This window comes from Massilia violaceinigra (assembly GCF_002752675.1).
Lineage (GTDB): Bacteria > Pseudomonadota > Gammaproteobacteria > Burkholderiales > Burkholderiaceae_D > Telluria_A > Telluria_A violaceinigra.
On sequence record NZ_CP024608.1, the window covers coordinates 5,344,454 to 5,400,213 of the forward strand.

58 protein-coding genes and 1 pseudogene (2 of these 59 running past the window's edge) are annotated in these 55,760 nt (G+C 63.1%); 27 read left to right on the forward strand and 32 right to left on the reverse strand.

Annotated features, from left to right (window positions below):
* Window positions 1-1,802: the 5' portion of a bifunctional diguanylate cyclase/phosphodiesterase gene (locus CR152_RS23045; protein ID WP_099878874.1), read on the reverse strand. It extends 1,096 nt beyond the left edge of the window; only the first 1,802 of its 2,898 coding nucleotides appear in the window; it begins with the start codon at window positions 1,800-1,802; its stop codon lies beyond the left edge, outside the window.
* A gap of 169 nt (window positions 1,803-1,971) precedes the next feature.
* On the opposite strand from CR152_RS23045, the gene CR152_RS23050 reads away from it, so the two are divergent.
* Both CR152_RS23050 and CR152_RS23055 read left to right on the forward strand, forming a co-directional pair.
* On the forward strand, window positions 1,972-4,422 hold the full coding sequence (locus CR152_RS23050) for a response regulator (protein WP_099878876.1): 2,451 nt from the start codon (window positions 1,972-1,974) through the stop codon (window positions 4,420-4,422).
* Window positions 4,423-4,549: 127 nt separating this feature from the next.
* Entirely contained in the window at window positions 4,550-4,978 is a 429-nt protein-coding gene (locus CR152_RS23055; protein ID WP_157778679.1) for an NUDIX hydrolase, read from the forward strand.
* Window positions 4,979-4,988: 10 nt separating this feature from the next.
* On the opposite strand, the gene CR152_RS23060 is transcribed toward CR152_RS23055, so the two are convergent.
* The 8 genes from CR152_RS23060 to CR152_RS23095 form a co-directional block, all read right to left on the reverse strand.
* The gene (locus tag CR152_RS23060; RefSeq protein WP_099878879.1) at window positions 4,989-7,325 is read right to left on the reverse strand and encodes an ATP-binding protein; all 2,337 of its coding nucleotides are present in this window, start codon (window positions 7,323-7,325) and stop codon (window positions 4,989-4,991) included.
* 282 nt (window positions 7,326-7,607) lie between these two features.
* Window positions 7,608-8,357 (reverse strand): YybH family protein, encoded by a 750-nt coding sequence (locus CR152_RS23065; RefSeq protein ID WP_208640181.1) that lies wholly within the window; start codon window positions 8,355-8,357, stop codon window positions 7,608-7,610.
* Between the two features lie 81 nt (window positions 8,358-8,438).
* A complete protein-coding gene (locus CR152_RS23070; RefSeq protein WP_099878883.1) occupies window positions 8,439-8,750 on the reverse strand; it encodes a hypothetical protein in 312 nt (103 codons plus the stop codon).
* A 72-nt stretch (window positions 8,751-8,822) separates the two neighbouring features.
* Window positions 8,823-9,092 carry a DUF5985 family protein gene (locus tag CR152_RS23075; protein WP_099878885.1) on the reverse strand — a complete coding sequence of 90 codons (270 nt, stop codon included), beginning with the start codon at window positions 9,090-9,092 and terminating at the stop codon, window positions 8,823-8,825.
* Window positions 9,093-9,095: 3 nt separating this feature from the next.
* Window positions 9,096-9,353 carry a DUF5985 family protein gene (locus CR152_RS23080; protein ID WP_099878887.1) on the reverse strand — a complete coding sequence of 86 codons (258 nt, stop codon included), beginning with the start codon at window positions 9,351-9,353 and terminating at the stop codon, window positions 9,096-9,098.
* Complete coding sequence (locus tag CR152_RS23085; protein ID WP_099878889.1) at window positions 9,353-9,748, reverse strand: hypothetical protein; 396 nt, start codon at window positions 9,746-9,748, stop codon at window positions 9,353-9,355. Before CR152_RS23085 ends, CR152_RS23080 begins: the two co-directional genes overlap by 1 nt.
* A gap of 72 nt (window positions 9,749-9,820) precedes the next feature.
* The gene (locus CR152_RS23090) at window positions 9,821-10,513 is read right to left on the reverse strand and encodes a LysE family translocator (protein ID WP_099878891.1); all 693 of its coding nucleotides are present in this window, start codon (window positions 10,511-10,513) and stop codon (window positions 9,821-9,823) included.
* Complete coding sequence (locus tag CR152_RS23095; protein WP_099878893.1) at window positions 10,510-11,223, reverse strand: hypothetical protein; 714 nt, start codon at window positions 11,221-11,223, stop codon at window positions 10,510-10,512. The genes CR152_RS23090 and CR152_RS23095 overlap by 4 nt, the downstream gene beginning before the upstream one ends.
* 96 nt (window positions 11,224-11,319) lie before the next feature.
* Here CR152_RS23095 and CR152_RS23100 point away from each other — a divergent pair, with 96 nt between their 5' ends.
* The 4 genes from CR152_RS23100 to CR152_RS23115 are packed head-to-tail and all read left to right on the forward strand — an operon-like array spanning window position 11,320 to window position 13,844.
* Window positions 11,320-12,276 (forward strand): helix-turn-helix transcriptional regulator, encoded by a 957-nt coding sequence (locus CR152_RS23100; RefSeq protein WP_099878895.1) that lies wholly within the window; start codon window positions 11,320-11,322, stop codon window positions 12,274-12,276.
* 32 nt (window positions 12,277-12,308) lie between these two features.
* Complete coding sequence (locus tag CR152_RS23105) at window positions 12,309-13,094, forward strand: DNA/RNA non-specific endonuclease (RefSeq protein ID WP_099882680.1); 786 nt, start codon at window positions 12,309-12,311, stop codon at window positions 13,092-13,094.
* Between the two features lie 17 nt (window positions 13,095-13,111).
* A complete protein-coding gene (locus CR152_RS23110; RefSeq protein WP_099878897.1) occupies window positions 13,112-13,372 on the forward strand; it encodes a hypothetical protein in 261 nt (86 codons plus the stop codon).
* A gap of 4 nt (window positions 13,373-13,376) precedes the next feature.
* The gene (locus tag CR152_RS23115; protein WP_099878899.1) at window positions 13,377-13,844 is read left to right on the forward strand and encodes a hypothetical protein; all 468 of its coding nucleotides are present in this window, start codon (window positions 13,377-13,379) and stop codon (window positions 13,842-13,844) included.
* On the opposite strand, the gene CR152_RS23120 is transcribed toward CR152_RS23115, so the two are convergent.
* From CR152_RS23120 to CR152_RS23135, 6 genes and pseudogenes are all read right to left on the reverse strand, one after another.
* On the reverse strand, window positions 13,787-15,031 hold the full coding sequence (locus CR152_RS23120) for a glycoside hydrolase family 19 protein (protein WP_167399943.1): 1,245 nt from the start codon (window positions 15,029-15,031) through the stop codon (window positions 13,787-13,789). The two genes, CR152_RS23115 and CR152_RS23120, sit on opposite strands and share 58 nt — an antisense overlap.
* A 569-nt stretch (window positions 15,032-15,600) precedes the next feature.
* Window positions 15,601-15,696 (reverse strand): annotated as a pseudogene (locus CR152_RS35075) (energy transducer TonB); the annotation flags it as partial.
* 167 nt (window positions 15,697-15,863) lie between these two features.
* Window positions 15,864-16,085, reverse strand: coding sequence for a nuclear transport factor 2 family protein (locus CR152_RS34330; RefSeq protein ID WP_229413530.1), 222 nt, complete (start codon window positions 16,083-16,085; stop codon window positions 15,864-15,866).
* Window positions 16,082-16,258, reverse strand: coding sequence for a nuclear transport factor 2 family protein (locus CR152_RS34335; protein WP_229413531.1), 177 nt, complete (start codon window positions 16,256-16,258; stop codon window positions 16,082-16,084). The genes CR152_RS34330 and CR152_RS34335 overlap by 4 nt, the downstream gene beginning before the upstream one ends.
* A gap of 101 nt (window positions 16,259-16,359) precedes the next feature.
* Window positions 16,360-16,803 (reverse strand): YybH family protein, encoded by a 444-nt coding sequence (locus tag CR152_RS23130; protein ID WP_099878903.1) that lies wholly within the window; start codon window positions 16,801-16,803, stop codon window positions 16,360-16,362.
* 437 nt (window positions 16,804-17,240) lie between these two features.
* The gene (locus CR152_RS23135) at window positions 17,241-17,786 is read right to left on the reverse strand and encodes a cysteine hydrolase family protein (RefSeq protein ID WP_099878906.1); all 546 of its coding nucleotides are present in this window, start codon (window positions 17,784-17,786) and stop codon (window positions 17,241-17,243) included.
* Window positions 17,787-18,360: 574 nt separating this feature from the next.
* Here CR152_RS23135 and CR152_RS23145 point away from each other — a divergent pair.
* Window positions 18,361-19,281 (forward strand): helix-turn-helix domain-containing protein, encoded by a 921-nt coding sequence (locus CR152_RS23145; RefSeq protein WP_099882682.1) that lies wholly within the window; start codon window positions 18,361-18,363, stop codon window positions 19,279-19,281.
* A gap of 154 nt (window positions 19,282-19,435) precedes the next feature.
* Window positions 19,436-20,785, forward strand: a complete 1,350-nt coding sequence (locus CR152_RS23150; protein WP_099878909.1) for a glycosyltransferase family 32 protein — start codon at window positions 19,436-19,438, stop codon at window positions 20,783-20,785.
* Window positions 20,786-20,799: 14 nt separating this feature from the next.
* On the opposite strand, the gene CR152_RS34715 is transcribed toward CR152_RS23150, so the two are convergent.
* Window positions 20,800-20,934, reverse strand: a complete 135-nt coding sequence (locus CR152_RS34715; RefSeq protein ID WP_267876248.1) for a hypothetical protein — start codon at window positions 20,932-20,934, stop codon at window positions 20,800-20,802.
* 153 nt (window positions 20,935-21,087) lie between these two features.
* On the opposite strand from CR152_RS34715, the gene CR152_RS23155 reads away from it, so the two are divergent.
* Both CR152_RS23155 and CR152_RS23160 read left to right on the forward strand, forming a co-directional pair.
* Complete coding sequence (locus CR152_RS23155) at window positions 21,088-21,537, forward strand: YsnF/AvaK domain-containing protein (protein ID WP_229413532.1); 450 nt, start codon at window positions 21,088-21,090, stop codon at window positions 21,535-21,537.
* Between the two features lie 5 nt (window positions 21,538-21,542).
* Window positions 21,543-22,640, forward strand: a complete 1,098-nt coding sequence (locus CR152_RS23160; RefSeq protein ID WP_099878911.1) for a YsnF/AvaK domain-containing protein — start codon at window positions 21,543-21,545, stop codon at window positions 22,638-22,640.
* Window positions 22,641-22,706: 66 nt separating this feature from the next.
* On the opposite strand, the gene CR152_RS23165 is transcribed toward CR152_RS23160, so the two are convergent.
* Entirely contained in the window at window positions 22,707-25,559 is a 2,853-nt protein-coding gene (locus CR152_RS23165) for a M16 family metallopeptidase (RefSeq protein WP_208640182.1), read from the reverse strand.
* 381 nt (window positions 25,560-25,940) lie between these two features.
* On the opposite strand from CR152_RS23165, the gene CR152_RS23170 reads away from it, so the two are divergent.
* Window positions 25,941-26,978 carry a DUF4034 domain-containing protein gene (locus CR152_RS23170; protein WP_157778681.1) on the forward strand — a complete coding sequence of 346 codons (1,038 nt, stop codon included), beginning with the start codon at window positions 25,941-25,943 and terminating at the stop codon, window positions 26,976-26,978.
* 46 nt (window positions 26,979-27,024) lie between these two features.
* Here the strand turns inward: CR152_RS23170 and CR152_RS23175 are convergent, their stop codons facing one another.
* Window positions 27,025-27,912, reverse strand: a complete 888-nt coding sequence (locus CR152_RS23175) for a LysR substrate-binding domain-containing protein (protein ID WP_099878915.1) — start codon at window positions 27,910-27,912, stop codon at window positions 27,025-27,027.
* 137 nt (window positions 27,913-28,049) lie between these two features.
* Here CR152_RS23175 and CR152_RS23180 point away from each other — a divergent pair, with 137 nt between their 5' ends.
* The 3 genes from CR152_RS23180 (at window position 28,050) to tnpA (ending at window position 30,099) form a co-directional block, all read left to right on the forward strand.
* On the forward strand, window positions 28,050-28,445 hold the full coding sequence (locus CR152_RS23180; protein WP_099878917.1) for a RidA family protein: 396 nt from the start codon (window positions 28,050-28,052) through the stop codon (window positions 28,443-28,445).
* 1 nt (window position 28,446) lies between these two features.
* Window positions 28,447-29,586: an NADH:flavin oxidoreductase gene (locus tag CR152_RS23185; protein WP_099878919.1), complete on the forward strand. Its 1,140-nt coding sequence runs from the start codon at window positions 28,447-28,449 to the stop codon at window positions 29,584-29,586.
* 162 nt (window positions 29,587-29,748) lie between these two features.
* Window positions 29,749-30,099: an IS66 family insertion sequence element accessory protein TnpA gene (gene tnpA, locus CR152_RS23190; RefSeq protein ID WP_099878921.1), complete on the forward strand. Its 351-nt coding sequence runs from the start codon at window positions 29,749-29,751 to the stop codon at window positions 30,097-30,099.
* Window positions 30,100-30,374: 275 nt separating this feature from the next.
* Here tnpA and CR152_RS23195 read toward each other — a convergent pair whose 3' ends face one another.
* The 7 genes from CR152_RS23195 to CR152_RS23225 form a co-directional block, all read right to left on the reverse strand.
* On the reverse strand, window positions 30,375-31,358 hold the full coding sequence (locus CR152_RS23195; RefSeq protein ID WP_099874165.1) for an IS5 family transposase: 984 nt from the start codon (window positions 31,356-31,358) through the stop codon (window positions 30,375-30,377).
* Window positions 31,359-31,876: 518 nt separating this feature from the next.
* On the reverse strand, window positions 31,877-33,109 hold the full coding sequence (locus tag CR152_RS23200) for a hypothetical protein (protein ID WP_229413535.1): 1,233 nt from the start codon (window positions 33,107-33,109) through the stop codon (window positions 31,877-31,879).
* Window positions 33,106-34,326, reverse strand: coding sequence for a response regulator (locus tag CR152_RS23205; protein WP_099878923.1), 1,221 nt, complete (start codon window positions 34,324-34,326; stop codon window positions 33,106-33,108). The genes CR152_RS23200 and CR152_RS23205 overlap by 4 nt, the downstream gene beginning before the upstream one ends.
* On the reverse strand, window positions 34,323-36,500 hold the full coding sequence (locus tag CR152_RS23210; RefSeq protein ID WP_099878925.1) for a response regulator: 2,178 nt from the start codon (window positions 36,498-36,500) through the stop codon (window positions 34,323-34,325). Before CR152_RS23210 ends, CR152_RS23205 begins: the two co-directional genes overlap by 4 nt.
* Window positions 36,501-36,527: 27 nt before the next feature.
* Window positions 36,528-37,307, reverse strand: coding sequence for a substrate-binding periplasmic protein (locus CR152_RS23215; protein WP_099878927.1), 780 nt, complete (start codon window positions 37,305-37,307; stop codon window positions 36,528-36,530).
* Window positions 37,308-37,802: 495 nt separating this feature from the next.
* Complete coding sequence (locus CR152_RS23220) at window positions 37,803-38,843, reverse strand: sensor domain-containing diguanylate cyclase (protein WP_229413835.1); 1,041 nt, start codon at window positions 38,841-38,843, stop codon at window positions 37,803-37,805.
* Between the two features lie 120 nt (window positions 38,844-38,963).
* Entirely contained in the window at window positions 38,964-39,806 is an 843-nt protein-coding gene (locus tag CR152_RS23225) for a sensor histidine kinase (protein WP_099878929.1), read from the reverse strand.
* A gap of 206 nt (window positions 39,807-40,012) precedes the next feature.
* On the opposite strand from CR152_RS23225, the gene queE reads away from it, so the two are divergent.
* From queE to CR152_RS23260, 8 genes are all read left to right on the forward strand, one after another.
* Window positions 40,013-40,648 (forward strand): 7-carboxy-7-deazaguanine synthase, encoded by a 636-nt coding sequence (queE, locus tag CR152_RS23230; protein ID WP_099878931.1) that lies wholly within the window; start codon window positions 40,013-40,015, stop codon window positions 40,646-40,648.
* Between the two features lie 8 nt (window positions 40,649-40,656).
* A complete protein-coding gene (queD, locus tag CR152_RS23235; protein ID WP_099878933.1) occupies window positions 40,657-41,103 on the forward strand; it encodes a 6-carboxytetrahydropterin synthase QueD in 447 nt (148 codons plus the stop codon).
* Window positions 41,096-41,608 (forward strand): tRNA adenosine(34) deaminase TadA, encoded by a 513-nt coding sequence (gene tadA, locus CR152_RS23240; protein ID WP_099878935.1) that lies wholly within the window; start codon window positions 41,096-41,098, stop codon window positions 41,606-41,608. Before queD ends, tadA begins: the two co-directional genes overlap by 8 nt.
* A gap of 194 nt (window positions 41,609-41,802) precedes the next feature.
* Window positions 41,803-42,582, forward strand: a complete 780-nt coding sequence (locus CR152_RS23245) for an alpha/beta fold hydrolase (protein WP_307718590.1) — start codon at window positions 41,803-41,805, stop codon at window positions 42,580-42,582.
* On the forward strand, window positions 42,546-42,728 hold the full coding sequence (locus CR152_RS34875) for a hypothetical protein (RefSeq protein ID WP_307718591.1): 183 nt from the start codon (window positions 42,546-42,548) through the stop codon (window positions 42,726-42,728). The genes CR152_RS23245 and CR152_RS34875 overlap by 37 nt, the downstream gene beginning before the upstream one ends.
* Window positions 42,725-43,642, forward strand: a complete 918-nt coding sequence (gene ldcA, locus CR152_RS23250) for a muramoyltetrapeptide carboxypeptidase (RefSeq protein WP_099878937.1) — start codon at window positions 42,725-42,727, stop codon at window positions 43,640-43,642. Before CR152_RS34875 ends, ldcA begins: the two co-directional genes overlap by 4 nt.
* Window positions 43,635-44,912: an NAD(P)/FAD-dependent oxidoreductase gene (locus tag CR152_RS23255; RefSeq protein WP_099878939.1), complete on the forward strand. Its 1,278-nt coding sequence runs from the start codon at window positions 43,635-43,637 to the stop codon at window positions 44,910-44,912. The genes ldcA and CR152_RS23255 overlap by 8 nt, the downstream gene beginning before the upstream one ends.
* Window positions 44,909-46,096 carry a DUF418 domain-containing protein gene (locus tag CR152_RS23260; protein WP_099878941.1) on the forward strand — a complete coding sequence of 396 codons (1,188 nt, stop codon included), beginning with the start codon at window positions 44,909-44,911 and terminating at the stop codon, window positions 46,094-46,096. Before CR152_RS23255 ends, CR152_RS23260 begins: the two co-directional genes overlap by 4 nt.
* An 8-nt stretch (window positions 46,097-46,104) precedes the next feature.
* On the opposite strand, the gene CR152_RS23265 is transcribed toward CR152_RS23260, so the two are convergent.
* Both CR152_RS23265 and CR152_RS23270 read right to left on the reverse strand, forming a co-directional pair.
* Entirely contained in the window at window positions 46,105-46,485 is a 381-nt protein-coding gene (locus tag CR152_RS23265; protein WP_099878943.1) for a nuclear transport factor 2 family protein, read from the reverse strand.
* 51 nt (window positions 46,486-46,536) lie between these two features.
* Window positions 46,537-47,064: a porin family protein gene (locus CR152_RS23270; RefSeq protein ID WP_099878945.1), complete on the reverse strand. Its 528-nt coding sequence runs from the start codon at window positions 47,062-47,064 to the stop codon at window positions 46,537-46,539.
* Window positions 47,065-47,306: 242 nt separating this feature from the next.
* Between CR152_RS23270 and CR152_RS23275 the strand changes: the two genes are divergently transcribed.
* The 5 genes from CR152_RS23275 (at window position 47,307) to nadC (ending at window position 52,825) form a co-directional block, all read left to right on the forward strand.
* Entirely contained in the window at window positions 47,307-47,903 is a 597-nt protein-coding gene (locus CR152_RS23275; protein WP_099878947.1) for a hypothetical protein, read from the forward strand.
* Between the two features lie 121 nt (window positions 47,904-48,024).
* Window positions 48,025-48,603: a hypothetical protein gene (locus CR152_RS23280; RefSeq protein WP_157778682.1), complete on the forward strand. Its 579-nt coding sequence runs from the start codon at window positions 48,025-48,027 to the stop codon at window positions 48,601-48,603.
* A gap of 503 nt (window positions 48,604-49,106) precedes the next feature.
* The gene (locus CR152_RS23290) at window positions 49,107-50,705 is read left to right on the forward strand and encodes an ABC-F family ATPase (protein ID WP_054264505.1); all 1,599 of its coding nucleotides are present in this window, start codon (window positions 49,107-49,109) and stop codon (window positions 50,703-50,705) included.
* A gap of 123 nt (window positions 50,706-50,828) precedes the next feature.
* Complete coding sequence (nadA, locus tag CR152_RS23295) at window positions 50,829-51,962, forward strand: quinolinate synthase NadA (protein WP_099878953.1); 1,134 nt, start codon at window positions 50,829-50,831, stop codon at window positions 51,960-51,962.
* Window positions 51,959-52,825, forward strand: a complete 867-nt coding sequence (gene nadC / locus CR152_RS23300; RefSeq protein ID WP_099878956.1) for a carboxylating nicotinate-nucleotide diphosphorylase — start codon at window positions 51,959-51,961, stop codon at window positions 52,823-52,825. The genes nadA and nadC overlap by 4 nt, the downstream gene beginning before the upstream one ends.
* Here nadC and CR152_RS23305 read toward each other — a convergent pair.
* The 5 genes in view from CR152_RS23305 to CR152_RS23325 are tightly spaced (at most 12 nt apart) and all read right to left on the reverse strand, a layout consistent with a single transcriptional unit that may run on beyond the window.
* The gene (locus CR152_RS23305; protein WP_441295163.1) at window positions 52,815-53,396 is read right to left on the reverse strand and encodes a lipocalin family protein; all 582 of its coding nucleotides are present in this window, start codon (window positions 53,394-53,396) and stop codon (window positions 52,815-52,817) included. The genes nadC and CR152_RS23305 overlap by 11 nt on opposite strands.
* 12 nt (window positions 53,397-53,408) lie before the next feature.
* Complete coding sequence (locus CR152_RS23310) at window positions 53,409-53,765, reverse strand: DUF3325 domain-containing protein (protein WP_099878960.1); 357 nt, start codon at window positions 53,763-53,765, stop codon at window positions 53,409-53,411.
* Window positions 53,762-55,378, reverse strand: coding sequence for a PepSY-associated TM helix domain-containing protein (locus CR152_RS23315; RefSeq protein ID WP_099878962.1), 1,617 nt, complete (start codon window positions 55,376-55,378; stop codon window positions 53,762-53,764). Before CR152_RS23315 ends, CR152_RS23310 begins: the two co-directional genes overlap by 4 nt.
* A complete protein-coding gene (locus CR152_RS23320; protein ID WP_099878964.1) occupies window positions 55,375-55,680 on the reverse strand; it encodes a DUF3649 domain-containing protein in 306 nt (101 codons plus the stop codon). The genes CR152_RS23315 and CR152_RS23320 overlap by 4 nt, the downstream gene beginning before the upstream one ends.
* Window position 55,681: 1 nt before the next feature.
* Window positions 55,682-55,760, reverse strand: the final stretch of a protein-coding gene (locus tag CR152_RS23325) for a DUF4198 domain-containing protein (RefSeq protein ID WP_099878966.1). 650 nt of this gene lie beyond the right edge of the window; 79 of the gene's 729 nt are visible here — the last part of the coding sequence; its start codon lies beyond the right edge, outside the window — the gene reads right to left on this strand; it ends in the stop codon at window positions 55,682-55,684.

The following is a 55,760-nucleotide window of genomic DNA, read 5'->3' on the forward strand; positions in this document are numbered from 1 at the left end:
TCGTCCCCGGCCTGGTGCCCGCAGGTATCGTTGACCACCTTGAACTGGTCCAGGTCCATGTAGAGCAGGGCGGCACAGGCCCCGCCCGGGTGTTGCGCGCGTTCGATGGCGCGTTCGAGGCGCAGCTCGAACTCGCGCCGGTTGACCAGGCCGGTGAGCGCGTCATGGCTGGCTTCGAAGCCAAGCCGGCGCAGCAGGCGCTTCGATTCGGTGACATCGTGGATGATCAGTACCGTGCCGATCAGCTCGCCGTCATCGAGGATCACCGGCGCCACGGCGTTCTCGACCGCGAAACGCTGGCCGTCCCGGCTGATCAGGGTGGCATGCGGCAGGGTGTCGGTAGTCAGGTGCTCGCCCAGGCAGCGCTCGATCGCGGCAAAGGTGGCGTCGCTGGCGGCGACTTCCTCGATCTGCAGCACGTCGCGAAAGCGCAAGCCGCGCGCGGCCGCTTCCGCGATGCCGATCATGCGCTCGGCGGCGGGGTTGACCGACATGATGACGCCGTTACGGTCGGCCGTGATCACGCCGTCGGTGATCGCGGCCAGGGTCACCAGGGCGCGTTCCTTCTCGGCGGCCGCCGTCAGTTCCGTGTGTTTCAGCTTGCTGACGTCGTGCAACACGGCGATGGCCACCCGCGCCACGCCGTCGCTGTCGACGATGGCGGCGGTGGTAACGTCCAGGTGCAGGCGTTCGCCGTCATCGCGCTCATACATCAGGTTCTGGATGCGCGGACTGTCCTGTCCGGTTACGGCGCGCGTCAGCGGCAAGTCTTCGGCCCGGATGCGGGCGCCGCTGGCGTCGACGAAGGCATAGTTGTCATAGTCATGGAAACTGTTGATGCCGGAAAAATCGCGCCCCAACATGCCGGCCGCGGCCCGGTTCTGGTAGGTCAGCCGGCCGGACGGGACGTCAGCCAGCACAATGCCCGATGGCATTTGTTCCAGGATGTCGGCGAAGCGCGAGCGTTCCTGGCGCAGTTGCGACAGCAGACCCTCTTTCTCCTCTTCGGCCAGCTTGAGGTTGTCGATGCCCACGCAGGCGCCGAGGAACTGCATCGGGCCATCTTCGATGCCGCGGTGCCAGTTGGCGCGCAGAAAGAACCACTGGCAGGCGCCATCGTGGCGCAGGAAGCGCAGCTCGGTTTCGATGGGGGCAAGGCAGGGATCAAGCCGGGTGTTTTCCAGCAAGGTGCGAAAGCGGGCGCGGTCGTCGGGGTGCACGAACTCCAGGCAGGCATCGAAGTCGAGCTCGCGCGCTTCGCCCTCGTAGCCGAGCAGTTCGAGCAGGTGGCGCGATACCTCGACCTGGCCGCTGTCGACCTTCCACTTCCAGGTGCCGGCCTGGGCCGCGCGCAGGATCAGGTCGATCTCCTGTTTTTCCTTTTCGCACTGTTCCAGCAGCCGGTGGCGGGTCAAGTCCATGGTGATCTTGGAAAAGCCCAGCAGTTGCCCGTCATCGCCGCGCAGCGCGGTGAGGGCGATGTGGGCCCAGAACAGGCTGCCGTCCTTGCGCTTGCGCCAGGTTTCCTCGCTATAAAACCCCAGCTCGGCCGCCTTGGCCAGGTTATGCTGGGGCCAGCCGTGTTCGCGGTCCTGGTCTGTATACAAGAGCGACAAATGGCTGCCGATGGCGTCGTCGGCCGTGTAGCCCTTCATATCTTGAGCACCTCGGTTCCATACGGTAATATATCCGTGCGGATCCATCAGGAATACCGCCACGTCGCGGATCCCGACCACCATCAGGCGGTAGAGCTCGGCGGCTTCATGCTGCGGCAATGCGGATGCCAGGAATCGTTCGGACATGCGATACCCCCACCTTTAAAAGGTGCAAAAAAGCTTAGATAGATGTGGCCGCCACAAGTTCCCGGGTTTTGAAAATTTTTTATATGCTACACAATTGACTTTTATTCATCGTCGGCCTACATTGCCAGCTTGACCCTGGGCGACCGCCACGAGGCACATCGGACACCCCATGATCGACCAGAACAGCCAGCCAGAGAGCAAGCCCGAGGCCAAGCCGAAGGACAAGATCAGCATCCTGCTGGTGGACGACCAGCGCGCCAACCTGACCGTGCTCGAAGCCGTGCTGGCCGATCTGGACGAGGTGCTGGTGAGCGTCACCTCGGGCGAACTGGCCCTGCGTGAACTGCTCAGCCGCGAGTTTGCCGTGGTGCTCATGGATGTGCACATGCCGACCATGAGCGGGTTCGAGGCGGCCGCCCTGATCCGCAGCCATCCGCGCGCGCGCACGCTGCCGATCATCTTCCTCACTGCCGCCGGCGACGATCCGTGCCACGTCGAACAGGCATACGCGCTGGGCGCGGTCGACTACCTGACCAAGCCGGTCAGCCCGGTGATCCTGCGCGCCAAGGTGGCGGTGTTCATCGACCTGTACCGCAAGACCGCCGAAATCGCCCTGCATGCCCAGGCCAGCCATCTGGAAGCGCTGCGCACGCGCGACGAGCGCATCCGCATGATTCTCGATAACACCCGCGATTATGCCTTCATCGGCACCGATACCGATGGCATCGTCACCGAATGGGAGGGCGGCGCCGAAACCATCACGGGCTGGTTCGCGGCCAAGGCGTGCGGCGAGCCGAGCGCCGTCATTTTCACGCCCGAAGACCGCGCCGCCGGCGTGCCGGAACACGAAATGCGCATGGCGCGCGAGACCGGCCGCGCCGACGACAAGCGCTGGCACGTGCGGCGCGACGGCACGCGTTTTTTCGCCGATGGCGTGATGGTGCCGCTGCGCGACGAGTCCGAACGCCTGCGCGGCTACGCCAAGATCTTCCGCGACGCCACCGCCGAACGCCTGGCCGCCGAGCAGCTCGAAGCATCCGAACAGCAGCTGGGCGAGTCGCGCCAGCGCTCCCAGCGCGCCGAGGAAGGCATGCGGCGCCTGGCGGCGGTGGCGGCGCAGTCGTCCGACTTCATCGGCATTGCCGGCTCGGACGCGCGCACCAGCTACGTCAATCCGGCCGGGCGCCGCCTGGCCGGCCTGGCGCCCGATGCCTCGGTCGGCGAATACGGCATCAGCGACTTTTTCGCTGCCGAGTGCCGCGCCTTCGTCGAACAGGTGGTGCTGCCGGCCGTGCGCGGCCCGGCGGGGCGCTGGGAAGGCGAGTTGCGCATGCGTAATTTTGAAAACGACGCCACCCTGCCGGTGTACTACAAGGGTTTCGCCGTGTGCGACGACGAGGGCCACAATATCGCCCTGGCCTCGATCACGCGCGACATCACGGCCCAGAAACAGGCCGAAAACGACCTGCGCCTGGTGGCGGCCGACCTGGCCGAGGCCGACCGGCGCAAATCCGAGTTCCTGGCCACCCTGGCGCACGAGCTGCGCAATCCGCTGGCGCCGATCCGCACCGGCCTGGACCTGATCCGCATGTCGTCGGCCCCGCCCCAGAGCATGAACAAGGTGCACGAGATGATGGACCGCCAGCTGGGCCATCTGATTCATCTGGTCAACGATCTGCTGGACGTGGCGCGCATCACGCGCGGCAAGATCGAGCTCAAGCGCGAGGCCAGCGACGTCGCCACCCTGGTGGCGATGGCGATCGAAACCAGCATGGCGGCCCTGAACGCGGGCGGCCACACCTTGAGCGTCGAGGTGGCCGACGAAGCCTTGCCGCTGGACGTGGACGTCACCCGCATCGTGCAGGTGCTGAGCAACCTGCTCAACAACGCCGCCAAATACACGCCGGCCGGCGGGCGCATCGTGCTGCGCGCCGTGCGCGAGTGCGACGACGCCATCCTGTCGGTGCACGACAGCGGCGTCGGCATTTCGCAGGAAGACATGGGTACCCTGTTCGACATGTTCACCCAGGTCGGGCGCAATCTCGACCGTTCGCAGGGCGGATTGGGCATCGGCCTGTCGCTGGTGCGCCGCCTGGTTGAACTGCACGGAGGCAGCGTCAGCGCCGCCAGCAACGGTCGCGACCTGGGCAGCACCTTCACGGTGCGCCTGCCGCTGCGCAGCGGCGTGCTGCCGCCGGCCCCCGTGCCCTGCGCCGGCGCCGCGCCGGCCGCCCTGCGCGTGCTGGTGGTGGACGATAACGTCGATGCCGGCAACAGCCTGGCGGCCCTGCTGCAGGCGCTCGGCCACAGCACCGACGTGGCCGCCGACGGCGAACAGGGGCTGGTGCTGGCGTCGCGCTGCAAGCCGCACCTGGCCTTCCTCGACATCGGCCTGCCCGGCATGAGCGGGCACCAGCTGGCGCGCGCGATCCGCGCCACGCCGGCGCTGGACGGCATGCTGCTGGTGGCGCTGACCGGCTGGGGGGCGCGCGCCGATGTCATCATGTCGCAGCAGGCCGGCTTCGACCGCCATCTGACCAAGCCGGTCGATATCGCCGCGCTCAACAGCGTGCTGGCCGCGGCCACGATCGCCACGGCCGCAGCGCCCGTACCAATTTGACAATTCGCATGCCAAAGGTGCATCATGCCCGCGCTACGACGTCGACGAAAGGAATTCCAGTGAACATGCGCGTGCCCATCATTCATCCCGCGCACGCATTGCCCGGCGCGCCGGCGCGGCGGCGGTCGTGACACGCGTGCAGACCGTCTCGTGCGGCACACTGGTGGTCAACCCGGCCGGGCAGCTGCTGCTGTGCCACGTCACCAATACCGCGAGCTGGGACATTCCGAAAGGCATGCAAGACCCGGGAGAAACCGAGCTTGAAGCCGCCATCCGCGAACTGCAGGAAGAAGCCGGCATCGCTTTCGCACCGGAGCGGTTTGAAGACCTGGGCGGGTTCGCCTACCGCAGCGACAAGCGGCTGCACCTGTTTCGCGTGCGCGCGGGGGCGGAGCTGACCAGCCTGACGCACCTGGCGTGCACCAGTTTCTTTCCGCATCCGGTCAGCGGCGAGCCGACCCCGGAAACGGACGCCTTCCGCTGGGCCGACCGGCGCGACGTTGCGCGCCTGTGCTGGCCGCGCATGGGCAAGCTGCTGCTCACGCTCGACTGGTAACGGTAACGGCTCAGGCCGTGTCGTGGCGGCGCGCGTGGTTCGACAGCAAGTCGGCCACCGAGGCCAGGTCCACCGGCTTGGTCAGATGCAGGTCGAAGCCGGCGGCGCGGGTGCGCTCGCGGTCGGCGCTGCTGCCCCAGCCGGTCAGCGCCACCAGCAGCGCGTCGTCGTGACGGTCGTCGGCGCGCAGGGCGCGCGCCAGTTCGAACCCATCCATCCCGGGCATGCCGATATCGAGGAACATCACCTGCGGACGGCGCGCGGCCGCCAAGGCCAGCGCACCGGCCCCGTCATTGGCGACCTCGGCCGCGTGCCCGATCAGCGTCAGCAGTTCGGCCAGGGTGGAGGCCGCGTCCACATTATCGTCCACCACCAGGATGCGAAGGGGCGCGCCGTTCGCCATGGCGGGCCCGGTCTCTTTCAGGTGATCCGGCAGCGGGGGCGCCGCGCCAGGGGGCGCCAGCGGCAGGCGCACGCTGAACACGCTGCCCTGACCGAGCCCGCCACTGGCCGCGGCGACACTGCCGCCGTGCTGCTCGGCCAGGCTGCGCACCAGCGACAGGCCGATGCCGAGCCCGCCGCACTGAGGGTCGGCGCGCCCGATCTGGCTGAACAGGTCGAACACGCCCGCCAGATCATCGGGCGCGATGCCGATGCCGTTGTCGGTCACCGAGATCAGCACGTCGGCGCCGGCCTGGCGCGCCGCCAGCGTGATGCGTCCTCCCTGCGCGGTGTACTTGGCCGCATTGTTGAGCAGGTTGCTGAGGATCTGGCGGATCCGGGTCGGATCGGCATACAGCGCCAGCGGCTGCTCCGGCACCAGCACCTGCAAGTGGTGCGCCTTGCCATCGATCAATGGGCGGCTGGTTTCGATGGCGCCGGCGACCAGTTGCTGCACGCTGGTCCATTCTGGCTTGAGGTCGATCCGGCCGCGCGTGATGCGCGCCACGTCGAGCAGGTCGTCCACCAGCGCCACCATGTGGCCGAGCTGGCGGTCCATGATGTCCTGCATGCGCGCGGCCACGGCAGCGTCGCCGCCGCTGCGGCGCATCACCTGCAGCCCGCTGCGGATGGGCGCGAGGGGATTGCGCAATTCGTGCGCCAGGGTGGCCAGGAACTCGGTCTTGCGGCGGTCGGCCTCGGACAGGTCGGCCGCCAGCCGGCGCAGCTCGGCGTCGGCCGCGACGCGCGCGCTGATATCGGTAAACATGACCGCGACCTGGCGGCTGCCGGGACCGCCGACGCGCGTGGCGTACACGTCGAACCAGCGCCGCATGGCGCGCGCCTCGTTGATAAAGCGCACTGGCGTGCCGCTCGTGGCGACCTGGCCGTAGATCGAAAACCAGTGGCGGTCGTGCCCAGGCACCATCTCGAGCATCGTCTTGCCGACCGCATCGGTCAGGCCGGTATGTCCGACGAAGGCCGGATTGGTCTCCATGAAGCGGTAGTCGACCGGGCTGTCGCCCTCGAACAGCATCTCGATGATGCATACGCCGGTGTCGATCGAATCGAACAGGGTGCGGTAGCGCTCTTCGCTGGCGCCGAGCTGTTGCTCGGCCCGTTTCTGGCGCGTGATGTCGATGACCACGCCGCGCAGGTGCTGGCCGGCACCCATGCCTGGCACGATCTGTCCGCGCGCAATCACGTTGTGATACTGGCCGTCGGCGCCGCGCACGCGGTATTCGACATCGTACGGTTCGCCGCTGGCGAGGGCGGCGTTGATGTGGGCCGTGGTGTGGGCCAGGTCATCGGGGTGGAGCGCGTTCAGGTAGTGCTGCACCGGCCCGCCGGCGGCCACCTCGGGCGACAGGTTGAACAGGCGCGCCATGGCGGCGTCGGCGGTCACGCGGTTGGCCGAGACGTCCCAGGTCCAGGTGGCCAGCTCGGCGGCGGCCAGGGTGATGTCGAGGCGGGCGCGGGTGTCGCGCAGGTCGGTTTCGCTGTGGCGTTGCTTTGCCGCCGTGTGATGCGCGTCGATGAAAAAGCGCAGTTTCGCCTTGAGGGCCACGCTCGGCACGGGGCAGGGCAGGACATCGATGGCCCCGGCCGCATACGTCTCGGCGACGGAAAAGGCCGGATCGTTTTCCGGCGCCAGGACCATCACGGGCAGTGCGGCCAGGCCGGACGCGGCGCGGAGCTGGCGTGTGAGCGCGGCGGCGCCGGCGCCATCCGCGCTGGCGTCGACGAGGATCAGCGCGAGCGCGGGAGTGGGGCGATGATCGGGCACGTCCGACGGGCCGATGCGCAGGACAGTTTCGCCGAGCTCGCTAATAAGATGATCGATTGCGGAATTGACAGCATGTTGCTGAGCAATCAGCAGGATGCTGGCGTCATTGCCCGCTCTCATCGGAGAGCCCGTCCCTTGAGGATGTACTGTGGGGGAACGGGTGATGTTGGCATTGCTGGCGTTGTGGACGTGATGAACAATTGGACAATGTAGGGCGTTGTACAACGAAAGTCAATCGAACGCTGCCTTCTGTGGCGAGACGGCATCGTCCGATGGCGTTCGCTATTGCAAAAGCCAAGAGCCAGCCATCAGATTGACCGGCACTGACGCGCTCGGCATGGGAAAGACGGACTTGCCTGAACGCGCCCCCACGCGGCGATGAGTCCAGGCAACAGAACAGGCTTATTTGATGCCGGCCGATGGCGGTGGTTCCGGATTGAGCTTCATCGACCAGATCACCGAGGCGATCTTCCAGCCGTCATCGGTGCGCACCAGGTGCCAAGCCTCCTTGCCCCAGTTCTCGCGGTAGTTGCCTGCCTTGAAACTGTAGTCGAACCAGACCTGGGCCACGTCGGTGTCGGCGTCGATGCGCACATTGTCGAAGGTTTCCTCGAGCGGACCTGCTGACTTGGCAATGTCTTCGATGAATTCACGCGGCGAGCCGCCGAAGATCTTCTTCGGTCGCGGCAGCGACTTGTCGGTCCGGCGCGCCATGATCCGTTCCAGGCTGGCGTCGTCGAAAGAAGCGACCCAGGTGATATCCTCGCGCAGGAACAGCTTCATGAAGCTGTCCTTGTCTTTGTTGACGACCGCCACACGGAACTTCTCGACGATGCGTTCGATCTGCTGCCGGCTTTCCGCAGGGGCGTTGGCGTGCGCGGGCAGCGCGGTAGACAGGACCATGGCAATGGCAAAGCCGCTTGCGGCCGGGAAAAATTTCATTGGATCGCTCGCCTCAAAACTGATGAGTATATGAAAAGATGAAGCGCTCAGGCTCACCAATTGTAACGAGGCGATCGCCAGGGCAAGCGCGGTCCGCCGCGGGTTGGCGGCAGACCTTCCACGACATCTGCAAGCGGCCGTTCTGCGTCGAAAGAGCCAATGGATATCGACCGGCACCCAAGCGTTCGCCTTGATCGTGCGAATGATCACGAAGTGGCGGCCAGCCCACCGGGGCTGCGCATGCCGGCGCAGTCACGGCCGGGTGACGCCGCCGCCGGCAGGGCGTGCTGCTCACGACCCGCTACCGGCCTTTGCCGCGGGTGCTTGCTCATCGGCCGGCGCCAGCGTTCCGGCCACGGCACCAGCCACATCGGTCCCGGGCGCCGGATCCGGCGGCGAGGCGCCGATCTGGCGCGCGCTGTCCGATTGCTGGTCGAGGCTGACTTCTTCGGCGACCGCGAAGCGGCCATCGGGATCGTCGCCATTCGTCGGCAGCAGCGAGGGGGAACGTGGCGGGGCGGCAGCCTCGTTCGCACCGGCCGGGTCAGGGGCAGCGGACGGCGCCGCCGTCGTTTGCTGGCCGGTTGGGTTGGCTGGCATCATGCCTCCTTTGTAAGCGATCTTCCGATTGGATGATCGCCACCGCCGAAAGTTCAATCCGCCGCCGGCATCGCCTTATTTGCCGGGCTCGGAACGCCGCCAGTTCTTGGCAACGATCGCCCACAGGATCAGGCAGTAGGAAAGCAGCCGCAGCAGGAAGTGGAAGGGCGAGTCTTCGCTCATCCCCGGCGTGAGGCTGGCGTAGATGCGGTGGCCGCCTTCGATCAGGAAAGAAAGCGCGAAATACAGGAAAAAACGGTCGCCCGAACTGCGCCAGAAACGCAGGAAAAACAGGCCGATCACGATCGAGCCCATGGCACCGGCCCCGGCCAGCATCAAATCCATCGCTTACTCCTTTTCGTATATCAGGCCGTACAGCAGCAGGGACACCGAGATCAGCGCCGTGACCAGGCGCAGCGTGAGCAAATCCATGTGAGGGAGAACCAGCTTGTCGAGGATCAGAATCAGGTTGTTGAGGGTCATGCCGCTGAAACACAGGCCGCTCCAGAACAGCAGGCGGTGACCGGTGCGCGCGTAGCTGGCCAGCAGCAGCCAGGCGCAGGCGAGCGAGGTACACATGCAAAGACCGTAGATTGCCGCAGCCATTACGATTCCTTTCGCCATGTAAACGCATCGGCAAACTGCTGTGCCTTGCGATCGAGTTTGGAGTGAATCAGATGGGTGACGTCGACCAGGCGGCGCGCGTACAGGTCCGCCAGCGCGTCGATGACCTGGCCCAGCGCCGCCGTGGCGGGCTGGTAGCGGAATACCGGCTCGCTGCCGGCGCGACGCAAGGTGACGGTCATGCCGGCGCGCGACAGGTCCGCGAGCAGTGCGGCGGCCAGTTTGTCGCCAATGTAGAGCCGCTCGGCCACCACCTGTGTGGTCCAGTCCTGCTGCGCGCCGGAGCGCAATAGCAGCAGCGCCTCCAGGTGGGGCACGGAGGCAATGCTGGTCAGTACGAAGCGACGCAGCTCTTCGGGAATCGGTTGGGGCACCATGATGTGAAAGAATCCATTGCGCCAAGCTGAGCCAACGCGGTCCAAAATGCGTATTCTAGTCGATTTTGCTTATCAAGTAAGCATCATTTTTGTTGCAATTTTGCCTCCCATGCCACCGGTCTCGGCTGGCGGCAGCTTGCGCACCAGCTGGAACGCGGTCAATGCGGCAACACCAATCAGCAGCAGGCCCATGGTGCGCGCCAGCAGCAGGGCGGCGGCGGGCCGCCGTTCCAGCCAGCCGCCGGCACCGCCGCTGAGCAAGGCGAGGGCGCCATACACCCCCGCTTGGGTCAGCGCCGTGATCGCGCCCAGCACCGCCGACTGGGCCCACAGCGGTTGCGGGCCGGGATGGAGGAACTGGGGAAAGATGGCCAGCATGAACAGGTAGGCTTTCGGGTTAAGCAGGCTGGTGCCGAGTGCGCGGCGGAAGGTTGCGCCGGTGGTGCAGGCCGCGCCCGGCAGGCGCGCGGTCCCCTGCGCGCTGCTGCGCAGGAAGCTCAGGCCGATCCATGCCGTGTACAGCGCGCCCACGCCCAGCATCGCGTTGAACAGGGCAGGCCACAGCGCCAGCACCGCGGCCGCCCCCAGCGCGCCCATGGCCAGATGGCAAAAGCCGCCGCTGACGATGCCGGCCACGGCGGCCAGCCCGGCGCGCCGTCCGCCCAGCAGCGCGCTGCCCATGACAAACGCCATGTCCAGGCCGGGCAGGGCGATGATGCCGAACACCACCACGAAGTACAGCCAGAGGTTGGTGGCCTCGTTCATGCCGCCGCCATCGTGGCGGACCGGGCGGGCGCGGTGACGCTGGCGGCGCTGACCCAGCGCAGGCGCGAGCGGCGGCCGGGGTCGAGCACCAGCAGCTCCGGCGGCGCGGCCAGCAGGCCGGCCCTGGCGAGTTCGCCGGCGGCGGCGTCGAACGCGGGGCGCAGGGCGGCCAGCGCGTCGTCGTCGCTCAGGATGCCGAGCCAGACCAGGGCCGCTCCCGCGGCGCGCTCGCCGATTGTGGTCAGGATGCCCGCTTCGATCACGCCGCGGCCATGGTAAGCGGCGAAACAGCGCTCGGCGGCGCGTTCGCAGGCATCCATCCGCCCTGGCGCCACATGGAAAAGCTGGGCGACGACGATGCCTTGCGCGTCGCCGCCCATGGGCAATGGCGCGATGCCGGTATCCGGGTGGAGCGGCTTGAGCAACAGGACTCCGGCGTGGATGAACACGTTGGCGGGGTGCGCCTGCTCGTCGAAGGCGCGGCCGATCCTGGCGCACGCCTCCCGCGTGCGAAAGCCGCGCAGCCAGGCGAAACCGTCCGGCCGGCCGCGTTCGCAAAAATGGCCGAACGCCATGCCGCCCAGGTGCTGGAAGGCGTGCGCCAGCGTGTCGTCGAAATGGCGCGCGACGTCGGCGCGCGCGCCCGGCGCCATCGTGTAGCGGCGCAGTTCAATCACGGGGAAATGGTCGTTCTGGTGTGGGCTCGTCATGTTGTGCTCTCTTTCTTGTTGATGAAACATCGACAAGCGACAGCGTAAATTCAAAACAGGACAGAATTCGCCCTATTAATCTGATATCGTTGCACCATGTACCATCCCACCACCCGCGTGCTGGCAGTGCTCGAACTGCTGCAAACCCATGGCCGCCTGAGCGGCGCCGAGATGTCGGCGCGCCTGGCCGTCGATACGCGCACCTTGCGCCGCTACATCGTCACCCTGGAAGAGATGGGCATCCCCATCACCACCGAGCGCGGGCGCCACGGCGGCTATGCGCTGATGGCCGGCTTCAAGCTGCCGCCGATGATGTTCACCAACGACGAAGCGCTGGCCCTGGCGATCGGCCTGCTGGCCGCGCGCAGCCTGGGCTTTGCCGAGGCCGCGCCGGCAGTCTCCAGCGCCCAGGCCAAGCTCGAACGCATCATGCCGGCCAACCTCAAGCAGCGCGTGCGCGCCATCGATGAAACCGTGCGCCTGGACATGATGCGCACCGTGGTCCCGACCGACAACGACGCCCTCGTCACGCTCAGTTCGGCCGCGCTGGCGCAGCAGCGCGTGCACCTGCGCTACCGCGCGCCCGACGGCAGCGAGACCGAGCGCGGCTTCGATGCCTACGGGCTGGCGTTTCGCGCCGGCTGCTGGTACGTGATCGGCATGTGCCACCTGCGCGCCGAGATGCGCTCGTTCCGGCTCGACCGCATCGTGAAGGCCGAGCCGCGTCCGGCCTCGTTCGCGCGCCCGTCCGGTTTCGACGCGCTCGGCTACCTGGCCCGCTCGATGGCAACGATGCCGCGCGCGCATGCGGTCGAGGTGCTGCTGCGCACCGACCTGAAAACAGCCAGCGCGCATTTCTTCGACGCCCTCGGCGTGTTCGAGCAGATCGACGAAGGCGTGCTCCTGCGCTGCAGCACCGACCATCCCGACTGGTTCGCCGGGCACCTGGCGGGGATGCCGTTCGAGTTCGAGGTGCGCACGCCGGACATCCTGCGTGACAGCGTGGCCAGATTAGGTGAACGACTGCTTCGCATGGCGGGCGCGCTCCGCTAGAATGCGTCGCTCATCATTTCAATTTGGAAAACATGATTCAGAAAACACTGGCCGGTCTCGTCCTCGGATGGACGATGCTGGCAGCCGGCAGCGCATTTGCCGGCGGCTGTCCCGCACATTACGTCGACGGGCGCCTGCCCGAAATCCGCAATCCCAAACTGGCGAAAGCGACCACCGAACTTTGCTACGGCGTGTTCGGCGTCATGCATTCCGGGATCACGCGCACGCCGCTGTGGTCGGCCGAACGCTTGCGTCCGGAAAACCTGAAACTGGCCAAGAAGCTCTCGCGCGACGATTCCTTCCACGCCGAGGAACGCCTGGCGCCGTCGCAGCGGGCCGAATTGTCCGACTACGCCCGCAGCGGCTTCGACCGCGGCCATATGGCACCCAACGGCAACATGCCGGACCGGCGCACCCAGCACGAGAGTTTCACGCTGGCGAACATGGTGCCGCAAGATGCCGACAACAACCGCCATCTGTGGGCCGGACTCGAAGGCCGGGTGCGCGACATGGTCAGGAAGGAAGGCACCCTGTATGTGATCACCGGCCCGGCCTTCATCGGCGGGCGTTTGAAAAAGGTGGGCAACGTGCTTGTGCCGAGCCATTTGTACAAGGCCGTGTATAGTCCGAGCCAGAAGGCGGGCGCGGCGTGGCTGGTGGAAAACCGTTCGACGGACGAGCTGGACGTGATGACCATCGCCGAGCTGGAAGAAAAGATCGGCATCAATTTGCTGCCGTCGCTGAGCGGCCGGCAAAAGTCCGCGATGCTGGACTTGCCGCAACCGAAACAAAAGAAATCGCGCCGCTGGCCGTTTTGAACTTCAAGGGAGACGCAATGAGCAGCAAGAAGCAGAGTTTTGTACCGTACGCCAACGAAGCCGATGTGGTGTCAGTCGGCAAGCTGATGATCGAAAACCGGCTCGACCGGATTACGCTCAGCGGCGATGTGGATCTGACCGCCGATAAAATCGGGCTGGCGCACGCGCGCCGGCTGCAGGAAGTGCTGGGCGAGATCGTCGCCAAGCTTGAAGCGATGACCTTGCCCGCCGAGCTGCCGCCACCTGCCGTGGGCGAGGTGGACAACCCGTTCAACTGAGCGCATGACGGTTGCACTCGTCGTCACGCGGCCCGATACCGAGCCATGGTGGCAGTGGTTCACCGTCGCTATCGCCGTGGAAGAGGTGTATCGGCGCGACTGGATGCCCGGAGCGGACGCGACAGCGGCGGTCTGGCTGCCGCTTTTCCAGGCCGGATGCCCGGTCGAGGGCAAAGACTTTCCCGCGGTGACGATGGAATTGCTGACCTTGCGTGCGTGGGCATTGACGCAGCCGTTCGATGAAGCCCGGCGCGAGGCAATCATTGGCAGAATCGATTCGCTGATCGATGCTTTGGGCGAACTGCTGGCCGGCACGGGCGGCGAGGTCGAGGTGTTCATTGGCCAGGAAAAAGGCGGTATCAGGATATCGATGCCGCCTTTTACGTTTCAGGCCCGAGCTTCAGCCCGTGCCTATCAGCAAGTCAGATTGGGACCGGTGGGTACGCCCAAGTTCTGGGAGAAGGTCGTGTAGTAATTCACCCGGGTCTGCATCTGTGCCGGCCCCTGGTACTCGGTGCCGCCTGCGCATTCGCGATTGCCGTTGATGGCATTGATGGTCTGGCCGAAACCGTATCCGCCCACCATCGAGTCATGCGCCGACCTGCCGGCGCGGCCCGGTTGGGTCATCCAGTACCAGACCGCACTTCTCCAGGCGATGGTGGCGTTGGTGGCCAACAGTTCCGGATTGTTCACCAGTTGCTCGCCCAGGCCCATGGCGTTGCCCAGACTGCGGTAGTTCGAGGTCCAGCTGATCTGGATCGGGCCGCGACCGAAGTACTGGTCGACCATGTTGGTGCTCTTGCAGGTGACGCGTACCCAGTTCACGTCGCAGTACGAGGGCCAGTTGGCGGTGTTGTATTCCCTGACTGCCTTCAGGTTGTCCGACTCGTGCTGCAGGTTGGCGAAGAAGGCGGCCACTTCCTGCTTGTTCAGGGTAGCGTTGCCCGACTTGGCAAAGCTTGGATAGTAGGCTGCTGCAGCGACGAAGTCGGCGTATTGGTAGAACGAATTGCGGCTGGGGAACCATGCTTCGAACTGAGCTTTTGACAGGCCGGCAAAACTACCTCCCGGGTCGGGAGTCGGCGTCGGAGTTGGCGTCGTGCTGTCACAATTAGTTTGCTGCCAATACCAGGTGCTAATGGTGGGATCAGTACCGTCGGAGCCGTTGGTGCCGCTATTGACGACCTTGTAGAAATTGCCGTTAGCCGGGTACTTCACGACGGTGCCCACGCTGTAGTTCACTCCTGCGCTCCAGGTCTGGGATGAACAGGCCGGTGTCGGGGTGGGTGTCGGCGTCGGTGTCGGGGTCGGCGTGGGTGTCGGCGTTGGCGTCGGGGTCGGAGTCGGCGTGGTGCCGCACGAGCCACTCACCGTCCATGGCTTGCCACTTCCAGCGGCCCCGCTGTTGGTCGATGGATTGTCGCCCTGCGTCCAATACGCGGCCGTGTAGTTGATCCCCCCGTAGCTGGCCGATTTGCCGCCATCATAGACGGTGGCGCTGTTCCACGCTGCGTTACAGACGCTCGTTGCCGCCAACATCTTGCTTTGGGATGACTGGGTGCCAGTGGACGTATTGCCGTCGCCGCCGCCGCCGCCGCACGCGGCCAGCGACCCGCCCAGTACGCTGATGATCAGGCTGTTGATGATTGTTCTGTTCAATTGAGGCTCCATATCAAATTGTCGGGGCACTTGCGTGCCGGAGATAAACCAGGTCGATCCGTGTGCCGCGCGTCCCTCCGTGCCCGCGCGGTGATGGCGGAATTGGTTTACGCGACAATTCCGATGTTTTATGTGCAAGATCGGTATACCAATATAACACCAATAATCGGATATATGCATACCAAGCTGGAGGAAATTAATACCAAATTGGGCCACTGAGGAAATCAGAGAGACCGTCATGCTTAGCATTTTGAAGGGTAGGGCGCCCAGGTCAATTACCGTAAGGTTGGCGCCCGCCGCGTTACAACGATGAGGTGGTCGTACTGGGAAAAATGCAACGTCCGGACGCCGCAACGTTTTGCGTAACGTGCCTTAACGAACATCACTTGCGCTGTTGCCTGGCGTTGATATGGGGCTTGCTGCGCGAGACAACTGCGTTATCGAAATGCGCAGCTGCGCTGCGGCGCCAGGATTCGCCGGCGGGTCGAGTACCCACGCGTACTGCAAGGTGATCCATCCAGGCTGTGCTTGCCCATTCCGTCGTGCCGGTGAATAGTCGCAACTAAGGATTAGGCCGATGAGCGGTCAATCAGGCGAATGCCGCTCGACTTCATGATTTTGGTGTCCGACATCCTGCCATCGGCTCGCACCAGAGCGTCGATGCGGACCGTACCGTCAGCCTATTCGCTCGAAACATTTGCGGGCTGCAATGGCTTTACGCAGCCGATCAATTGCGCCTCAACGTCCGCTTCCTGTGCCACCGCATGTCCGGCGCTGCAGCACATCGCTCTCGGGCACCGGGCCGAGTCCGACCTCCAGCATCGCCTTTCGGTCATCGCCCCCAGAACGCGTCTTCTTGTGCTTGATCGCTGGAAAACAGACGGACTTCGACGATCTTGCCGTCGTCAATGCGGATGAGGTCTACGCCAGGTTGCCTGAGCTTGATGCCGTTGGCCTCGCCAGCGAACTCCACGGTGATGGCGACCCAATCCCCGCTGGCCATGTAGTGCTCGGCACGGGTGATCGCGAACGTGCCGTTCGAGACCTCCATCATGGTTCCCAGCCCGGACCAACATTCGCCATGCCCCGATGCGTACCGGAAAACCGGTTCTTGCCTGGCTGGTGCCAGATCACGTCGGGCGAAATGATGCTGCCCAGTGTTGCTTGGTCGCCAGTTTGTACTGCCTTGATATAGGTCTTGGCGATGTTGATGTTGACTTCGTTCATGGTGCGCTCCTGTAGTGCGGCGGTGGTGGAAGGTGATTGCGCCAATGCCGGGGCGGTGCCCCCGGCAAGGCTCTGCGGGTACTGGGTTTCGTCGGGAGAACTCAGGACGACATGGCGTGCAAGGCGGCCAGGTTGTGCGTGAACGACCAGTTCACATGTACCACGCGCCACTGGCCGTCGATGAGGCGATAGACCTGGGTGGAGTTCCAGGGCGTGCCCTGCTTCTCGCCACCTTGTCCGTCAGGAACGATGTTGATCAAGTTGTAGTGCAGCACCGCAAGGTCACCGCCATCGCTGACGATCACCTGTGGATTAGGGAACTCGTTGCGCAAGATGTTGAGCTTGCCCTCGAAGAACTGACGAAAGTACGTCTCCACCGTCTTGCGGCCGTCCAGCCGCCTCTCGGTGACAGGGTCGAAATAAGTCACGTCCTCGCTGTACATTTCCAGCGCGCCGTCCACGTCGCCTTTATTCCAGCGCTCGTTGATCGCCAGTTCCAATGCGACGATGGTTTCGGTGATCTTGCTGACGTCTGCTGTCTTCATTGCTCGTCCTTACAAGTGGCTCAAAGATGGTCATTATTGGACATTGATGAGCAATATGAGCGGTAGATCGCCGACATTAAATGATACTTAATGGACATTCTCAGCAATAGCTCTCTGCAGAGCATGCAAGCGAAAGGGCGCTTGGTGGATGTCTGCTCGTTGCTCACGCCGTATGCGCAGTCCACGAAAAACCACGGTATTCCAGTCTTGAGAATAAACACGATTCCGTTAGAGCCGCGCGATCGCTGATGCGTGGCCGACCGCCTTGTGGCGATCGGCGGTGCGTCGGGAGCTGAGCTGCTAGCAGCGACAAAAGGTCTTCGGGAAGAAGTGCTTGGGCCATGGCATCAGCCCGTCTACGAACATGGCCACCATCGACCCGAGGCGGACATTGCGCAATACCTGCGAACTGAATGGGACGCTACTGCCTTCAGGCTTTATCCGGAAATGTACTCTTCCGTAGTAGTAACCTTGGCATAGGCAAACTCCAGCGCTGCCATCATCGCCGCATGGACTTGGGCGGCTGGGACGGTTTCGCCACGAAACTCCAGCTCGCGAGTCGCGCATGCGTCATCCACGACGGTCGTCTTGTAACCGAAGTCCGACGCCGCACGTGTGGTCGCGTCCACGCACATGTGGCTCATCGCGCCCACAATCGTGACTTCTTCGACGTTCTGCTCGTCGAGTAGCTGCTTCAGGGTGGTGTTCAGGAAGGAGTTAGGAGCATGTTTTACAATCACCTGCTCGCCTTCCTGCGGAGCAACGGACGGGTGAATCTCGACGCCGTCGGTGCCGGGGACAAAGAACGCAGCGCCCGGTGCGGATTCGTGTCGAACGTGGACCACCAGGTCACCTTTGTTGCGGGCCGCCGAGATGATACGGGCGGCGTTGTTCAGTGCCTGGTCGATGCCGACCAAGGGCAATTTTCCAGTCCGAAGATACTCGTTCTGGAGGTCGACTACGACGACTGCGCGCTTGCTCATGGTGTTTCCTTTACATGAAAAATGAAGGGTGGTGGTACGTCATGCCCACGCCAGATTCCCCGCGGCGATTGCTTGTTCCGGGAGCGCACTGGCGTCGGTATGCTGCATGCGTGGGCTGGCCTGCTGCCGTATTATTTCAAGCGGGTTGGTGCAGCTGAGAAATGTCCTGCTCTTGCAGCCCCGGATCGCCAAGAATGCATTTTCGCTAAAAGCATCTCGATCGAACAGTGACCCAAGGGCCTCCTTTCGGTATAATCGGGCCATGCGGATCGATACCCCGACCCAGCGCCGGGAACCTGCGCGCTTTTGCGCGTCTGGGTTGAATGAATTGTCAGGCCGACTTGCCGCGCAATTTTAGTGTCGCCTCAGGACTGTGGGGCGAGTCCGAAGCCGCGCAGTTCTTGATCGCACCGACAGGCTTTCGCGATACGCGCCGTCCACGCCATTGCCTCGTAGCGCGAGACTTTTCGCGGTGATGCTTGATAATCCTGGAGGTACTCTTCTGGCCGATAGCAACGGTGGAATGGCTCAGTGTACGAAGTTGTCGCTATCAGAGCAGGTAAGGGGTTTTGTCATGCGTTCTAAAGCGGCACAGGCCGCGCCGGAAAGGATGATGGTGAACGCGGATATTCAGCGCCTGGGTTATCAGCCCCAAGCAAGCTACCAGCTTGACGTGGAAGTCTTTTCCGTGTCCGACCTGAGGCACAGGGCCAAGGAACAACTGCGACTCACCCATCGGTATGAGTTCCACACCTTGGTCTGCGTCACGCAGGGAAAATGCTCCCAGATGGTCGACTTCAAGTCGGTCTCCTGCGCGCCGGGATCGCTGCTTGTGTTGCGAGCAGGACAGGCCCATAACTACGGACGGGATGAAGCGTGGGACGGCTGGAACGTTCTATTCCGCCCTGAATTCGTCGTCCCGGTTGCGGCGACGTCTCACGATCTCAAACGCGCGCGCGATCTGGAGAGGCTGCCGGAACACATGGTCCTGAGTGGCCCGGAGCTGCGCAAGGTGACGGAATTGCTTGAGCAAATGCGCGAGGACACGCTGATCGAGGCGCCGCAGGCGGACGTTCATGCATTACTGCGCCATCAGCTCCATACGCTTCTGGCACGGCTGATTATTTTGCAAGGCAGACGGCAAGCACAGGAGCCACTGGCATCTCCTGCATCGCAACGCTTCAAGCGCTTCTATCAGCTTGTGGAAGAACGCTTTGCGCAGTGGCATCATGTGGCTGACTATGCCGGCGAACTCGGTTACACCGAGAAAACGCTGGCACGTGCCGTGATGGCATCCATGGGCATGTCGGCCAAAGTCTTCATCGCAACGCGGATCGCACTGGAAGCGAAACGCCTGCTTGTTCATACGGACTTGTCGGTCGTCAGCATCGCCGAGAAGCTGGGTTTCGACGAGCCCACCAATTTCAGCAAGTTCTTCAAGCGCGAGGCCGGGTGCACACCACTGGAATTTCGCCGCCGGCAAACAAGCTTCTGAACTGTCGATGCAGCCAGCTTGACGCTGGCGAACATGGTGGTGGACGAGGTGACAAGCCGTTCGACCGAGCCACGGCGGTGTTGGGTCTGATAGGGTGACGCAAGCGGCTCGTACCAGTGAACCGGCATGTTTTCATCACAGGCCTGACACTGCCGTGCACGATGATAGAATCGTCGGCGGTGCACCTCAGACCAGCGAACTTTTTCAGATTGCCGCCGCCATGTCCACAAAAGTCCACGCGCACGCTGATACCGTCTCAATGCCGCGCGCTAGCGCCGACGCGCCAGCACAGGCGGTGTTTGATAGCGGTATGCCGTTGACCGACAGGCGGCCCAGCACCGCAAGCCAGGCGCTAATCCAGGCGTCCATGCATCAAAGCCCAAGGACGCGTCAATTGCGAGCCATGCAGGCCGTGGCCGACGGCGCTCATCAAAGACGGCGGCAGATTGCACCGGTGTCGCACGCAACGCCGAGCGCTGGCGGCGTCGCTCAGTTGGTCAAGGCGGAAATACGCGATGAGATGCCGCAGGAAGTGAAAGATGCGCTCGAATTTCTTAATTATGTGGAGGCGGAATTTGCCTCCATCACGGAAAATACCGCCTCAGCTGTAGAGGCGCAGATCGCGGTGCTTGAGAAACACGCGCAATCCGAGTTCGCCGACGTTTGGAAGGCACTGATCGAGTCCATCAAGACGAAACTGCCGGCGAAAGTCGAGGCAGTGGACTTGGATAGCAAGCGTATCCACAGTATCTGGGTCGAGGGCGAGTACGCCACGAACGAAGAGTTTCGACATGGCATCGCCACCCGTAAGGGTACCAAGGCAGCGGGATGGCAAAACCTGATCTGGGTGTACAAGAACGCCAGGGAGAACGACGCGGGTTTCGAGGTCGTTGACCGACTGAAATTTCGCGCCGTCAGTATCGATGATTTCGGGCTGAAGGAGGTGGATTTTTCGGCGACCATGGCATTGTGGGAAGACCGGCCGGACTGGGTGGGTAAGTTCATGCCGATACTCAATATTCTGCTGGCGAAAAAATCTTACGTCGCAATGAGCGATATCATGCGCATGATCATCCTCTTTTACTCGGGCGGATTGTATCAGGACGTGAAGATCGAACTTGCTTCGCCTCAAGCGCAGTTTTTCGATACACCGAAAGTCAATACGGACAAGCTGCAACTGGTCGATGACGGGCCGAACACCGAAAACTGGGCAATGGTGGCACAGGCCGGCTGCAGCATGATTGACAAAATCATGAAGGCGACGCTGGCACAGTTTCCGAAGCCTGAAAAGCTGGAACAGATGCCGGAGAACTATTCCATCGACGGCAAAATCGGCAAGTCCCACGTTGATTTGCACGAAAATATGGGGCCGTGGAATCAAATCGGAAAGCATTTGGGCCAGGCTGACCGCATCGAGCGGGTCAACGACTCTCTGAAGCTTGACAATCCCCGACCCCTCAATTCGTGGCTTCATGCCGTGAACGACAACTTCGCCTGGGATTGACCGGCGCACCAAGGTCAGGGCCAGCGCTGCCAGGCCGCACTGCGAAAACGCCGTTCCTGCGCCAGCGGTTCGATGTCGGGCGGCGCCGGTGCCTGCGGCGCGCCGCTGCGTTCGGCCAGCTCGGTCAGCGTGATGGACGGCACTGCCATTGCGGTTTCCTCCTGAGCCCACATGCGGGCAAAACTCAAGCTTCGACTTCGCGCTCAGTTAAAACTTGAGGGAGGTCAATGGTGCGCAAGGTCGGCGCGCTTTGCGGTACTCTGGTCCGCTCCTGCTGCAGCGTTTTTCGAGGAGCGACATTCATGGCAACCGATTGTCCCGAAGCACCCGGCGAGCCCGACGGTGACACGCTGACCGTGGCGCTGCACCGCGAGGAACTGCAGGTGGGAACGCGGGTCGTCGACACCGGCCGCGGCGTGCGCATTCACAAAACCGTCAGCGAACATCCCCATCACATCGACGAAACCCTGCTGTATGACGAGCTCGACGTCAGGCATGTGATCGTCGACAAGATCGTGCCCCTGTCCCAGGCGCCGTCCGCGCGCCAGGAAGGCGACACGCTGATCGTGCCGGTGGTCGAAGAAGTGCTGGTGACCGAACGGCGCCTGCGCATCAAGGAAGAAGTGCACATCACGCGCATCCAGCGCTCCCGCACGCAATCGGGGACCGTCATGCTGCGCGCGGAAGACGTGGTCGTCGAACGGTTCGACGAAGGCCCTCACAAGGAAGCGAATTCAACAATACGGAGGTAGTCATCATGGAACACACACTGGTAGCGGTATTCGATCATCGCAGCGATGCCCAGCAGGCGCTCGACGACCTGGTCGGGTCGGGTTTTTCACGCCAAAACGTGCGCTTGAGCGATGGTGTCCCGGGCGACCCGGGCCGCACGGCCGATGCCGGCGAGGACGCATCGCTCGGATCGAGCATCAAGCACTTTTTCACCGATCTGTTCGGCGGTGAACGCAGCGAACATGCGCGGATGTATTCCGACGCCGTTGCGCGCGGTCACTATGTGCTGACCGTCACGGCGCCGAACGAGCCCGAGGTGGAGCGCGCGGCCGATATTGTCGAGCGCTACGGACCGGTCGACATCGACGAGCATTCCAGCCAGTGGCAGGGTGGCATGCAGGGCGGCGACGCCATGCGCGGGCAAGCGATGTCGCAGCAGTCGACGTTCGGCTCGTCCCAGGGCGGCTTTGGCAGCGCCCAGGGCGCGGCCATGACGGACTCGCAGCAGCGCGCGGCCGGCACCACGGCCATTCCCGTGATCCAGGAAGAAATCAAGGTCGGCAAGCGCGAAGTGCAGCGCGGCGGGGTGCGGATCTACCAGCGCATCGTGGAAACGCCGGTGAGCGAAAGCATCGGCCTGCGCGAGGAACACATCAACGTGGAGCGGCGCGCGGTGGACAAGCTGGTTGACCCGGCCGACATTGCCGCCTTCCAGGAAAACACGATCGAACTGCGCGAAACGGCGGAAGAAGCGGTGGTTGAGAAGTCGGCGCGCATGGTGGAAGAAGTCATCGTCGGCAAGGAAGTGACGCAGCGCCGGGAGCAGATCAACGATACCGTGCGCCATACCGAGGTGGACATCGAACAGATCGGGCCCGACGACGAAGCCTACTTCCGTGGCCACTGGACCAGCACGTTCGCGCGCGAGGGCGGCAGCTACGACGACTACGCGCCGGCCTACCGCTACGGCACCAGCATGGCGGGGAGCGAGATCTATCGCGGGCGTCAGTGGGAAGAAATCGAGCCCGGGCTGCGCACCGATTGGGAGGCGCGCAATCCCGGGTCGACCTGGGAAAAGATGAAGGCGGCGATCAGGCATGGCTGGGAGCGCATGACTTCCTGATCTCGCTGCGACGCGCCAGGCCGCGCCCCTCTCTGGACGCGGCCTGGCGTACGCCTGAGTGCAGCTTTACTCGGCGAACACCGCGCTCGCCGGGGTGATTTTCACCGCCTCGGGCTTGATGTTGAGCTTCATGCTGCCGATGACCTTGTCTTCGTCGAGCAAGCTCTGCGGCTTGTTGCCGTCGTACTTGATCGTCGACACCGCGTCGGTCACCAGTTTTTCCTTGAGTCCAGCCGCATCCTTGGTGATGAACACGAGCGACAGGTTCTTGGTCGACAGGTGCTTCTTGATCGCGGCGTTGAGGTCGGCCAGGGTCAGCTTGCTCAAGCCATCGCGCATCATCTTGGTGAACTCAGGCGTGCCGTACCATTGGGAATCGAGCGCGTAACCGAGGTACTGGTCTTGCGTGGCCGTCATCACGAACACGTTCTTCATCAAATAGCCGCGCGTGATCTCGAACTGTTGCTCGGTCAAGCCCTGCTGGATCACCTTGTCGAGTTCGGTCAAGGCGATGCGCAGCGCGAGGTGGGCGTTTTCCGGCGCGACCGGACGAATCCAGACCTCGAACAGCTGGCCCTTGCGGCCGACGTTCGGGTTCGGGAAGAACTGGAACATGCCGCGCGGGAAAGCTTCGATGTAGGTGTAGTCGCCATAGTTCATGCCGCGCAGTTCGCGGATGCGCTGGTACAGGTAGGCATTCGAGGCGCGGTGTTCGCCCAGGAAGGTCTTGGCCAGCCACAGCGCCGGGAAGTCCGGATGGCCGCGGCGCACCTCGATCGGCAAGCCGAACGAGAGGGCGGTCGCGCGCGTGTTCTTTTCGATGATCTCCACTTCCAGGCCGTTCGGCATGCGGGCTACCGGCACGGTGGTGACCGGCAAACCGGCACCGGCCGGCAGCTTGGCCAGCGCCTGCTTGAGCGCGGCCGTCATGTCGTCGGATACGTCGCCGGAAATGCCGACCCGGACCGCGCCCTGGGTGTAGGCTTTTTTGTAGAAGTCCTTGACGTCGTCCAGGGTGATCGCGTCGATGCCCTTGGCCGTGCCGAGCACCGGATGGGCATACGGCGTGCCGGCGAAGACGTTGGTTTGCAGGCGTTCCTTGCCCAGTTCTTCTTCGTTATTGTCTTTCAGGTCGACCAGCAGGGCATTCTTGAGCGAATCCTTGAGGCGGCGGAAATCTTCCTCGCGAAAGCCAGGAGAAACCAGCTGCGGCATGGCCACGGTCAGGTACTGCTTCCAGTTATCCTTGTGGATCGAGCCGGTGAAGGTGGTCATTTCCTTGTCGGTCTGCTCGGTGAACGAGCCGGCCAGCGGGAACAGGGCCTTGGTCACTTCGTCGGTCTTGCGCTCGCTCGAACCGGCCGAGGCGACCATCATCGCGGTCAGCGCCGCCAGGCCTTCCTTGCCTTTCGGGTCGTGCGCCGAACCGGCGGCGAACAGCAGCTTGAAGCGGATTTGCGGCAGCGCCGATTTTTGTACCAGCACGTCGACCTTGGCTTCGGCGGCGGGCGCCGCCAGGCTTGCCAGCGAGGGCAGGGTGGCCATCGATTCCGGCAGCGCCTGGTTGGACAGGGTGGTGACGATCATGCCGTCGTCGACCAGGTACTTGCGGGCGGCGGCCAGCAGGTCGGCCGGGGTCAGGCTGTCGGTGAGGCGGTAGAACTGGTTGAGCGTGCCGTAGGAACGGTTGTAGTGCACGTAGGACGCCAGCGTGCCGGCGATCTGTTCGGTGTTGTCGAGCGAGCGGATCAGGCCGTATTTTTGGGCCGATTTGGCGTCCGCCAGCGCTTGTTCGGTGACCGGCACGGTGCGCAGCTGCGCGACCGTTTGCAGGATCTGGTCGCGTACGTACACGGCATCCTCTGGCTTCTTGACGCGGGCGATGATGGTGGCCAGGTTCGCATCGACCCGGCCCGGCGTGTAGTCGCTGAACTGGTCGACCTTCTGTTCATCCTGCATCAGACGCTTGTAGAGCGGCGAGGTGCGGCCGAAGGAGAGCGACAGCAGCATCGACAGCGCGGCATGGTCTTTCGCGGTGGTCGAAAACGCCGGCGCGCGGAAACCCACCGTCACCAGCGGCGGCGTCTGCGTCGGCCAGGGCACATGCTTGTAGAGCGCGCCGCGCGCGGCCGGTTCCACCGGCACTTCGCTCTTGTAGCTGCCTTTTTGCCATTTGCTCCAGTATTTCTCGACCAGGGCGATGGCTTTCTGCGGGTCGACGTCGCCGGCGATGATCACCGTGGTGCGTTCCGGGCGATACCAGCGGTCGAAGAACACTTTCGAGTACGCGTACTGGTTCGGCATGTCCTCGATGTCCTTGATGAAGCCCATCGTGGTGTGCTTGTAGGTATGCGTGGTGTAGGCCGTGTCGCGCTGCACCTCGAACATTTTGGAGATCGGATTGGCGCTGTTCTTGTTGTATTCGCCCAGCACGGCGCGCGATTCGGTCTTGAACGCGTCTTCGCCGTACGACAAATTCTGGAAGCGGTCGGCCTCGACCTTGAGGATGGTTTCCAGGTCGTCCTTGGCGAAGGTGGTGTAGTAATTGGTCAGGTCGTCGCTGGTATAGGCATTCTGGCGCGCACCCGATTTGGTGATGACGTCCTGGTACTTTTCAGGCGGATAGGCTTTGGTGCCCCGGAACATCATGTGCTCAAAAAAGTGCGCGAAGCCCGACTTGCCCGGCTCAATCTCGTTGCGCGAACCGGTCTGGACCGGAATCTGTACCGACACCAGGTTTGGAAAGCCGGTCGGGACGACGATGATCTTCAAGCCGTTGGCGAGGGTTTTTTCGGTGGCCTTGAACGGCAGCACATCGGCTTTGCCGCCTGCGCTGGCGGGCGCCGCCGGGCCGGCCGCCACGGCGTTCATGGCGAACGCGGGCAGGGCCAGCAGGGTAATCGGAATGAGTTTCGACACGTTATCTCCTGAGGCTGAAAATGGTAGGCGCAGGATAAAAGAATCGGGCAAGAAAGGACAGAAAAAATTTGTGCATACGTGGAGCGCCCACGATATCCCGAAAAATAGTCGGTTCAGGCGTTCCGCCAGTGCGCGCCAGCCGGCATTTTCCCTCTCCGGCGTGCCGGCTGTGCCGTCGAACAATGTCCCGGGCTTGATGTGGTCCCGGTCCAGCCGCAGCGGACGACGAGGCGGCGCACTGTAAAATGCATGCAGGATACTCAATAATTCATCGGACACGATGCCTTTACTTCACCCTGGCGAACACACGCTGTTTGCCCACACTACGCTTTTATGACCCCATCCTGGCAACATTTATCCCGTATTTCAGCATGTTCCTTCGTGCTGCTCCTATCCATTCAGTCGGCGTACGCAGGGTGCTCTGCAAACAAGCGCGCGCGGCCGACGAATGTTGTCGTCGACGAGGTACAAGCGATTTTCGAGAAAAAGGACTATAAAAAACTGGACGCCTTGTACGCCAGCTATCTGGAAGAAAAGTCGATGACTGCCGACAGCATCTCCACGCTGCAGGCGTTTTTCGATGGCATTGCGCAGTCCTTCAATACCTGCGGTTCCGCGCCCGTGACGGACGACACCGCGGGCGCCCAGGAGGCTTCCTTGCGCGCCTGGAGCAAGGCGTCGCCCAAGTCGCCAGCGCCCAAGCTGGCGTTGGCATTCTTCACCGTCAAATATGCCTGGTTTGCGCGCGGAGCAGGTTACGCGCCGACAGTCAGCCCGGCGGAGTGGAAATTGTTCAAGCTCCGGATGGCATCGGCCAAGGCGCAGCTCGATGCCCTCGCTGCGACCAACAAGACCAATCCGGCCTGGTATGCCGCCATGCTGGAAGTTGGCGTGGCGCAGGCAGAGACGGCGCAAAAGTTCGATGCACTGTATGAGAAGGGCGTCGCGATCGCCCCCTACTATATGGATCTGCACTATCAGGCGGCGCGCTACCACACCGAACGGTGGCATGGATCCAAGGAAGAGTTCAACGACGTCGTTGAGCGCGCGGTCGAACTGACCAAGGAACGGCTCGGACAAACCATGTACGCGCGCATGCACTGGTCGCACTCGCAATCGTCGGACATGTTCACGTCCGGCGACGTCCACTGGCCCAGGATGAAGACCGGCTTCGAGGATATCCTGGCCACGTTCGATGAAAAGCGCACGAGAAACTATCTAGGCACCTTTGCTTGCATCGCCAAGGATGCGAGCTATCTCAAGAAGCAGCTCGACGTGCTGGGCGCCGACGTCGATCCGGCGTTCTGGGGAAGCAAGCGCAACTACGCCTATTGCATGGCGCTGGCCAAACACAGCGACACCGGCAGGCTGCCGCGCTGCGTCGAGTATAAACAATCCGGTGACGTGGAGTGCGATTGACCGTGGTCTGCCGCGCCATCATGGCTTAGCGCAGCCATCGGCTTCGTCAGGCCGCGCCGCGGGCCTGGCCGCGCAGCCATGCCAATGCCGAGTCGACATGCGGCGCCTGTGGATGGCCCGCACTCCGGACCAGATGATACGTGTGCCCAGGTATGCTCGGGCCGAACGGCTGCGTCAGGCGCCCGGCCGCGATATCGGCGGCCACCAGCTCAAGGCTCAGAAGTGCAATTCCCTGGCCGGCCAGTGCCGCCTGGATCGCATGGCCTTCATCCGAAAAAAGCAGCTGGCCGCGACGCGCCTTCCAGGGCAAGCCTGCTGCCGCGAACCAGTTCTGCCAGGTAGGGTTGAGCGGATGGTCGCGGGTCCACTTGAAATCGATCAACGGGACCTGGTCCAGATCGGCCAGTCCTAGTGGTCCGAGCTGGGGGCTGCACACCGGCGCGAAGCAGTCGGCGAACAGCGGCTCGGCCACCATGCCGGGATACGGCCCTCGCCCGTAGCGAATTGCGATGTCGGCCACGTCGGACCCAAGGTCGACTGCCTGGTCGGATGCGTACAGTTCCAGATCGATTTCCGGGTGCAACTTTTGAAAGTCCGCCACCCGGGGCGCCAGCCAGCGCGCCATGAACGCATTGGTCGCCGAGATGATGACCCGGCGGCGTTCCTGGGCCGTTCCCAGACGCTGCAGGACCGTCTCGAAAGCATTGAACCCGTCGCGCAGCACCGGATACAGCTCCAGCCCGGCATCGGTCAAGACGACTTTGCGCACCTGCCGCTCGAACAGCGTCAAGCCAGTGAATTGCTCGAGAGAGCGAATCTGATGGCTGATCGCGGTCGGCGTGACGGCAAGTTCATTGGCGGCCTGCTTGAAGCTGCCGTGGCGGGCTGCCGCTTCAAACGCGCGTAGTGCCGAGAGTGGTGGGAGTCGCCGCATTGTGCACACAGATGAGAATAACTCACCTTATGCCTGACAAATGAGAGTTTGTCAACGTAACGGTGCACGCCTATCTTCTCCCTGCGGCACGAACAGCGCCGACCACTCATCCACTACCGTTATCGAAGGACAAAATCATGCTCGAACGCGTTATTACCCAGCCGGACAATTATGAACCCTTCCTGCTCTCTCAAGCGATCAAATTCGGCGATCTGCTGTTCGTCTCCGGTCAAGCGGGTGCCGGCGACGATGGCAACATTGTCGAAGGCGGTTTCCGTGCCCAGGGCGAGCAGGCGTTCGCCAACCTCAAGCGCGCGCTAGAAGCCGGCGGCTCGGGCCTGGATGCCGTCATCAAGGTCACGATCTTCGTGACCGACATGGGCAACTTCAAGGAAGTTGTGGAACTGCGCCGTCAGTTCTTTGCGGCGCCGTATCCGGCCGATACGATTGCCGAAATCAAGGCCCTGTACGATCCCGCGGCCATGATCGAAATCGAAGCCATTGCCGCAGTTCGTCCGAAAGCAGGGAGCTGAGATGAGTACTGATACGCATGGCGCCCGCCAGCACGACGGCTTGTTCGAACCCCTGGCAATCGGCCGCATGGCACTTCGAAATCGCCTGGCGGTAGCGCCCATGACGCGCGTGAGCGCAACCGACAGCGGCTGCGCGACGGGGCGCATGGCGCGCTACTACGGCGCCTTTGCCGAGGGCGGCTTCGGGTTGGTCATCACCGAGGGAATCTATACCGACAAGGCATATTCGCAAGGCTACTGGAACCAGCCCGGACTGTCCGACGACGTCCAGCGCGATGCCTGGGCGACGGTGACGGACGCGGTCCACACTGGCGGGGCACGCGTGGTTGCGCAGCTGATGCACGCCGGCGCGCTCTCGCAGGGGAACCCTTACCGCGATGGCACGGTGGGCCCGTCCGCGGTGCGGCCAAAAGGACTACAGATGACGTTCTACCGGGGCCAGGGCGACTATCCGGTGCCACGCGCGATGAGTGACGCCGAGATCTCGGAAGCAATCGATGGCTTTGCCGACGCGGCGCTTCGGGCGAAACAGGCAGGCTTCGACGGCGTCGAAATCCATGGGGCGAACGGCTATCTGCTCGATCAATTCCTCACCGAAGGGACGAACCTGCGCAACGACCGCCATGGCGGCGATGTCGAGCGCCGCCTGCGGCTGATTGTCGAGGTCACGCGGGCCGTGCGCACGGCGGTTGGCCGTGAATTCACTGTCGGTGTGCGCATATCCCAAGGGAAGGTCAACGATTTCACGCACAAGTGGCGTGATGGGGAAAACGAGGCGGCGCTTATCTTCAAGGCGCTGGCAACGCTGCCAATGGACTACGTCCACACGACCGAGTTTGAAGCATGGAAGAGTGCATTCGGGAACGGCGCCAGCCTGGCTGCACTGGCCAGACGGCATGCGGGCGTACCCGTGATCGCCAATGGATCGCTGCACGATCCCGAACGCGCGGCCAGCCTGATGGGAAGCGGCCAAGCCGATGTCGTGTCGCTCGGACGCGGCGCGCTGACCCATCCGGACTGGCCCGCGCGCGTGCTGCGCGGCGCACCACTCGATGAATTCGAGCGGGGAATCCTGTCCCCCATCGCGGACCTTGCCAATGCGGATCGCCGCCATGCGGAGCATACGAACGCCTTGCTGTAACGTCTTCGGGCTTCGGTTCCGCGTTTGCGCGGGCGCCGGAGCCTCTTCATCATGCGGCGTGTGCGTTGCCGGTCATGGGTAAGCGGCTCCTGAGCGGCATTATATCTATCGGATCTTCGTGCCGGCACAATCTCCTCCGAGTTCAACTACACGGAGCGAGTCATGAACAAGCAGGAATTGCAGACCTCGAAAGAGGCGACTTGGCGCAAGCACCTGGCACTGCACGCCGCGAGCGGCAAGAGTATCGCCGCCTTCTGCCGGGATCAAGCAATCTCGCAGGCTAACTTTCACGTCTGGCGCACGAAACTCGCAAACGGCGCCAGCGAAAGCGCGGCAGTACGGGCGCCAATTGCCACGTTCATAGATCCAGGCGCCGTCAGTAGCGCGACCGCCAGTATAGCCCCCGAGCATTCGTCGGCATCAACGCCAATCCAAGAGTCGCCGGCCATGTCCGGCATCGACCTCCGCATCGATCTGGGCGGCGCTGTCGTGCTGACGATCGCGAGGCGGTGATGTTCTTCCCCGGGCCAGGTGCGCGTTTTCCTGTACGGCCATCCGGTGAGCATGCGCCTGTCTTTCGACGGCCTGTACGCGTTGGCGATGATCGTGGAGAAATACGGCATTGCTGCGGTCACGCCGTTGCTAAGGAAGCGCTGATCTATTGACGATTCTGGCTGGCGGTGCAAAGTTTTTGATGCCGCGTTTCTGACGAGCCGCATCGGCGATATCTACACAGTTGAGGCGGCCAATTCTTCCGTTTCAAGGGCGTTTTTCTCGCCCTTTCATTGTCAGGACGGAGTTCGGGTTTCCGAGACCGTAAATTGCCGGCCCGCGAGTATCAAGTTCGCGAAGCCGAACAGGGTGAACAGTTGGGCAGTGTTTTTCTTCAAGCCGCGGTAGCGCGCTTTCCGATGACGAAAGAGGTTCTTGACGACATGGAACGGATGCTCAACTTTGGCCCGCACGCTTGCCTTCAAGTGCTCCAGCTTTTCCGTCATGCGGCCGAGTTTGTTGGCAGGCAGCGCCTTGCGTTTGGTTCTCTTCATTGCGACGTGCCAAGTCACTTTCGTTTCAAGATTCTCTTCGCGTTTTTCAACGCCCTGGTATCCCGCATCGCCCAGTACCGCCACTTCATCGCCGTGCAGCAATGCATGTGCCTGCGTCACATCAGCCACATTGGCGGCAGTGGCCACCACCGTGTGTACCAGTCCCGACTTCGCGTCAACACCAATATGCGCTTTGAGCCCGAAGTGCCAGTCGTTCCCCTTCTTCGTCTGGTGCATTTCGGGATCACGTTTTTTGTCCTTGTTCTTGGTCGATGGCGGCGCCGCTATCAGCGTGGCGTCCACAATCGTGCCTTCGCGCATCATCAAACCCTGGGCCGCCAAATGCCCGTTGATCGTTTCGAAGATCTTGCGTGTGAGCTCGTTCTTCTCCAGCAAGCGGCGAAATTTCAACAGCGTCGTGGCGTCCGGCGCCTGCTCGCGACTGAGGTCGATACCGACGAAGCCACGAATCGCCTGGCTGTCATAGACCGCGTCCTCGATCCCCTCATCGGACAAACCGAAGCACTGCTGGACCACGTACATCCGCAACATGCGCGCCAAGCCGATCGGCGGGCGGCCAGCACCTACAACCTTGGGATAGAACGGTTCGATCAGCGCATGCAACTGCGACCATGGCGTCACACTGTCTATCTTTGCCAGGAACACGTCACGACGTGTCAACTTCTTCTTGGCGGCGTATTCGAGATCGGAAAAACTCTTCTGCATGATCGATTGAGCGGTCGTGGAGGCGCTGTTATTGTCTCAGGTATCGCCCGAGCCCGGCATGGTGTTGGATGAATAAATCAGTGCTTCCCTAACTTCAAGCGCTGTGGCGGGGCATGGGGCTCCGCCCCACACCCCGCCCTGCCCGGAGCAGGTCGCGATCAAGTCTGGCGTCGCCGGAGTGGGGAATTAAGCAAGCCAGGACAGCGCTGTGCAGCTGTACGCAGTGGCATGACAATAGCTTAAATTACGGTACGAATTGTCTTGACGGTGGGGTCCACGTTAAGGTCGGATGGTGTAGGCATAGGCGCGCATATGTGAACAATATTTCAGTATGGCGCATCATGTTGGGCATCTCAAAATATCCAAGCAAGCTCTCATAAATAGTTTCTATTCTTAAAGAAAACCAATAACGCGGAGATTTTTTGTTTTCAAAGTATCCTCAGCAGGATTGAAAGCGGCCGTGCCAACGTCGTTGCTGGACACCTGCCAGCGACTTGGCCGCTTATCGACTGCTTCGATCAGAAGTAATACCCCGCCTGCAGATTGATACGTCGCGAAAAGCCGTCATGCAGCGGTGACGTTGCCGCAAGTCCGCCAAAGTCGGGCGACATATAAGGTTGGTGCTTCGCGAGCATGACATCCGCATAGAACATCCATTTGCCGGAGGAAAAACTCAGCCCGGTCACATTTTGCAGCGAGTCCTTGAAACCGCCGCTCTTCTTTTTCAGCACGCTATAGTCGTTATAGATTTTGAAGCCAGTGAACGGGCCCGCACTGCCGGCGATGTTGTAACTCACGTTCGCCACGTACACGACCCCCTTCGCTGCCACTGGATACGGGTAGCCGAAGGCACCCAGGATCACGAAGCTGTTCGGGTCCAGCCCCCCGAAAGTCTGTCCGGGCAGGTGGCGCGTGTCATGGTTGTAGTACAGCGCCTCGGCCATCATCGTCCACGGCCCGCGACTGCCCTTGGCATGGATCGCTGCCGCGCGGCGCCGGCTCCGCTCGCCGTTGTGGCTGTGGATCGCGCCGCTGAGAAGGGACAAACCGAGTTCCGTGTTCGCCTCGCCGGGCGCGTGCCAGGCGGCGCGCGCGACCAGGGTGTCGCGCTCGCGGTCACCTTGTCCCGTCCCGTAGCCTAGCTTGTCATCGTCCGGCACCAGGTTGAAGGAATACCGGTTCGAGGCGCTCGCCGTGTTGCCGCCGCCCCCATAGGAACCGCCATCGCGCGCAAAGTACGCCAGCCGCCATGCCACCGGGCCGCTGCGCCACGCGTAATTGATCCCAAGGGCATAGGTATCCTCCAAGCCGAGATAGTAGGCGATCGATTCGAAGAAGTTGTTGGAAGCGAAGGGGAGCAGGCCAAACGGCACCTTGTCGAGACCGACATGCAGTTCGCTCTTGTCGGCAAAGCGCACTCCAGCCCAGCCGTGATGCAGGAAATTGTTGGTGTACCCGCCTTGCCCGGCAGGGAAATGGTTGTAGCGATACTGCGCCGATCCGATCAGGTGTCCATCGTCATACTTCAGGTCCAGGCGCAGCGTATCAAGGCCGACGAACCCGTGCCGGTACTCGGGCTGCCAGCTCTTGTAGACGTAGTTGACGCGTACCGCCCCCCCGATGTTCCAAGGCGAGACCGGCGGGTCGGCCGCGCCGGCCAAGCCGCAAGCGGCGAGCAGCAGAGCGCCGCACAGATAGCTGCGCAGCGGGCGCAGGGGCGGGAGCATCGAATGCGGTGTTGCATGGCTCATGGGGAGGCCTCTCGGTGGATAGGAAGGTGAACGGTAAATTGACTGCCCGTGCCCAGTTCGCTATGGACGTCGATGCGGCCGCCGTGGCGTTTAACGATGCCGTACGAGACCGACAAGCCCAAGCCGGTGCCGATGCCGATCGGCTTGGTCGTAAAGAAGGGCTCGAAAATACGCTGGATGGTGTCGGCGTTCATGCCGGCACCGGTGTCGCCGATTTCGATCCAGACCCATTGCCCGGCACGGCCGGTGCGAATCGTAATCACGCCCTTGACCGCGATCGCATGGGCGGCGTTAACGAGCAAGTTCATGAAAACCTGGTTGAGCTGGGAGGCGATGCACTCGACGGGGGGCAAGTCGCCATACTCCTTGACGACGTCGGCCTTGTTCCTGATTTCGCTGCTGACGATGTTCAGCGTGCTGTCGAGGCCCCGGTGCAGGTCGGCGCTGGCGGTGTTGGCATTGTCGGCGTGCGCGAAGTCCTTGAGCGCCTGGACGATGTCTTTCACACGCTGCAGGCCGTCGCGCGACTCGTCCATCAGGGAAGCGAAGTCGTGGCGGATGAAGTCGACCTCGGCCGCTTCCTTCAGTTCGGCCATGCGCGCCGCCACCGGACGGGCGGCGGCGGCCGCCTGCTGGAAGTCGTCGATCACCCCGAACAAGGTCGTGACATAGGTTTGCAGGTTCCCCAGGTTGCAGTTGACGAAGCCGATCGGGTTGTTGATCTCATGGGCCACGCCCGCGGCGAGCTGCCCGATCGACGCCATCTTTTCGGCCTGAAGAAGGCGATCGTTCGCTTCTTGCAGCAGCGTGTTCTGGGCCGAGAGTTGCCGGTGCATCTCGCGCAGGGCCAGGTGCGTATGGATGCGCGCCAGCACTTCCGTGATCCGGATCGGCTTGGTCACGTAATCGACACCCCCGGCCTCGAAGGCAGCCACCACGTTGTCGCTGTCGGTCATGGCGGTCATGAAGATAACGGGAATATGCACCGTCTCGCTGTGCTGCTTGAGCCTGCGGCAAGTCTCCAGGCCATCGATGCCGGGCATCATCACGTCAAGCAAGACCAGGTCCGGCTTGACCAGTTGGCAGCGCGCGAGGGCTTCTTCGCCATCGCGGGCGACCAGCACCCGAAATTGCTTTTCCTCGAGGAAATCGACGAGCACGCCGATATTGGCGGGCACGTCGTCCACGATGAGGATGGTCTGCCGTTCGGGCTTCATGGGGTGGGATCCACGTAGCGCAGCGCCAGTTCGACCAGCGCTTTCGACTGGTACTCCTTGGCCAGCTGGCGCAGCATCCGCGCGAATGCCACATGCCGTGGATCGGCATTTTCTATCTCGTCGGCCAATTCGCGGATGGCACGCATGTCGCCCTCGCCCGCGAGACGGGACAGCTGCTCGAGCTGGGCGCGGGGGGGCGGCGTCAGCTCGGTTGCGTTGGCGGCGCTATCCGTCGCCGCCGCTTGCTCTTCATAACAGAGCGCCACCCCGAGCAAGCGCCCCAAGGTCTCGAGCAAGCCATTCTGGTGCACCGGCTTGGTCATGAAGGCGTCGGCCCCGGCGACCAGGCAGTTGTCCTGGTCTTCCTCGGTCACGCTGGCCGAAATGGCAATGATCGGCAACGCGGCCGCACCCGGCAGCCGGCGAATCCGCCGGGTCGCCTCGAGCCCGTCCATCACGGGCATGACGATGTCCATCAGGATGGCGTGAGGCGCTCGCTCGCGCACGCTGTCGAGCGCTACCTGGCCATTGCAAGCGAGTTCGATGTCAAATCCCATGCTGGTGAGCAAGTCCCTCAGCATCTCCCGGTTGGCCGCAATGTCGTCGACGATCAGAATGGACTTGCGCTGGCCCAGGTAGCCGATCACGTCGCGCTCGGCCGTCGGCGGCGCCATGGTCGCGGCCGCCGGCTCCGCTGACAGGGTGAACCAGAAGCGGCTGCCCATGCCCGCATCGCTGGCGACCTCGATCTCGCTGCCCATCATGCGCGCCAACTGGCGGCTGATCGCCAGCCCGAGGCCGGTGCCGCCGAGCCGGCGCTGCGCATCGCCGACCTGTTCGAATGGTTGGAATATGCTTTCGAGCTGGTCGGCGGACATGCCTACGCCGCTGTCGCTCACTTCAAAGCACAGGGGCACGCATCCATTGGCGCCGGCCAGGCCATCGCTCGTCACGCGCAGGCTGACCTGGCCCCGATCGGTAAACTTGACCGCGTTGCCCAGCAGGTTAAGCAGGATCTGGAGCACACGCTTTTCGTCGAGTCGGACCAGCGGCAGGTGCTCGGGAGCGGACACCTCGAAGACCAGGCCCTTCTGCTCGGCGCGCACCTGGATAATGCGCTTCACACCGGCGATGAAGGCGGCGAGATCGACCGTGGCGGGCATCAGTTCGAATTTGCCGGACTCGATCTTGGCGAGGTCGAGCAGATCGGTAATGAGCATGAGCAAGTGCTCGCCGCTTTGCGCGATGGTGTTCAATCCAGCGGCTTGGCGTTCGTCGAGCGCCTTGTTCCGTTTCAAGATCTGGGCGTAGCCGAGGATCGCATTGAGTGGCGTGCGCAATTCGTGCGTCATGCTCGCCAGGAATGTGCTCTTCGCGCGGTTGGCGAACTCGGCCTGTTCCTTGGCAATTTGCAGCTGCGCCGTGCGATCGCGTACCAGTTCCTCAAGGTGTTCGCGGTGGCGCTGGAGTTCGAGCTCGGCGCGCGTGTGGTATTCGATCTCGGCCTGAAGGGCGATGTTCTTTGCCTCGATTTCGATAAAATAGGCGTGCAGCGCCTGGCGCGTATGCTCCACGCTGCGCCCCAGGGCACCGAGTTCATCATCCCTTCGCCACACGAAGGGATGCGAGAAATCACCTGCTGCCAGCCGCGCCGACTCGTGCATCAGGCGCTTGATCGGGCCCAGCAGGCGGCGCTGGAGCAGGGCGACGATCATGACCATCGACAGCAAGAAAGCCCCGCCTACCGTCAATGCAAAGTGGCGCCGCTCGTCCGCGATTTCGGCGTCGATCAGGCCGCCAGCCATTTCCAGATCAACGTTGCCGATCACGACGCCGTCGCGCGCCACCGGCCGTATCACGTGGGCACTGCGTCCGCGCCGGCGCGCCGGATCCTCTTTTGCCAGGAAATCGCCAGTCCTTGAATCGCGCACCCGGATCGAGACGATGCGCTCATCGAGAAAGAGCGAAGCGAGCAAGGGGCGGCCGGAATCGGCATTGACGTTCCACAGGGGTTCCTGCATGCCCAGCGCCAGAATATCAGTCACGTGGCGGTGCTCGAATTCCCAGCGATGCATCATTGCTTCCTCGCGGTTGCGATTGCTGTAAACATTGATCGAGGCGGGGATTAACAGGCCGACCGCCACTGCCAGTACGATTGCAAAACGCAGCTTCAAGGCAGGCTTTCGATAGGGGCATGGCGGCTAGCGGCGTACCGTACCCAAGGTGCGGTCGAGCTTGTCAAAATACGCATTCTCGATCTTCGCTATATCGGTTTGCAGCAGTGCGGCGTCGAAGGATTGCTTCAGTTTCAGGCCCAGCGGCGTGCGCTGGAAGCAGACATGCAAAGTCAGTTCGGCAAGGGGGCGCTCGTCGAAGACCAGCTTGGCGCGTTCCTTGCTCAAGGCGGGATCGGACGCGAGAAGATAGCGCAGCACGGCTTTGTCAATCACCACCGCGCGAACCCGGCCGGCCAGCAGCTTTTTCAAGTTGATCGTGTCGCTCTCCGATGCATCGACCGCCAGCTTGCCACTCTTGATCATCTGGTCGAACGCGGCGCCGTTCGAGTAGCCCAAGACCACGCCCAGCTTGTTGCCTGCCAAATCGTCCAGCACGCGCCAGCGCAGGGGCGCCGCGGTCAGCATTGCCAGGCCGACTGTGCTGTTGCCCATCGAGGCGGAAAAATGGCATTGGCGTGCCCGCTCGGCCGTGTGGTAGGCAGGGAAGTAGCCGACGAAATCGGGATCGCTGCCGCCGGCCTGCATGGCGCGCTTCCAGGGAAAGTAGGCGATCTTGATGCCATGACCGAAGCGCGCAGCGACAGCCTTGGCGACGGCGCCGGACATGCCGCCATCGGGAAGACTGCGCCCGACGTAGGGCAGCCATTCTAAACTCGCAAGATGCAGCGGCCGCGTTTCGGCGCACGCTAGCTGCGGCCCGACAAGGGTGCCGCAGACCAGCAGGAGTACACCGATGCATTTCATCTTGATTCTCCTCAATGAATGAATCCAGTGTAACGCCGAATTGCGCTGCGGCGCATATATCCGTTGTCGTACGCCAACAGGCCCGTGGGAGATCGCTGCCGCGTCAATGCATCACAGGACCGCATTCACCTTATCTCGCTACACTGGAAGGCAGCATTGCCCAGGTATTCAGCGACCGCAGGAAAGGGATCGGGCAGTCCTTTTCAGCCGATGCCGCAGACTCGCTCGACCTGCGAATAGCGTTTTCTGACCCGCCCATGGTACGCATTAGCTTGCATAGCTGGCGCGGTGCAAGCTCCAGCTTTTCGGCTGAGTGCCGGGAAGGTGTATTGGTGGGCACGACGCCCGGCACTGGGATTGTCATCAGTCTGCAAAAGGTTGAATTGCCAGCGTGAACATCGACGCTGCGGACGCGCACTGCCTGCCGTGGGTCCAGCGTGGCCTCGATGATGGCCGGGGGAGCAGGGCGTTTGGGCGACGTCGCGTTGCCCGCCGTCAGGACGCGTTCATGGCCGCGTGGTTGTCGGGCCGGATCAGCCTGCCGGCGTCCGGCTCGGTCGCCGGCAGGCTGATCCGGTTGCGGCCCATGTGCTTGGCGCGGTACAGGGCGGCGTCGGCCGTGGCCACCAGCTGGCAGGCGGTGGTGTCGCACGAGGCGATGGCGGTGGCCGCGCCAATGCTCACCGTGACGTGTTCGTTGGCGCCGCGCCCATTGGGCACCTTGAGCTGCTCGACCCGGCGCCGAATGCGCTCGGCCACGATGGCCGCACCCTTGAGCGACTGGTTCGGCAGGATCACGGCAAACTCTTCGCCGCCGTAGCGCGCCACCAGGTCATTGGCGCGCATTTCGCTGGCCACGGCGCTGGCGATGCGCTTGAGGCATTCGTCGCCGCCCAGGTGGCCGTTGGCGTCGTTATAGGCCTTGAAATTGTCGACATCGACCATCAGCAGCGACAGCGGCTGCTGCTGGCGCAGCGCGCGCGCCCACTCGGCGGCCAGGGTGTTGTCGAAACAGCGGCGGTTGGCCAGCCCGGTCAGGCCGTCTAGCGTGGCCAGTTGTTCCAGTGCGACCTGGGCCGCCTTTTCGTCGGTGATGTCGCGCAGGGTCTGCACCACCGCTTCGAGCTTGCCGTTGTCGTCCAGGATGGGGATCGCATCGGTCGCCAGATAGCGCCGCTCGCCGCCGCGCGGCATGTCGCACCAGCTTTCGGCCCCCAGCTGGCCGGCCACGTGGATGCTTTTGGCGGCCTGCGGATACAGCGAATCGAGTTCGTCACTGCGGTTCTGCACCACCAGGTCCGCCAGGGTCGGGCGCGCTTCCCGGTAAAAACTCTGCCAGTGATTCTGGGTGCCCAGCACTTCCTCGGCCGCCACCCCGGTCAGGCGCTCGCAGGCGCGGTTCCAGATGATCACCCGGCGGTTGGTGTCCAGCACGAAGGCGGGCACGGCCAGCATTTCCATGAGCTTGTAGGCAAAGGCGCGTTCCTGGTCCGGGACGCCCTGCGGCGTTGCGCTCTGGAGTTTCATCTTGCTCATCATGTGCCGCCCCTTTAGATGTATCCTGAAGGCAAAATATTGACTGCCAACAAGACTTAATTTTGCCTCTGGCGGCCAGCTATTCTATTGATAAAGCACAAGGGTGCGTGCGATCGTGCTTTAGTGTGCGGCAATTGCAACCGTCAAGGGGATCGATACCGACAGCATGGTGCCGTTGCCGGGCAGGCTGTCGATGGCGAAGCAGCCACCGATGGCGCGCACCCGTTCGCGCATGCCGGGCAGCCCGCAGCCGCGCCCGTTGCCAGCCGCCACCATGCCGACGCCGTTGTCTTCCACCCGCAGGGTCAGCATGTCGCCGAAGCGGTGCAGCTTGACGTTCACTTCGGTGGCATGGGCATGGCGCGCCACGTTCGACAGCGCTTCCTGCACGATGCGGTACAGCATGGCGTCGCGCTCGGCATCGGGGGGAGCGTCCAGCGCCGTCGGATCAGCCGTGAAGGCGTGGCGGATGCCGTGCATGCGGGTGAATTCGCTCAGTTGCCACTCCATCGCGCTCTGGAAACCCGCTTCCAGCACCACCGGACGCAGGTCGTAAATGATGGCGCGCAGCGACTTGATGGTGTTGTCGAGGTTGCCGATCATGCAGTCGACCTTCTGGGTAATCAGCGGATGGGCGCCGGTGGTGCTCACGTGCAGCAGTTGCAGGTCGATTTTGAGCGCCAGCAGATTCTGGCCGAGGTCGTCGTGGATGTCGCGCGAGATCCGTTGGCGCTCGCTTTCGCGGATGGTCTCCTGCTGCTTGGTCATCTGGCACAGCGACAGATGGGTGTTGGCCAGTGCCAGTTCTGCCACGTCGCGCGCATGGCGTTCGATGGACAGTTGCGCTTCCTTGTCGGAAAGCTGGTCGTCCAGGCGCAGGTGGCGTTGCAGCAAGGCGTAAAAGCCCCAGCCGATGAGCAGCATCCAGAGCAGGGCGAGTATGGCGGTGGGAGTAATATGCATGAGAACCTTCCGAGGAATCTGAAGACTTATCTGACAAAACCAAGCTGACTCCGATCAAGTTACTCCGCGTGATCTCCATGGATATTGTCTCTAATCAACTCTGTTTCATTTGAGAATTTGTCTGTCGTAAAGGAATCATTTTTGTGGTTTATGGTTGGTCCACGCGACCTTGCTATAATGGAGGGTTGGACGATTAGGACAATCAAGTGACTTACAGCATTAAAGAGATTTTCTACACCCTGCAGGGAGAGGGCGCGCACGCGGGCCGTCCGGCCGTGTTTTGCCGTTTTTCCGGCTGTAACCTGTGGACCGGGCGTGAAAGCGACCGCGCCAGCGCGGTATGCACCTTCTGCGATACCGATTTCGTCGGTACCGACGGCGAACGCGGCGGCAAATTCGCCACCGGCACCGCCCTGGCCGCGCTGATCGACAGCCTGTGGCCCGCCTCCTATCCGCATAGTAAATATGTGGTCTTCACCGGCGGCGAACCGCTGCTGCAGCTCGACGCGCCCCTGATCGATGCGATGCACGCGGCCGGCTTCGAGATCGCCATCGAAACCAACGGCACCCTGCCGGTGCCGCCCGGGGTCGACTGGATCTGCGTCAGCCCCAAGATGGGCTCGAAACTGGTGGTCGAGAAGGGTAACGAGCTCAAGGTCGTCATTCCCCAGCTCAATCAGGACCTGGGCGCCTACGAAGGGCTCGATTTCGAGAACTTTTTCGTGCAGCCGATGGACGGCCCGCTCGGCGAACACAACACTCGTCTCGCTATCGAGACCTGCAAGCGCCATCCCAAGTGGAAGCTGAGCTTGCAAACCCATAAACTTTTACAGATACCTTAAAGCACTTCATGCTCACCATCACACGCAAGCTCGAATTCGATGCAGGGCACCGCATTCCCGACCACAAAAGCCAGTGCCGCAACCTGCACGGGCACCGCTACACGCTCGAAATCACGCTCACGGGCGCGGTCATCCATGCCGAAGGCAACTCCGACAACGGCATGATCATGGATTTTTCCGACATCAAGGCGCTGGCCAAGGAACATCTGGTCGACGTGTGGGACCATGCCTTCCTGGTCTACGAAAAAGACGACAAGGTGCGCGAATTCCTCGCATCGCTGCCTGGCCACAAGACCGTGGTGATCGACCGCATTCCGACTGTCGAAAACCTGGCCCAGATTGCGTTTGACATCCTCAAGGCTGCCTACACCGACCGCTTCGGCACGGGTTTGCACCTGCACAAGCTGGTGCTGCACGAAACCCCGAACTGCTGGGCAGAGATTACCGATGCCTGATCCAGCCTTCATGCAACTCGCGCTGGAACAGGCGCAACATGCATGGAGCCTGGGCGAAGTGCCGGTCGGCGCGGTGGTGGTGAAAGATGGCGAAGTGATTGCCACCGGCTTTAACCAGCCGATCGGACGCCACGACCCGACCGCGCACGCGGAAATCGTCGCGCTGCGCGCCGCCGCGGAGAAGCTGGGCAACTACCGCTTGCCCGGATGCGAGCTGTACGTCACGCTCGAACCGTGCGTGATGTGTTCGGGCGCGATGATGCACGCCCGCCTGGCCCGGGTGGTGTTCGGCGCGCCCGACCCCAAGACCGGCGCCTGCGGTTCGGTGCTCAATCTGTTCGAGCAGGAACAGCTGAACCACCATACCGAACTGGTCGGCGGCGTGATGGCACTGGAAGCGAGCACCATGCTGCGTGCATTTTTCGCCGAACGGCGCCAGGCCGCGCTGGCCGCGCGCCAGGCGGCCCAGGCGGCCGCAAGCGCACAGGACGATGCAACGCCATAGTTTCGCCGCACGCTGACGACGGCGCTTTGCCGCGAGCAGGGGCAGTGCTGACGCACCGTATGCCAGCTGCCCCGCAAAAATGGTATGCTGGTTCGCGCTTAAATCAAATGCCGCGGCATCGTTTCGCCGCTGGCGGGGCGGCACGCATTGCGCGTGCCACGCGACCTTATCTATCACCAGCTGGCACACTGAGCATGCCTATTCTTACCGCCAACGGAATCCGGATCGCTTACGAAACAGCAGGCGACCCCAAGGACACGCCGCTGCTGCTGATCATGGGCCTTGGCATGCAGCTGACCGCCTGGCCCGACGACTTCGTCGACGGCCTGGTCGAGCTCGGGTTCTACGTGATCCGCTTCGATAACCGCGACAGCGGCCTGTCCACCAAATTCGACCACGCCGGCACGCCCAGCCTGCCATTGGCCTGGCTCAAGAAACTGGTGCGCTGGCCGCTGCGCAGCGCCTACACCCTGGCCGACATGGCGGACGACGCGCTCGGCGTACTCAGCGCCCTTGGCGTGGCGCGCGCGCACGTGGTGGGCGCTTCGATGGGCGGCATGATCGCGCAGATCCTGGCGGCGCGCCATCCCGAGCGCGTTATCAGCCTGACCTCCATCATGTCCGACAGCGGCCGCCGCGGCTTGCCCGGGCCGACCAGGGAAGCGCGCGCGGTGCTGATGCGCCCGGCGCGCAATGCGCGCGATCTCGATAGCCTGGTCACGCACATGGTCCATACCATGCGCGTGATCGGCAGCCCGGCCATCCCACCCCCGAGCGGCTGCTGCGCGAGCGGATCGCGCGCTCCATCAAGCGCAATGTCTGTCCGGGCGGCGTGGCGCGCCAGCTGGTGGCCATCGCGGCCACGGGCGACCGCAGCGAACTGCTCAAGTCGATCCGCGTCCGTACGCTGGTCATTCACGGCGCGGCCGATCCGCTGGTGCCGCTGGCCGGCGGCCAGGACACGGCGCGCCTGATTCCCGGCGCGCGCCTCGACGTCATCGAGGGCATGGGCCACGACCTGCCGCCGCAGTTGATCGAACGGCTGATCGCCTTGATCGATGCGCACGCGCACGGTAAGATGAGTCCCGACTCCACAGCGCGGCTTTTTGAAAAACAGTGAACTCACAACCCATCGGCATCGCCATCGTCGCGCCGAGCGGCTACGGCAGCGACAACGCGGCCATTGAACGCGGCATCGCCGCCCTCGTCGCGCAAGGCCACACGGTCCACAACTACTTCGAGGCCGACAAGGTGTTCCAGCGCTTCGGCGGCACCGACGCGGCGCGCCTGGCGCAATTGAATGCCGCGGCGAGCGACCCGCAAGTGCAGGTGGTCATGGCGCTGCGCGGCCAGTACGGCCTCACGCGCCTGCTGCCCGAGATCGATTTCGCGCGCATGGCCGACAGCGGCAAGATCTTTGTCGGCTACAGCGACTTCACCGCCTTTCACATGGGCCTCATGGCCAGGACCGGTGCGCAGAGCTACGCCGGGCCGATGTTCTACAGCGACTTCGGCGCCGCCGAGCCGGTGGCCTTCACGCAGGAGGACTTCTGGCGCTGCCTGCGCGGGCCGCGCCACGTGATCCGCGCCTGCGCCACCGGCAACCCGGAAGCGCAGGTGGAAGGCACGATTTGGGGTGGTAACCTGGCCATGCTCATCTCGCTGCTGGGCACCGACTGGTTTGCGCGCATCGACGATGGCATTCTGTTCGTCGAAGACATCAACGAGCATCCCTACCGCGTCGAGCGCATGCTGCTGCAACTGCTGCAGGCCGGCGTGCTGGGGCGCCAGAAGGCGCTGGTGCTGGGTGATTTTTCCGGCTACCGCCTTTCGCCCGCCGATAACGGCTACGATTTTTGCGCCATGCTGGCCTACCTGCGCGCCACGCTGCCGATTCCCGTGCTCACCGGGCTGCCGTTCGGGCACACGGCGCACCGCGCCACGATTCCGTTCGGCGCTCGTGCGCACCTGTGCTCCGACGAGGCGGGCTTCACGCTGACCATGAGCGGCTACCCGACCGTCGCCCATGACTGACGCCCTCGGGGCAGGCGACTACTACCGGGCTACCTCGCCGGGCGAGCACTATGCGCCGCTGGCCGGCCAGCATGACGCGGCCGTGTGCATCGTCGGCGCCGGCTTCGCGGGGCTGGCGACCGCCATCGGCCTGATGGAACGCGGCGTGCGCGGCATCGTGCTGCTCGACGCGCAGCGCGTCGGCCATGGGGCGTCGGGGCGCAATGGCGGTTTTGTGTTCGGCGGCTTTTCGCAGGGCGAACGCAGCCTCGCCGCCAGCGCCGGCGTGGAGGAAGCGCGCGCGCTGTATCACATGACCCTGGCCGCGGTGGAGCGCATCCGCCAGCGCATCGCCCAATACGGCATCGATTGCGACGCCAGGGAAGACGGCGTGTACCTCGCCAACTGGTTCGATGACGCGCGCCTGCTCGACGAGCAGCAGCGCTTCATGAGCGAGAGCATGGGCGTCGAGTGGCAGCGCCTCTCGCGCGCGCAGCTGGCCGGCAAGCTCGATTCGGCGCGCTACTTCGGCGGCCTGTTCGAGCCGGCGGCGTTTCATTTTCATCCGCTGAAATATGCGCAGGGCCTGGCCCGCGTGCTGGCGCAGAACGGCGTGCGCGTGCATGAAGAGAGCAGGGTAGGGGCGATTGTCGCCGACGGCGAAGGCTGGCGCGTCACAACGGCCGCCGGTACCGTCAGGGCGCGCGAGGTGGTGGTGTGCTGCGGCGGCTACATCGACAAGCTGCTTCCGACGCTGTCGCGCGCGATACTGCCGATTGCCACCTATGTCATGGTGACGGAGCCGCTGGGCGAGCGCCTGCACGCGGCAATGCGCACCGGCGCGGCGGTCTACGACACGCGGTTCGCGTTCGATTATTATCGCCCGCTGCCCGACACGCGCCTGTTGTGGGGCGGACGCATTGCGGTGCGCGAGCGCAGCGGCGCCGATGTCGCGCGCCTGCTGCATCAGGATATGCTCAAGGTCTACCCGCAACTGGCGGGCGTGCGCGTCGAGCATGCGTGGAGCGGCATGATGAGTTACGCGCGCCACAAGATGCCGCAGATTGGGCGCCTGCCGGACGGGCTGTGGTACGGCATGGGATTCGGCGGCCACGGCGTGGCGCCAACCACGCTGGCCGGCGAAGTCATCGCCGCCGCGATTGCCGGCGATGAGACCGCGCTGGCGCGCTTTGCCGACTGGGGCTTGCCGTTCGCGGGCGGGCCGGCGGGGCTGGCTGCCGCGCAGCTGACGTACTGGTATTACGAGCTGCGGGACTGGATGCGGCAATGAAGGCTGTGCGCTCGGTGCGCATCGATACGCTGCGCGGGATTGCCGTCTTCGGTATTTTGGTGGTCAACGTCTGGGGCTTCACGTTCGGCAGCAGCCTGTCGCGTTACGGCGTTCTGGGCGAGCACGCGGCGCTGGCCGACAAGCTGGTCGTGTTCCTGATTGCCGCCTTGGCGGAACAGAAGTTCTATCCCATTTTCGCCTTCCTGTTCGGCGCCGGCTTCGCGCTCCAGACGGGCGGGCGCCGGGCCCTTGGTCCGCAGCTCGATATAATCAAAATGACTTACCTGCGCCGCGCAACCTGGCTGCTGGGATGCGGCCTGCTGCATGGCACGCTGCTGTGGTTCGGCGATATTTTGACCGTGTATGCGGTTTGCAGCTTCTGGCTCGTGACGCAGGCGGGACGCCGGCTGGCCGATATCGTCCGTGCGCTGCGCTGGGTGGTCGCGCTCAATGTGGCAGCGATGATGTTCACGGCTTATTTAACCTATGAGCTGATGGCGATGACGCCGGACGTCATCGCCTGGGCCGTTGGCGAGAGTGCGCGCGCGCATGCCGTGTACACCCAGGGAACGCTGATGGCGATTGCGCAGGAACGGTTGCTCGATTTCTGGAACAATCTGGTTAGTGCGCTGTTTTTCCTGCCCAAGGTGGCGCTGCTGTTCCTCATGGGCGTCATCAGCGTGCGCCTCGGCTGGCTCACGCGTCCGCAGCGCCACCGCGCGCTGTGGCGCAAGGTACTGCTGGCCGCACTGTGGATCGGCGTGCCGGTCAACCTGTTATGGGGCTGGGCCGCGCTGCGCGATGCGATCAATCCCATGGCCGGTGCGCCGTTGGCGGCGCTGGTCTTGATGCTGGTCGAAGTGGCCGGGCCGTTGCTGGCGGCCGGCTACGTTGCCGCGCTCATGTGCGCCTCTGAGCGGGTGGTGGCGCCCCTGGCGCAGTGCTTCGCCGCGGTCGGGCGCATGGCGCTGACCAACTACCTGATGCAGTCGGTCTTGTGCGGCTTTCTGCTGCAAGGGGCAGGGCTTGGCCTCGGCGCGGTGCTCTCGCGCGGCGCGCTGGTCGGCGTGTGCGCGTTGATCATGATCGTGCAGGTGCTGCTCAGCCGCTGGTGGATGCGGCACCATGCCCAGGGGCCTGTCGAGGCCCTGTGGCGCCGCTTTACGGCGGGTGCCCGCCAATAGGGCCCCGGTCAGGCAAGGCTCATATGGCCGGCGAGGATTTGCCACTGGCCGCCATCGTCGGGCGCGCGCCAGGTGCGGGTGCAGCGCAGGTCGAGATTGAACGGCGACTCGCCAAAGCTGCCCGCGAGGCTCATCCGCGCCGAGATGACGCCAAGGCGCCCGTCCGCCACGACCTGTCGCTCGGCCACCGCGATCGCCGTGAACTTGAGCAGGCCGGAACGGTGCATGTCGAGATCCTGCTCCTTGCCGATCACCTGGCCCATGTGGGTGGTAAACAGCAGGGCGGGTGAAATGAGGCGGTCGAGCGCCTCCACGTCGCCCGTGAGCATGGCGAGGCGCAGCTGTTCTTCCAGCCCGATGATGTGCTCTTGCGCTTCCTTGTTGTGCATGGTGTACCCCGGATAAAAAAGCCAGGCATGACGCCTGGCGTGGTCGGTGTTTCAGAACTGGTAGCGGAATCCCGTCGAGATCACCGTGACCTTGGTTTTAGTCAGGCGCATCGCTTCCGCGTTGATCGACAAGTTTGGATTGAACCTGAAACTCACGCCAGCGCCGATACTCGGATCGGTTTCGTTATAATCGCTGTCGCGCGCGGAAAAGGCCCGCATTTTAGTGCGGCCAATGCCCGCGCGGCCGGTCAGGCTGAAACGTCCGCCCAGGGGAATGGCGCCCGTGACGGCGACGCCATAATGGTCCTCCGGGTAATACTCGTTCGTCCGGTAGGCGCTAAACGGGTTGTGGATGAAGCTGAGCGTGGTATTGAATACTTCCATACCCAGATAGGTATTGAACTGATAGCCGGCGCGCAGTCCGAACGACAACTCGTCGCGCTCGAACTGGTTGTTCGACGAGGAAGCCTGGCCGATATGGGAGCTTGCATACGCGCCGGCACCGTCCGGGGCCGCCGAAGCGGGCATGGAGAAGCTGGCGGCCAAGGCCACGAGGGCGCCGCTGAACAGTATTCGCATAATTTATCCTGATAGGTTTGTGCGATAGCCGGACGAGTAATTGGCTATTGCTATCGAGAATTATAGCCGGGTTGATGGTGGAATTGTCAATTCTGTTATTAATGCAACATAATATGAGAGAAATAGACCGTTTTCTGTCTGTTTGACGGGTTCATATATGCATGAACTGGCGTCTTTCCAACGTGAAAAATCATTGCATCCGGGCGGCCGCGACCCGTTTATCGCGGCACGTGAAGGGTCATATGAAGAAAATCGTCTCGCTATTTCAACGCAATTACGATGGCGACCGCCAGGTGCGCGACGAGGTCGTGCCCGGGGCCGAGTGGGTCGCCGCTGGCGAAGGCATGGCAACGCGCAAGTGGGACGGCATGGCCGTCATGGTCGCCAACGGCGCGATCTTCAAGCGCTACGACGCGAAAGCGGGCCGCACGCCACCCGCCGATTTCATGCCCGCGCAGCCGGCGGCGGATGAGGCGACCGGCCACTGGCCGGGCTGGGTTCCGGCGGTGGGACCGGACTCGGCGCGCATTATCGAAGGGGTGGAGTGGGGCGTGCGTACGCTATTCGGCGGCGGTCCGGTTCCCGACGGCACGTATGAAGTGTGCGGGCCGAAAATCGGCACGCGCCACGGCGCCAATCCCGAGCGCCTGACCGAACATATTCTGGTCCCGCATGGCAAGGATCCATTGCCGGAATGCCCGCGCACCTTCAACGCCTTGCGCGAGTATCTGACCGTGCATGTCATCGAAGGTATTGTCTGGCATCACCCTGATGGGCGCATGGCGAAGATCAAGGCGAGCGATTTCGGCATCAAGCGCGTGCAGTCATCGACAACGTGAATTTCCGTTCATTTCGCCAGCCTTGCATCAATCGGTTGCCGTGCACATAGGGCGATTTGCGGGGTTGAAAAACCGTGGGCGTGATATGCTGGACTTGCCATCTTTAGTATAAAGGCCGACGATGAAAACAACCGTGCCGGCGCAGGTCGGGCAAGTACGCAATGCAGTTGCCGCGCAAGGGATGACGGGTTTCGTGGACTCCCGCCCGGCTGCGTTCGCGCAGCGCACGTTGCAAGCGATGATTCATGGCAGCCCTCGCGTCGTTCGGCAAGAGGCGCGCGCTGATGCGATGCAACATGGCGCATTGCAGCGGGCGGGAAGTAAAAAAATTGTTCAAGCGAAAGCGAGCGAGAGCAATCCGGCGCAGCTGCAACAGGCTCTTGCGCGCTCCTGGAATACGACGGGGTTGCCTGATAAGCTACAGAGCAATGCTCAAAGGCCATCTCTCGCTGCTCCCCGGCAGCCCGGCAGCCAAACCACAGTGCAACTGCTGGACAACCCCGCCGCTCATATTAACGAGGATTCCCCTGTGAACATTGGCTTCGGAATGAACCACGTGGCTCCAGCGACTGAATTTACGAGCTATAACGCATTCAAGAAAGCGACTGCGCGAGGGGCGTTAAACACCATCATCAACATCGATGACAGCGAGCTGCACACCGAACTAATGCAAATGATCGGGCAAGTGACTCCGGCGTAGCACATAAGTCCAAGTGGAAATATTCCGTGCTTGACCTCAACAAACTACGAATGGATAACGACTTTTCCAGGAAGCGAACATGTATCGGAATCTGACGTGCCGTACTACGGTGGCGTCCGGCCCTTGCAGTTCGGGCTGAACCGGCGGGATTCAGGCAAGTACTGGATAGCGCACTTATTCTATCCGGGCCCAGCTGATTCCGACGCCAATTGGATGCAGCAACACGAGGAGGACCACCGGGTAGCGGACCACCATCAAAGAAGGAGCGACGAAAGCGAGGCGATCATGAACGATTACTACGCTAGCCTGCCTCCACCGGCGCAAGCCTCTCCCGATGATTCCGCCACGCCCTGACGCGGAGCGCAAGCTACGCAGTTATTCATTCCAAACGCGGCGGACAGGCCACGTCTTTTCGCGGCAGGCACAGTAGCAGGCATCGCCTATTGTATAATGGCCGATTAGCGCTCAGCGCCTGTTTCCATTCGCAAAAGACCCAATCCAGCATGCTATCCACAGCTAACATCACGATGCAGTTCGGCGCCAAGCCGCTGTTTGAGAACATCTCCGTCAAATTCGGTGACGGCAACCGTTACGGCCTGATCGGCGCGAATGGTTGCGGCAAGTCGACCTTCATGAAGATCCTCGGTGGCGACCTCGAGCCATCGGGCGGCACTGTCATGCTCGACACCAACGAGCGCCTGGGCAAGCTGCGCCAGGACCAGTTTGCGTTCGAAGACATGCGCGTGCTGGACGTGGTCATGATGGGCCACACCGAGCTGTGGAACGCCATTTCCGAGCGCGACGCCATCTACGCCAACCCGGAAGCGACCGACGACGACTACATGCACGCGGCCGAGCTCGAAAGCAAGGTCGCCGAATACGACGGCTACTCGGCCGAAGCGCGCGCCGGCGAACTGCTGCTCGGCGCCGGCGTCTCGATCGACCAGCACCAGGGCCCGATGAGCGCCGTGGCGCCGGGCTGGAAGCTGCGCGTGCTGCTGGCGCAGGCCCTGTTCTCGAACCCGGACATCCTGCTGCTCGACGAGCCGACCAACAATCTGGACATCAACACGATTCGCTGGCTCGAAGACGTACTCAACGACCGCAATTCGACCATGGTCATCATTTCCCACGATCGCCACTTCCTGAACCAGGTGTGCACGCACGTGGCCGACATGGATTACGGCACGCTCAAGGTGTACCCGGGCAATTACGACGAGTACATGTTCGCCTCGACCCAGGCGCGCAACCAGCAACTGGCCAACAATGCCAAGGCCAAAGAAAAAGTCGCCGAGCTGCAAGACTTTGTGCGCCGCTTCGCCGCCAACAAATCCAAGGCGCGCCAGGCAACATCGCGCGCCAAGCAGATCGACAAGATCAAGGTCGACGACATCAAGCCGTCGTCGCGCGCCTACCCGTTCGTGCGCTTCGAAGCCGAGAAGAAACTGCACCGCCTGGCGGTGGAAGTTGAAGGCATTTCCAAGAAATACGACCGTCAGCTGTTCAAGAATTTCAGCATCATGGTCGAAGCCGGCGAGCGCATCGCGATCATCGGCGCCAACGGTGCCGGCAAAACCACCTTGCTGCGTTCGATCGGTTCCGAGCTGACCGGTTTGCAGCCGGACACGGGGCGCGTCAAGTGGGCCGAGAATGCCAACGTCGGCTACATGCCGCAAGATCCGACCGAAGAATTCGCGACCGATGCGGTCCTGACCGACTGGATCGGCCAGTGGACCAAGGAAGGCGACGACGACCAGGCTGTGCGTTCCATCCTCGGGCGCCTGCTGTTCGGCGGCGACGACGTGAAGAAATCGGTACGCGTGCTGTCCGGCGGTGAAAAAGGCCGCATGATGTACGGCAAGCTGATGCTCGGCCGCCACAACGTCATGCTGCTCGACGAGCCGACCAACCACATGGACATGGAATCGATCGAGTCGCTGAACATTGCGCTCGAAAAATATACCGGCACCCTGATTTTCGTCTCCCACGACCGCGAGTTCGTGTCCTCGCTGGCCAACCGCATCCTCGAAATCAAGGAAAACGAAATCGTCGACTTCCGCGGCAACTACGAAGATTACCTGACGAGCCAGGGTATCGACTAAGGCCGGGAGCGGGGCGCCCGGCGTCCCGTTCGGCTTTGTGGGGCAGGGCGGGCACCGAGGTGCCCGCGCGCCATTTCACGGCCGCCTCCTGCAACGATTTCTCTCTTGTGAGATAGTACCGACATGAACATTCTCCCTATCAAAACCATTGAATACGAGCATCCTCAAGCCGGCCTGAGCTGCACCGCGCAAGCTTGGGCACGCACGCCGGCCGCGCCGTCCGCCGCCGAAAAAACGGCGCTCAAGGAACGCATCAAGCGCTTGCTGAAAGAACGCGAAGCGGTGCTCGTCGCCCACTATTACGTGGATGGCGACCTGCAGGACCTGGCAGAGGAAACCGGCGGCTGCGTCTCCGATTCGCTCGAAATGGCGCGCTTTGGCCGCGATCATCCGGCAAAAACGCTGGTGGTCGCCGGCGTGCGTTTCATGGGCGAGACCGCCAAGATCCTCAGCCCCGAAAAACGCATCCTGATGCCCGACCTCGACGCCACCTGTTCGCTCGACCTGGGTTGCCCGGCGGACGAATTCTCGGCTTTTTGCGACGCCCATCCCGACCGCACCGTCGTGGTCTACGCCAACACCAGCGCCGCCGTCAAGGCGCGCGCCGACTGGATGGTGACCTCGTCCATCGGACTCGACATCGTGGCCCACCTGCATGCGCAGGGCAAGAAAATCCTGTGGGCACCGGACAAGCACCTCGGCTCCTACATTCAAAAGCAAACCGGCGCCGACATGCTGCTGTGGCAGGGCTCCTGCCTGGTGCACGACGAATTCAAGGGCGTCGAACTCGACTTGCTCAAAGCCGAGCATCCTGAAGCGAGGGTGCTGGTCCATCCGGAGTCGCCTGCCAACGTGGTCGCCCTGGCCGACGTGGTCGGCTCGACCACGCAACTGATCAACGCCGCCCAAACGATGGATGCAACGACCTTCATCGTTGCCACCGACAACGGCATCCTGCACAAGATGCGCGCCGCCGCGCCGGGCAAGCATTTCATCGAAGCACCAACCGCCGGCAACAGCGCCACCTGCAAGAGCTGCGCGCACTGCCCATGGATGGCCATGAACGGCTTGCAGAACCTGGCCGACGTGTTAGAGAGCGGCAGCAACGAAATCCATGTCGATCCGCAAGTCGGCAAGGAAGCCGTGCGCGCCATCGACCGCATGCTCGACTTCGCCGCCGCGAAAAAAGCCAAAGCCTTGCCGACCAGCGCGTTGGCCAACGAAGCAACCCTGTTTTCCGGAGTGGGCCCAGCATGAGCAATTTACGTAATCCTTACGCCGTTTTTGATGCGGCGCTGCAAACCGCCTTTGAATCGAACCTGCTGGCCGCCTTGCTCGAAGACGTCGGCAGCGGCGACCTCACCGGCAAGCTCGTCCCCGACGACACCCGCGTGCGCGCCCGCGTGATCGTGCGCGAAGAAGCCGTGCTCTGCGGCGGACCGTGGTTTGAAGGCGTGATGCTGGCCCTCGATCCGAGCATCGAAGTCGACTGGCAATATGCCGAAGGCGACCTGATGAACGCCGGCAGCGTGGTCTGCACCATCGAAGCGCCACCGCGCGCCTTGTTGACGGCCGAGCGCGCCGCGCTGAACTTCATGCAGTTGCTTTCCGGCGTAGCCACCGTCACGCGCAGTTACGTCGAGGTGGTCGAAGGCACGAAAGCGTCCATCCTCGACACGCGCAAGACCTTGCCGGGCCTGCGCCAGGCGCAAAAGTACGCGGTGCGGGTCGGCGGCGGCAAGAACCAGCGCATGGCCTTGTACGACGGCATCTTGATCAAGGAAAACCACATTGCCGCAGCCGGCGGCGTGGGCAAGGCACTGGCGGCGGCGCAGGCGCTGGACGCCGGCGTATCGATCCAGATCGAAGTCGAAACCCTGGCTCAGTTGAGCGAAGCGCTCGAAGCCGGCGCCACGTCGGTCCTGCTCGATAATTTCGAGCTGGCCACGATGCGCCACGCGGTCGCGCTCAATGCGGGCCGTGCGCTGCTGGAAGCATCGGGCGGGGTGAATATGGATAGTGTGCGCGCGATCGCCGAAACGGGCGTGGACCGCATTTCCATCGGCAGCCTGACCAAGGACATCAAGGCCACCGATTTCTCGCTGCGGATTATTGACTGACCGGAGACTGGTCGACGTAAATCAGTTTCGACGTATCGAAACCAAGCGCCTGGGCCTTAGCGACCAGGCGCTTTTTTGTTGCCTCATCCATTGTCGGCGTGCGCGACAGCAGCCAGAAATACGATTTATCGGGGCCGCTGATCAGCGAATAACTGTAATTCTCGCGTTCCAGGTCGAAGACGATATACGATCCGTAAAAGGGACCGAAAAACGACACCTTCAGATAACCGACGTCGGGCTTCTCGACAAAGTACGCCTTGCCCTCCGACTGTTTCCATTCCTTTCTCTCGGCGTTATAGCCACGGTTGATGACCTTGATGCCGCCATCGTCGCGCAGGCTGTACTCGGCCGTCACCCGGCTCAAGCCGCGTTCGAACGAATGATCCAGCCGCGCGATTTCGTACCATTTGCCGAGATATTTCGCGGACTCGAAACTGGCCACCGGTTCAACGTCCGCCGGCTTGGAAACACAGCCGGCGAGCAGGAACGCCATTATGACGAACAATGTTTTCATGATGAACTCCGCACTAAAAATGTCGAGTTCGATTGTAGCCCACAGGGTGGCGCGCACCTTGCGCGATTGCTAAGCGAAACCGCCCAACACGAAGGCGATTGCGCCGACCACGCCTGCCGCCTGGGCCAGACGCGCGACCCGCTGCGGCGCGTACGTCAGCAACATCATCAGCGCCAGTGCCGCCGCGGTCATCCCGCCCAGCCAGATCAGCGGCCCGTGGCCGCCGCCGCCCTTGAGCACCGCGGCCGCAAACGCCAGCACCAGCGCACCCGCGCCAGCTGCCTGCAAACGCCGCCGCAACGCCGGCGGCGCTTCCTGCCCGCGTCCATGCATGTCGGCGTAATGCCGCTGCATCGCCACGCTCAGCGCCCCGAAACCGGCGTAACTGAGCCCGAACACCGCAACGAGATAAAACACGCCGCTCATGATGCCGCTCCGATTCCGGCGCTTACCGCCGGCGCCTTGACTTCATTGGTCTTCACCTTGCCCCGGCCCAGCCGCAGCGCGCCGTAACCGAGCAGCAGCCCCAGTGCCAGCACCGTGATGTCAAACCACGCTACCGCGCTCGGGCCGTTCTGCATGGTCACGCCGAGGTGCGATGACGTCGTCAACACATTGAGCAGCGGGATCGCGCCAAACAGGAACGCTCCGGCAGCGAGCTGCAAGCGCCACATGGCACGGTCAGGCTTCACCTGCGCCAGCAGCGCCGCTGCGCCCCAGGCGGCAAAGAACACCGCAATCTCGTTTTCCGCCCGCTTTTCCATCACGGCCGGCAGCAGGCGATTGGCCCAGAAGTAGCAGGCAAAGGCGATCGGCAAACCCGCCACCGCTCCGATGTTCAACGCCTCCGCCAGGCGCGTGCCGACACCGATGGATGCACCGGCCTTGAGCGCCTTGGCCTGCGTCTGCCGGCTCTTGACCGCCCACAGAATCGCGCCGGTCGCCACCATGGCATAACCGGCCAGCCCGGAAAGGAAGAACAAGGCGCGCAGCAGCGGCTCGGCAAAGCGCGCCACGTGCAGGCCGTACATCACCCCGTGGGTGGCGGCCGGCGGCGCCAGCTGGTCGCCCGCGCTGGCCAGCAGCGCGCCATTGACGCCGTCGAACTGCATCGCCGGCTGCTTGTACGACAGCTCGCGGCCGCCCGCGCGCGTGACCGCGATGCTGGCATTGGCGTGGTTCGGATGATTGACCGTGATCGAGCCGGCGTGGCTGCCGGCCCAATGGCGTTCGGCCTGTTCCAGCATCGGCCGCAGCGGCGCCATCACGGCCGCTTCACCCGGCTTTTTGGCAGGCTTGCCGGCGCTCGGGAAGACTTCTTCGGTAAATTTATCGCGGTCGCCCTTGTACGCCACCTGGGCGGCGCCCGGCATGTACATGAACATCAGGGTTACAAGGCCTGTGTAGGTGATCATCAGGTGAAACGGCAGTGCCAGCACCGCGGTGGCGTTGTGGGCATCGAGCCAGGAACGCTGTCCCTTGTTGGGCCGGAACGTGAAAAAGTCCTTGAAGATGCGCTTGTGCGTGATCACGCCACTGATGATCGACACCAGCATGAACATGGCGCAAAAGCCCACGATCCAGCGCGCCGTCAGCGGCGGCATGTAGTGCAGGTCGAAGTGCAGGCGGTAGATGAATTCTCCGCCACGGGTGTCGCGTGGCTCCGCCATGGCCGCGCCGGTGAGCGGATCGATCAGGGCCGTCTGCAGCCGCTGGCGTTTGCGCGGCGCGCCCTCGGGCGGCGGGGGCGCGGTCCAGGCGATGCGCACGGCGCCCCGGCGCTCGGTCGGCAGGTTGATGAACCAGCGCTGCGCGTCCGGCGCGCGCTGCTGCAGCGCCTTGACGGCCATGTCGGCGGCATCGACGCTGCCGGCCTTGTGCGCGGCCGCGCCATGCAGTTCCGGCTCCATCCACAAGGTGATTTCTTCCTGGTAGTAGCTGGCGGTGCCGCCGGCGAAGATCAGCAGCAGTACCCAGCAGACCAGGAGGCCCGACCAGGTATGCAGCCAGGCCATGGACTGGCGAAGATTTTCTTTCATGGGACGTTCCGGTACAGAAGATAGACGATGGCGGCCATGCCTGCCGCCGGCAGCAGCATGCCAAGCCAGGCGCGCGCGGCGCTGCGGGCGGCGAACACCCAGATTACGGCGCCGGCGTAGATGGCAAACGACGCCAGGGTCGCCGCGATGACGGCGTCCGCGCGTCCGGTACCCAGCACGCGCGGCAGCAGCAGCGCAAGCAGGGCGCTGGCCGCCGCCGCCAGCAGGTAGCCGCCGAGGATGGCGGCCAGCGCGCGCGAGCCCACGCCTAGCCGGTAAGCGAGAGGGGCGGACAGGCGCATGTTACGGCGTAATGACGTTGGGTTTGGCCGCTGGCGGCGCCGCGATGGCAGTCGCGCCAACCGTTTGGACCATGCTCATG

What these genes read in the sequence shown, in the direction of transcription:
- CR152_RS34335 (WP_229413531.1), bottom strand. Translation starts at nt 16,258, where the DNA reads ATGAACGAAGTCAACATCAACATCGCCAAGACCTATATCAAGGCAGTA.
- CR152_RS23155 (WP_229413532.1), top strand. Translation starts at nt 21,088, where the DNA reads ATGGCAACCGATTGTCCCGAAGCACCCGGCGAGCCCGACGGTGACACG.
- CR152_RS23320 (WP_099878964.1), bottom strand. Translation starts at nt 55,680, where the DNA reads ATGCGCCTGTCCGCCCCTCTCGCTTACCGGCTAGGCGTGGGCTCGCGC.
- CR152_RS23060 (WP_099878879.1), bottom strand. Translation starts at nt 7,325, where the DNA reads ATGAGAGCGGGCAATGACGCCAGCATCCTGCTGATTGCTCAGCAACAT.
- CR152_RS23255 (WP_099878939.1), top strand. Translation starts at nt 43,635, where the DNA reads ATGACTGACGCCCTCGGGGCAGGCGACTACTACCGGGCTACCTCGCCG.
- CR152_RS23145 (WP_099882682.1), top strand. Translation starts at nt 18,361, where the DNA reads ATGCGTTCTAAAGCGGCACAGGCCGCGCCGGAAAGGATGATGGTGAAC.
- CR152_RS23260 (WP_099878941.1), top strand. Translation starts at nt 44,909, where the DNA reads ATGAAGGCTGTGCGCTCGGTGCGCATCGATACGCTGCGCGGGATTGCC.
- CR152_RS23175 (WP_099878915.1), bottom strand. Translation starts at nt 27,912, where the DNA reads ATGCGGCGACTCCCACCACTCTCGGCACTACGCGCGTTTGAAGCGGCA.
- CR152_RS34715 (WP_267876248.1), bottom strand. Translation starts at nt 20,934, where the DNA reads ATGGCAGTGCCGTCCATCACGCTGACCGAGCTGGCCGAACGCAGCGGC.
- nadC (WP_099878956.1), top strand. Translation starts at nt 51,959, where the DNA reads ATGAGCAATTTACGTAATCCTTACGCCGTTTTTGATGCGGCGCTGCAA.
- CR152_RS23225 (WP_099878929.1), bottom strand. Translation starts at nt 39,806, where the DNA reads ATGCATATTACTCCCACCGCCATACTCGCCCTGCTCTGGATGCTGCTC.
- tadA (WP_099878935.1), top strand. Translation starts at nt 41,096, where the DNA reads ATGCCTGATCCAGCCTTCATGCAACTCGCGCTGGAACAGGCGCAACAT.
- CR152_RS23080 (WP_099878887.1), bottom strand. Translation starts at nt 9,353, where the DNA reads ATGGCTGCGGCAATCTACGGTCTTTGCATGTGTACCTCGCTCGCCTGC.
- CR152_RS23245 (WP_307718590.1), top strand. Translation starts at nt 41,803, where the DNA reads ATGCCTATTCTTACCGCCAACGGAATCCGGATCGCTTACGAAACAGCA.
- CR152_RS23185 (WP_099878919.1), top strand. Translation starts at nt 28,447, where the DNA reads ATGAGTACTGATACGCATGGCGCCCGCCAGCACGACGGCTTGTTCGAA.
- nadA (WP_099878953.1), top strand. Translation starts at nt 50,829, where the DNA reads ATGAACATTCTCCCTATCAAAACCATTGAATACGAGCATCCTCAAGCC.
- CR152_RS23180 (WP_099878917.1), top strand. Translation starts at nt 28,050, where the DNA reads ATGCTCGAACGCGTTATTACCCAGCCGGACAATTATGAACCCTTCCTG.
- CR152_RS23100 (WP_099878895.1), top strand. Translation starts at nt 11,320, where the DNA reads ATGTACCATCCCACCACCCGCGTGCTGGCAGTGCTCGAACTGCTGCAA.
- CR152_RS23270 (WP_099878945.1), bottom strand. Translation starts at nt 47,064, where the DNA reads ATGCGAATACTGTTCAGCGGCGCCCTCGTGGCCTTGGCCGCCAGCTTC.
- CR152_RS23130 (WP_099878903.1), bottom strand. Translation starts at nt 16,803, where the DNA reads ATGAAGACAGCAGACGTCAGCAAGATCACCGAAACCATCGTCGCATTG.
- CR152_RS23085 (WP_099878889.1), bottom strand. Translation starts at nt 9,748, where the DNA reads ATGGTGCCCCAACCGATTCCCGAAGAGCTGCGTCGCTTCGTACTGACC.
- CR152_RS23215 (WP_099878927.1), bottom strand. Translation starts at nt 37,307, where the DNA reads ATGAAATGCATCGGTGTACTCCTGCTGGTCTGCGGCACCCTTGTCGGG.
- CR152_RS23220 (WP_229413835.1), bottom strand. Translation starts at nt 38,843, where the DNA reads ATGAGCAAGATGAAACTCCAGAGCGCAACGCCGCAGGGCGTCCCGGAC.
- CR152_RS23115 (WP_099878899.1), top strand. Translation starts at nt 13,377, where the DNA reads ATGACGGTTGCACTCGTCGTCACGCGGCCCGATACCGAGCCATGGTGG.
- CR152_RS23315 (WP_099878962.1), bottom strand. Translation starts at nt 55,378, where the DNA reads ATGAAAGAAAATCTTCGCCAGTCCATGGCCTGGCTGCATACCTGGTCG.
- CR152_RS23135 (WP_099878906.1), bottom strand. Translation starts at nt 17,786, where the DNA reads ATGAGCAAGCGCGCAGTCGTCGTAGTCGACCTCCAGAACGAGTATCTT.
- queD (WP_099878933.1), top strand. Translation starts at nt 40,657, where the DNA reads ATGCTCACCATCACACGCAAGCTCGAATTCGATGCAGGGCACCGCATT.
- CR152_RS23105 (WP_099882680.1), top strand. Translation starts at nt 12,309, where the DNA reads ATGATTCAGAAAACACTGGCCGGTCTCGTCCTCGGATGGACGATGCTG.
- CR152_RS23195 (WP_099874165.1), bottom strand. Translation starts at nt 31,358, where the DNA reads ATGCAGAAGAGTTTTTCCGATCTCGAATACGCCGCCAAGAAGAAGTTG.
- CR152_RS23275 (WP_099878947.1), top strand. Translation starts at nt 47,307, where the DNA reads ATGAAGAAAATCGTCTCGCTATTTCAACGCAATTACGATGGCGACCGC.
- CR152_RS23290 (WP_054264505.1), top strand. Translation starts at nt 49,107, where the DNA reads ATGCTATCCACAGCTAACATCACGATGCAGTTCGGCGCCAAGCCGCTG.
- CR152_RS34330 (WP_229413530.1), bottom strand. Translation starts at nt 16,085, where the DNA reads ATGATGGAGGTCTCGAACGGCACGTTCGCGATCACCCGTGCCGAGCAC.
- CR152_RS23095 (WP_099878893.1), bottom strand. Translation starts at nt 11,223, where the DNA reads ATGACGAGCCCACACCAGAACGACCATTTCCCCGTGATTGAACTGCGC.
- CR152_RS23110 (WP_099878897.1), top strand. Translation starts at nt 13,112, where the DNA reads ATGAGCAGCAAGAAGCAGAGTTTTGTACCGTACGCCAACGAAGCCGAT.
- tnpA (WP_099878921.1), top strand. Translation starts at nt 29,749, where the DNA reads ATGAACAAGCAGGAATTGCAGACCTCGAAAGAGGCGACTTGGCGCAAG.
- CR152_RS23265 (WP_099878943.1), bottom strand. Translation starts at nt 46,485, where the DNA reads ATGCACAACAAGGAAGCGCAAGAGCACATCATCGGGCTGGAAGAACAG.
- CR152_RS23090 (WP_099878891.1), bottom strand. Translation starts at nt 10,513, where the DNA reads ATGAACGAGGCCACCAACCTCTGGCTGTACTTCGTGGTGGTGTTCGGC.
- CR152_RS23205 (WP_099878923.1), bottom strand. Translation starts at nt 34,326, where the DNA reads ATGAAGCCCGAACGGCAGACCATCCTCATCGTGGACGACGTGCCCGCC.
- CR152_RS23280 (WP_157778682.1), top strand. Translation starts at nt 48,025, where the DNA reads ATGAAAACAACCGTGCCGGCGCAGGTCGGGCAAGTACGCAATGCAGTT.
- CR152_RS23200 (WP_229413535.1), bottom strand. Translation starts at nt 33,109, where the DNA reads ATGAGCCATGCAACACCGCATTCGATGCTCCCGCCCCTGCGCCCGCTG.
- CR152_RS23075 (WP_099878885.1), bottom strand. Translation starts at nt 9,092, where the DNA reads ATGGATTTGATGCTGGCCGGGGCCGGTGCCATGGGCTCGATCGTGATC.
- CR152_RS23050 (WP_099878876.1), top strand. Translation starts at nt 1,972, where the DNA reads ATGATCGACCAGAACAGCCAGCCAGAGAGCAAGCCCGAGGCCAAGCCG.
- CR152_RS23310 (WP_099878960.1), bottom strand. Translation starts at nt 53,765, where the DNA reads ATGAGCGGCGTGTTTTATCTCGTTGCGGTGTTCGGGCTCAGTTACGCC.
- CR152_RS23160 (WP_099878911.1), top strand. Translation starts at nt 21,543, where the DNA reads ATGGAACACACACTGGTAGCGGTATTCGATCATCGCAGCGATGCCCAG.
- CR152_RS23070 (WP_099878883.1), bottom strand. Translation starts at nt 8,750, where the DNA reads ATGATGCCAGCCAACCCAACCGGCCAGCAAACGACGGCGGCGCCGTCC.